The sequence below is a fragment of the Pseudomonas sp. 30_B genome, assembly GCF_017491605.1.
Taxonomy (GTDB): Bacteria; Pseudomonadota; Gammaproteobacteria; order Pseudomonadales; family Pseudomonadaceae; genus Pseudomonas.
Genome location: NZ_JAFGYY010000029.1, coordinates 1 through 54,978 on the forward strand (window position 1 = coordinate 1; position 54,978 = coordinate 54,978).

55 protein-coding genes and 2 tRNA genes (1 of these 57 only partly in view) are annotated in these 54,978 nt (G+C 65.6%); 27 read left to right on the forward strand and 30 right to left on the reverse strand.

What is annotated here, in order from left to right; all coding sequences use genetic code 11:
• Positions 1-192: 192 nt before the first annotated feature.
• The gene (locus J5M67_RS23705; protein WP_207887890.1) at positions 193-3,669 is read right to left on the reverse strand and encodes a PAS domain-containing hybrid sensor histidine kinase/response regulator; all 3,477 of its coding nucleotides are present in this window, start codon (positions 3,667-3,669) and stop codon (positions 193-195) included.
• 261 nt (positions 3,670-3,930) lie between these two features.
• Between J5M67_RS23705 and J5M67_RS23710 the strand changes: the two genes are divergently transcribed.
• From J5M67_RS23710 to J5M67_RS23725, 4 genes are all read left to right on the forward strand, one after another.
• Positions 3,931-4,500: a GNAT family N-acetyltransferase gene (locus J5M67_RS23710; RefSeq protein ID WP_207887892.1), complete on the forward strand. Its 570-nt coding sequence runs from the start codon at positions 3,931-3,933 to the stop codon at positions 4,498-4,500.
• Between the two features lie 66 nt (positions 4,501-4,566).
• Complete coding sequence (locus tag J5M67_RS23715; protein ID WP_207887894.1) at positions 4,567-5,418, forward strand: AraC family transcriptional regulator; 852 nt, start codon at positions 4,567-4,569, stop codon at positions 5,416-5,418.
• 168 nt (positions 5,419-5,586) lie between these two features.
• Positions 5,587-7,752, forward strand: a complete 2,166-nt coding sequence (locus J5M67_RS23720; protein ID WP_207887896.1) for a TonB-dependent receptor family protein — start codon at positions 5,587-5,589, stop codon at positions 7,750-7,752.
• A 179-nt stretch (positions 7,753-7,931) separates the two neighbouring features.
• A complete protein-coding gene (locus J5M67_RS23725) occupies positions 7,932-9,806 on the forward strand; it encodes an MFS transporter (protein ID WP_207887898.1) in 1,875 nt (624 codons plus the stop codon).
• 63 nt (positions 9,807-9,869) lie between these two features.
• Here the strand turns inward: J5M67_RS23725 and J5M67_RS23730 are convergent, their stop codons facing one another.
• From J5M67_RS23730 to rdgC, 4 genes are all read right to left on the reverse strand, one after another.
• Positions 9,870-10,079, reverse strand: a complete 210-nt coding sequence (locus J5M67_RS23730; RefSeq protein ID WP_024763416.1) for a cold-shock protein — start codon at positions 10,077-10,079, stop codon at positions 9,870-9,872.
• Between the two features lie 204 nt (positions 10,080-10,283).
• Positions 10,284-10,598 (reverse strand): quaternary ammonium compound efflux SMR transporter SugE, encoded by a 315-nt coding sequence (gene sugE, locus J5M67_RS23735; RefSeq protein ID WP_207887900.1) that lies wholly within the window; start codon positions 10,596-10,598, stop codon positions 10,284-10,286.
• A gap of 135 nt (positions 10,599-10,733) precedes the next feature.
• Entirely contained in the window at positions 10,734-11,690 is a 957-nt protein-coding gene (locus tag J5M67_RS23740; RefSeq protein ID WP_207887902.1) for a bile acid:sodium symporter family protein, read from the reverse strand.
• Between the two features lie 72 nt (positions 11,691-11,762).
• The gene (rdgC, locus tag J5M67_RS23745; protein WP_207887904.1) at positions 11,763-12,683 is read right to left on the reverse strand and encodes a recombination-associated protein RdgC; all 921 of its coding nucleotides are present in this window, start codon (positions 12,681-12,683) and stop codon (positions 11,763-11,765) included.
• A gap of 178 nt (positions 12,684-12,861) precedes the next feature.
• Here rdgC and J5M67_RS23750 point away from each other — a divergent pair.
• From J5M67_RS23750 to J5M67_RS23765, 4 genes are all read left to right on the forward strand, one after another.
• Positions 12,862-12,937 (forward strand) — tRNA-Val (locus tag J5M67_RS23750).
• A 15-nt stretch (positions 12,938-12,952) separates the two neighbouring features.
• Positions 12,953-13,029, forward strand: a tRNA-Asp gene (locus J5M67_RS23755).
• A 242-nt stretch (positions 13,030-13,271) separates the two neighbouring features.
• Positions 13,272-14,021, forward strand: a complete 750-nt coding sequence (locus J5M67_RS23760) for an FKBP-type peptidyl-prolyl cis-trans isomerase (RefSeq protein ID WP_207887906.1) — start codon at positions 13,272-13,274, stop codon at positions 14,019-14,021.
• Between the two features lie 369 nt (positions 14,022-14,390).
• Entirely contained in the window at positions 14,391-14,810 is a 420-nt protein-coding gene (locus tag J5M67_RS23765; RefSeq protein WP_207887908.1) for a YkvA family protein, read from the forward strand.
• On the opposite strand, the gene J5M67_RS23770 is transcribed toward J5M67_RS23765, so the two are convergent.
• The gene (locus J5M67_RS23770; protein WP_207887910.1) at positions 14,798-15,544 is read right to left on the reverse strand and encodes an ABC transporter substrate-binding protein; all 747 of its coding nucleotides are present in this window, start codon (positions 15,542-15,544) and stop codon (positions 14,798-14,800) included. The two genes, J5M67_RS23765 and J5M67_RS23770, sit on opposite strands and share 13 nt — an antisense overlap.
• A gap of 99 nt (positions 15,545-15,643) precedes the next feature.
• Here J5M67_RS23770 and J5M67_RS23775 point away from each other — a divergent pair, with 99 nt between their 5' ends.
• The 3 genes from J5M67_RS23775 to J5M67_RS23785 all read left to right on the forward strand — a co-directional run bounded on the left by J5M67_RS23775 (position 15,644) and on the right by J5M67_RS23785 (position 16,810).
• Positions 15,644-15,961, forward strand: coding sequence for a helix-turn-helix domain-containing protein (locus tag J5M67_RS23775; protein ID WP_207887912.1), 318 nt, complete (start codon positions 15,644-15,646; stop codon positions 15,959-15,961).
• Positions 15,958-16,323 (forward strand): hypothetical protein, encoded by a 366-nt coding sequence (locus tag J5M67_RS23780; protein WP_152221681.1) that lies wholly within the window; start codon positions 15,958-15,960, stop codon positions 16,321-16,323. The genes J5M67_RS23775 and J5M67_RS23780 overlap by 4 nt, the downstream gene beginning before the upstream one ends.
• 70 nt (positions 16,324-16,393) lie before the next feature.
• Positions 16,394-16,810, forward strand: a complete 417-nt coding sequence (locus J5M67_RS23785) for a tetratricopeptide repeat protein (RefSeq protein ID WP_243434855.1) — start codon at positions 16,394-16,396, stop codon at positions 16,808-16,810.
• Positions 16,811-16,812: 2 nt separating this feature from the next.
• Here the strand turns inward: J5M67_RS23785 and J5M67_RS23790 are convergent, their stop codons facing one another.
• Together J5M67_RS23790 and J5M67_RS23795 are read right to left on the reverse strand one after the other, a co-directional pair.
• Positions 16,813-18,561, reverse strand: a complete 1,749-nt coding sequence (locus J5M67_RS23790) for a GGDEF domain-containing protein (protein ID WP_207887917.1) — start codon at positions 18,559-18,561, stop codon at positions 16,813-16,815.
• Positions 18,562-18,650: 89 nt separating this feature from the next.
• Positions 18,651-20,729, reverse strand: a complete 2,079-nt coding sequence (locus tag J5M67_RS23795) for a carboxy terminal-processing peptidase (protein ID WP_207887919.1) — start codon at positions 20,727-20,729, stop codon at positions 18,651-18,653.
• Between the two features lie 138 nt (positions 20,730-20,867).
• On the opposite strand from J5M67_RS23795, the gene J5M67_RS23800 reads away from it, so the two are divergent.
• Both J5M67_RS23800 and J5M67_RS23805 read left to right on the forward strand, forming a co-directional pair.
• On the forward strand, positions 20,868-21,830 hold the full coding sequence (locus J5M67_RS23800) for an NAD(P)H-quinone oxidoreductase (RefSeq protein WP_207887921.1): 963 nt from the start codon (positions 20,868-20,870) through the stop codon (positions 21,828-21,830).
• 28 nt (positions 21,831-21,858) lie between these two features.
• Positions 21,859-23,022 carry a site-2 protease family protein gene (locus J5M67_RS23805; protein ID WP_207887923.1) on the forward strand — a complete coding sequence of 388 codons (1,164 nt, stop codon included), beginning with the start codon at positions 21,859-21,861 and terminating at the stop codon, positions 23,020-23,022.
• Between the two features lie 6 nt (positions 23,023-23,028).
• Here the strand turns inward: J5M67_RS23805 and J5M67_RS23810 are convergent, their stop codons facing one another.
• From J5M67_RS23810 to J5M67_RS23835, 6 genes are read right to left on the reverse strand one after another with little or no spacing between them, the layout of a single operon-like run.
• Positions 23,029-23,682: an HAD family phosphatase gene (locus tag J5M67_RS23810; protein WP_207887925.1), complete on the reverse strand. Its 654-nt coding sequence runs from the start codon at positions 23,680-23,682 to the stop codon at positions 23,029-23,031.
• Positions 23,682-24,677 (reverse strand): ABC transporter ATP-binding protein, encoded by a 996-nt coding sequence (locus J5M67_RS23815; protein WP_207887927.1) that lies wholly within the window; start codon positions 24,675-24,677, stop codon positions 23,682-23,684. Before J5M67_RS23815 ends, J5M67_RS23810 begins: the two co-directional genes overlap by 1 nt.
• Entirely contained in the window at positions 24,674-25,462 is a 789-nt protein-coding gene (locus J5M67_RS23820) for an ABC transporter permease (protein WP_207887928.1), read from the reverse strand. Before J5M67_RS23820 ends, J5M67_RS23815 begins: the two co-directional genes overlap by 4 nt.
• A complete protein-coding gene (locus J5M67_RS23825; RefSeq protein WP_207887930.1) occupies positions 25,446-26,288 on the reverse strand; it encodes an ABC transporter permease subunit in 843 nt (280 codons plus the stop codon). Before J5M67_RS23825 ends, J5M67_RS23820 begins: the two co-directional genes overlap by 17 nt.
• On the reverse strand, positions 26,285-27,094 hold the full coding sequence (locus J5M67_RS23830; RefSeq protein WP_207887932.1) for an alkaline phosphatase family protein: 810 nt from the start codon (positions 27,092-27,094) through the stop codon (positions 26,285-26,287). The genes J5M67_RS23825 and J5M67_RS23830 overlap by 4 nt, the downstream gene beginning before the upstream one ends.
• A 57-nt stretch (positions 27,095-27,151) precedes the next feature.
• Entirely contained in the window at positions 27,152-28,210 is a 1,059-nt protein-coding gene (locus J5M67_RS23835) for an ABC transporter substrate-binding protein (RefSeq protein ID WP_207887933.1), read from the reverse strand.
• 357 nt (positions 28,211-28,567) lie between these two features.
• Between J5M67_RS23835 and J5M67_RS23840 the strand changes: the two genes are divergently transcribed.
• Complete coding sequence (locus J5M67_RS23840) at positions 28,568-29,284, forward strand: UTRA domain-containing protein (RefSeq protein ID WP_207887935.1); 717 nt, start codon at positions 28,568-28,570, stop codon at positions 29,282-29,284.
• A gap of 110 nt (positions 29,285-29,394) precedes the next feature.
• Here J5M67_RS23840 and J5M67_RS23845 read toward each other — a convergent pair whose 3' ends face one another.
• The 6 genes from J5M67_RS23845 to minC all read right to left on the reverse strand — a co-directional run bounded on the left by J5M67_RS23845 (position 29,395) and on the right by minC (position 34,079).
• Complete coding sequence (locus J5M67_RS23845; protein WP_207887937.1) at positions 29,395-29,796, reverse strand: GFA family protein; 402 nt, start codon at positions 29,794-29,796, stop codon at positions 29,395-29,397.
• A 48-nt stretch (positions 29,797-29,844) separates the two neighbouring features.
• On the reverse strand, positions 29,845-31,134 hold the full coding sequence (locus J5M67_RS23850; protein ID WP_207887939.1) for a M18 family aminopeptidase: 1,290 nt from the start codon (positions 31,132-31,134) through the stop codon (positions 29,845-29,847).
• A gap of 188 nt (positions 31,135-31,322) precedes the next feature.
• Entirely contained in the window at positions 31,323-31,958 is a 636-nt protein-coding gene (locus J5M67_RS23855) for an RluA family pseudouridine synthase (protein WP_152221710.1), read from the reverse strand.
• A 75-nt stretch (positions 31,959-32,033) separates the two neighbouring features.
• The gene (gene minE / locus J5M67_RS23860) at positions 32,034-32,288 is read right to left on the reverse strand and encodes a cell division topological specificity factor MinE (protein WP_207887941.1); all 255 of its coding nucleotides are present in this window, start codon (positions 32,286-32,288) and stop codon (positions 32,034-32,036) included.
• Positions 32,285-33,100 carry a septum site-determining protein MinD gene (gene minD / locus J5M67_RS23865; protein WP_207887944.1) on the reverse strand — a complete coding sequence of 272 codons (816 nt, stop codon included), beginning with the start codon at positions 33,098-33,100 and terminating at the stop codon, positions 32,285-32,287. The genes minE and minD overlap by 4 nt, the downstream gene beginning before the upstream one ends.
• 61 nt (positions 33,101-33,161) lie before the next feature.
• Positions 33,162-34,079: a septum site-determining protein MinC gene (minC, locus tag J5M67_RS23870; RefSeq protein ID WP_207887946.1), complete on the reverse strand. Its 918-nt coding sequence runs from the start codon at positions 34,077-34,079 to the stop codon at positions 33,162-33,164.
• Positions 34,080-34,223: 144 nt separating this feature from the next.
• On the opposite strand from minC, the gene J5M67_RS23875 reads away from it, so the two are divergent.
• Together J5M67_RS23875 and J5M67_RS23880 are read left to right on the forward strand one after the other, a co-directional pair.
• Positions 34,224-35,159 (forward strand): lipid A biosynthesis lauroyl acyltransferase, encoded by a 936-nt coding sequence (locus tag J5M67_RS23875; protein ID WP_207887948.1) that lies wholly within the window; start codon positions 34,224-34,226, stop codon positions 35,157-35,159.
• Positions 35,160-35,240: 81 nt separating this feature from the next.
• Positions 35,241-36,389, forward strand: a complete 1,149-nt coding sequence (locus J5M67_RS23880; RefSeq protein WP_207887997.1) for a patatin-like phospholipase family protein — start codon at positions 35,241-35,243, stop codon at positions 36,387-36,389.
• Positions 36,390-36,604: 215 nt separating this feature from the next.
• Here J5M67_RS23880 and J5M67_RS23885 read toward each other — a convergent pair whose 3' ends face one another.
• The 5 genes from J5M67_RS23885 to J5M67_RS23905 form a co-directional block, all read right to left on the reverse strand.
• Positions 36,605-37,465: a pirin family protein gene (locus J5M67_RS23885; protein ID WP_207887950.1), complete on the reverse strand. Its 861-nt coding sequence runs from the start codon at positions 37,463-37,465 to the stop codon at positions 36,605-36,607.
• A gap of 140 nt (positions 37,466-37,605) precedes the next feature.
• Positions 37,606-38,418: a VacJ family lipoprotein gene (locus J5M67_RS23890; protein WP_207887952.1), complete on the reverse strand. Its 813-nt coding sequence runs from the start codon at positions 38,416-38,418 to the stop codon at positions 37,606-37,608.
• A 3-nt stretch (positions 38,419-38,421) separates the two neighbouring features.
• On the reverse strand, positions 38,422-39,771 hold the full coding sequence (locus J5M67_RS23895) for a serine/threonine protein kinase (protein ID WP_207887954.1): 1,350 nt from the start codon (positions 39,769-39,771) through the stop codon (positions 38,422-38,424).
• Between the two features lie 87 nt (positions 39,772-39,858).
• Positions 39,859-40,344 (reverse strand): GNAT family N-acetyltransferase, encoded by a 486-nt coding sequence (locus tag J5M67_RS23900; RefSeq protein ID WP_207887956.1) that lies wholly within the window; start codon positions 40,342-40,344, stop codon positions 39,859-39,861.
• Between the two features lie 76 nt (positions 40,345-40,420).
• Positions 40,421-40,987, reverse strand: coding sequence for a hypothetical protein (locus tag J5M67_RS23905; protein WP_207887958.1), 567 nt, complete (start codon positions 40,985-40,987; stop codon positions 40,421-40,423).
• A 102-nt stretch (positions 40,988-41,089) separates the two neighbouring features.
• On the opposite strand from J5M67_RS23905, the gene J5M67_RS23910 reads away from it, so the two are divergent.
• Positions 41,090-41,455 carry a hypothetical protein gene (locus J5M67_RS23910; RefSeq protein WP_207887960.1) on the forward strand — a complete coding sequence of 122 codons (366 nt, stop codon included), beginning with the start codon at positions 41,090-41,092 and terminating at the stop codon, positions 41,453-41,455.
• A 1-nt stretch (position 41,456) separates the two neighbouring features.
• On the opposite strand, the gene J5M67_RS23915 is transcribed toward J5M67_RS23910, so the two are convergent.
• The gene (locus tag J5M67_RS23915; RefSeq protein ID WP_207887962.1) at positions 41,457-43,040 is read right to left on the reverse strand and encodes a glycosyl hydrolase family 17 protein; all 1,584 of its coding nucleotides are present in this window, start codon (positions 43,038-43,040) and stop codon (positions 41,457-41,459) included.
• Positions 43,041-43,114: 74 nt separating this feature from the next.
• Positions 43,115-43,336 carry a DUF2061 domain-containing protein gene (locus J5M67_RS23920; protein WP_207887964.1) on the reverse strand — a complete coding sequence of 74 codons (222 nt, stop codon included), beginning with the start codon at positions 43,334-43,336 and terminating at the stop codon, positions 43,115-43,117.
• Between the two features lie 283 nt (positions 43,337-43,619).
• Between J5M67_RS23920 and J5M67_RS23925 the strand changes: the two genes are divergently transcribed.
• From J5M67_RS23925 to J5M67_RS23970, 10 genes are all read left to right on the forward strand, one after another.
• Positions 43,620-44,474 carry a glycine betaine ABC transporter substrate-binding protein gene (locus J5M67_RS23925; protein ID WP_207887966.1) on the forward strand — a complete coding sequence of 285 codons (855 nt, stop codon included), beginning with the start codon at positions 43,620-43,622 and terminating at the stop codon, positions 44,472-44,474.
• 223 nt (positions 44,475-44,697) lie between these two features.
• Positions 44,698-45,009 carry a DUF485 domain-containing protein gene (locus J5M67_RS23930; protein WP_207887968.1) on the forward strand — a complete coding sequence of 104 codons (312 nt, stop codon included), beginning with the start codon at positions 44,698-44,700 and terminating at the stop codon, positions 45,007-45,009.
• A complete protein-coding gene (locus J5M67_RS23935) occupies positions 45,006-46,661 on the forward strand; it encodes a cation acetate symporter (protein ID WP_207887970.1) in 1,656 nt (551 codons plus the stop codon). The genes J5M67_RS23930 and J5M67_RS23935 overlap by 4 nt, the downstream gene beginning before the upstream one ends.
• Positions 46,662-46,735: 74 nt before the next feature.
• Entirely contained in the window at positions 46,736-48,526 is a 1,791-nt protein-coding gene (locus J5M67_RS23940; RefSeq protein ID WP_207887971.1) for a DUF294 nucleotidyltransferase-like domain-containing protein, read from the forward strand.
• Positions 48,523-49,149 (forward strand): 3'-5' exonuclease, encoded by a 627-nt coding sequence (locus J5M67_RS23945; RefSeq protein ID WP_207887973.1) that lies wholly within the window; start codon positions 48,523-48,525, stop codon positions 49,147-49,149. Before J5M67_RS23940 ends, J5M67_RS23945 begins: the two co-directional genes overlap by 4 nt.
• Before the next feature lie 123 nt (positions 49,150-49,272).
• Positions 49,273-49,431 carry a DUF3309 family protein gene (locus J5M67_RS23950; protein ID WP_207887975.1) on the forward strand — a complete coding sequence of 53 codons (159 nt, stop codon included), beginning with the start codon at positions 49,273-49,275 and terminating at the stop codon, positions 49,429-49,431.
• A 130-nt stretch (positions 49,432-49,561) separates the two neighbouring features.
• Positions 49,562-49,861: a hypothetical protein gene (locus tag J5M67_RS23955; protein WP_207887977.1), complete on the forward strand. Its 300-nt coding sequence runs from the start codon at positions 49,562-49,564 to the stop codon at positions 49,859-49,861.
• Positions 49,862-49,987: 126 nt separating this feature from the next.
• Complete coding sequence (locus J5M67_RS23960) at positions 49,988-50,800, forward strand: SDR family oxidoreductase (RefSeq protein WP_207887979.1); 813 nt, start codon at positions 49,988-49,990, stop codon at positions 50,798-50,800.
• Positions 50,801-51,180: 380 nt separating this feature from the next.
• Entirely contained in the window at positions 51,181-51,606 is a 426-nt protein-coding gene (locus J5M67_RS23965) for a hypothetical protein (protein WP_207887981.1), read from the forward strand.
• Positions 51,607-51,635: 29 nt separating this feature from the next.
• A complete protein-coding gene (locus tag J5M67_RS23970; RefSeq protein ID WP_207887983.1) occupies positions 51,636-51,965 on the forward strand; it encodes a YnfA family protein in 330 nt (109 codons plus the stop codon).
• Positions 51,966-52,508: 543 nt separating this feature from the next.
• Here the strand turns inward: J5M67_RS23970 and J5M67_RS23975 are convergent.
• The 3 genes in view from J5M67_RS23975 to ngg are tightly spaced (at most 59 nt apart) and all read right to left on the reverse strand, a layout consistent with a single transcriptional unit that may run on beyond the window.
• A complete protein-coding gene (locus J5M67_RS23975; protein WP_207887985.1) occupies positions 52,509-52,739 on the reverse strand; it encodes a YheU family protein in 231 nt (76 codons plus the stop codon).
• 59 nt (positions 52,740-52,798) lie between these two features.
• Entirely contained in the window at positions 52,799-54,001 is a 1,203-nt protein-coding gene (locus J5M67_RS23980) for an osmoprotectant NAGGN system M42 family peptidase (RefSeq protein ID WP_207887987.1), read from the reverse strand.
• A protein-coding gene (gene ngg, locus J5M67_RS23985) for an N-acetylglutaminylglutamine synthetase (RefSeq protein WP_207887989.1) crosses the window boundary here: on the reverse strand, positions 53,998-54,978 show its 3' portion. 810 nt of this gene lie beyond the right edge of the window; only the last 981 of its 1,791 coding nucleotides appear in the window; its start codon lies off the right edge, out of view; it ends in the stop codon at positions 53,998-54,000. The genes J5M67_RS23980 and ngg overlap by 4 nt, the downstream gene beginning before the upstream one ends.

The following is a 54,978-nucleotide window of genomic DNA, read 5'->3' on the forward strand; positions in this document are numbered from 1 at the left end:
GATCCACGCGGCCGGCCTGGACTTCCTGCCCAAGCCGGTGAAGCCGGCGGCGTTGAGGGCGTTGTTGAGTCGGCATCTGAGCCTGAGATAGGCATCTGTTCGCGAGCAAGTCGCTCCTACAGTTAATACTGGCGCCGGGGTGGCTCTTGTAGGAGCGAGGGGGACGCCTAGTCCTTGCTCGCGAACAGATGCCTATCTCAGGCTCAGATGCCGACTCAACAACGCCCTCAACGCCGCCGGCTTCACCGGCTTGGGCAGGAAGTCCAGGCCGGCCGCGTGGATCTGCGCCACCAGCTCGGGCCGTGCATCCGCACTGATCACCACGCCCGGCACCGGCTCGCCCAGGCGGGTGCGCAGCCAGGCCATGAGGTCGGTGCCCAGTTCGCCATCGTCCAGGTGGTAGTCGATCAGCGCCAGTTGCGGGCGCGCGTCGCCTTCGAGCAGCACCTGGCACTCCTCGCGGCTGCGCGCGGTGAGCACGCGGCAGCCCCAGCGGGTCAGCAGGCTGTTCATGCCGGTGAGGATGCTGTCCTCGTTGTCCACGCACAGCACCTGCGCGCCGTTGAGCTGTTCCGGGGCCTCCAGCCTGTGTCCGTTGATCTGCGCCGGGGCCGGCTGGCGGGCCAGCGGCACGCTGACGCTGAACACGCTGCCCTTGCCCGGCCAGGAGCGCACCTCCAGGCGGTGGCCGAGCACCTTGCACAGCCGGTCGGCGATGGCGAGGCCCAGGCCCAGGCCTTTTTCGGCGCGGGTCTGGTGGCTGTCCAGGCGCTTGAATTCCTCGAAGATGACATGGAGCTTGTCCGGCGGGATGCCCGGGCCGTGGTCCCAGACTTCCAGGCGCAAGTGCCCCGCTTCGCGGCGCACGCCCAGCAGCACGTGGCCCTTGGCGTAGCGGAAGGCGTTGGTGAGGAAGTTCTGCAGCACGCGGCGCAGCAGTTTGATGTCGCTCTCGATGCGCAACTTGCTGCCGCGCACATGGAAGTCGATGCCGTGCTCCAGGGCCAGCACGCGGAATTCCACGCCGAGGGTGTCGTACAGGTTGCTCAGCGGGAAGGCCGCGACATCGGCGGTGACGCGGCCACCCTCAAGGCGCGAGATGTCCAGCAGGTCGGTGATCAGGTCTTCCGCCGAGCGCAGGGACGAATCCAGGTGGCGCACCAGTTCGGTGGCTTCCTCGGGGAGTTTTTCCTGGTGGGCGAGGGCGGCGGAGAACAGCCGCGCGGCGTTCAGCGGCTGCATCAGGTCATGGCTGACCGCGGCGAGGAAGCGTGATTTGGACTGATTCGCCGCTTCGGCGTTGCCCTTGGCCTCGGTGAGCGCCTGGTTCAGCTGCGACAGCTCGAAGGTGCGCTCCTGCACGCGTTGTTCCAGGCCTTCGTTGGCGTCCTTCAGGCCCTGCTCGGCATGCCGGTAGTTGGTGATGTCGGTGAAGCTCATGACGAAGCCGCCGCCGGGCATCGGGTTGCCGATCAGCTCGATCACCCGGCCGTTGGGGAACAGCCGTTCGGAGGTGTGCGGCCGCCCCTGGCGCATCCAGTACAGGCGCTTGGCCACGTGCAGGTCCGGGTCGCCCGGCCCGCACAGGCCGCGCTCGGCGTTGTAGCGGATGATGTCGGCGATGGGGCGGCCGACGTAGATGAGGCCGTCCGGGTACTCGAACAGCTCGATGTAGCGGTGGTTCCAGGCCACCAGGCGCAACGACTGGTCGACCACGCTGATGCCCTGGGTGATGTTCTCGATGGCGCCCTGCAGCAGCGCGCGGTTGAACTGCAGCACCTCGGAGGCTTCGTCGGCGATCTTCACCACGTCCTCCACCTGCATCTCGCGGCCTTCGATGGCGGCCTTCACCACGGCGCGCGCGGAGGAGGCGCCGAGAACGCCGGCGAGCAGGCGCTCGGTGTGGGCGATCCACTCGTCGTTGGCATTCTGGCTGGGGGTGAAGCCCTTGCCTTGGCGGTAGGCGAAGCGGATGAAGCTCTGCCGCGCGCGCTCCTCGCCGACGAAGCGGGCGGCGAGCATCAGCAGGTCTTCCAGCTGCACGGCGAGCATCGAGCGCGAGCTGAGCTTCTGGGAGATTTCCTGGCCGATGAAGCGGCTGGCCTGCCAGTGCTCGGAAACGCGGGTGCGGGAGAACACCGAGACCAGCCCGAACAGTGCGAAGTTGCCGATCAGCGAGAGCAGCACGCCGAGGGTCAGTGGCTCGATCGTCAGGCCGAACGGGCGGCCGTCCAGCCAGGCGAGGCCCGGGAAGGTCGCCAGCGGCCAGCCGAGGCCCTTGGCGACCACCGGCAGCACCAGGGTGTAAGCCCAGAGCAGCGAACCGGCAGCGAGGCCGGCGAACACGCCGCGACGGTTGGCCTGCTTCCAGTACAGCGCGCCGATCATCGCCGGGCCGAGTTGGGCGATGGCGGCGAAGGCGATCTGGCCGATGGTGGCGAGGCTCGCGGTGGAGCCCAGCAGGCGGTAGCTGACGTAGGCCAGCAGGAGGATCAGCGCGATGCTCACCCGGCGCACGGTCAGCAGCCAGTGGCGGAACACCTCGAAGGGCTGCTCGGCTTCGCCTTTGCGGCGCAGCAGCCAGGGCAGCAGCATGTCGTTGGAGACCATGGTGGAGAGTGCCACGCTGGCGACGATGACCATGCCGGTGGCCGCCGAGGCGCCGCCGATGAAGGCCAGCAGGGCCAGCGCCGGATGGGCCTCGGCCAGCGGCAGGCTGATCACGAAGGAGTCGGGCATCACGCCGGCCGGCAACTGCAACTGCCCGGCCAGGGCGATGGGCACCACGAACAGCGCGGCCAGCACCAGGTAGATCGGGAACACCCAGCGCGCCAGGTTGAGGTCGCGCGGTTCGATGTTCTCCACCACCAGCACGTGGAACTGGCGCGGCAGGCACATGATGGCGGTCATCGCCACACCGGTCTGCAGCAACATCGCCGGCCAGTGCACGGTCTCCTTCCAGTACTCGGTGAGCTGCGGGGCGACGCGGGCCTTGTCCAGCAGATCGCCGAAACCGTCGTAGAGGCCGTAGGTGACGAAGATGCCGACGGCGAGGAAGGCGGCGAGCTTGACCAGCGCTTCGAAGGCGATGGCCAGCACCATGCCGCGGTGGTGTTCGGTGACATCGAGGCTGCGGGTGCCGAAGACGATGGTGAATAGCGCGAGAATCAGCGACACGATCAGCGCGGTGTCCTGGGCGCGGATGCCGGTGGAGTCGGGTCCGGCGCCAATCAGCAGGTTCACCCCGAGTACGATGCCCTTGAGCTGCAGGGCGATGTAGGGCAGCACGCAGACGATGCAGATCAGCGCCACCACCACGGCCAGCGCCTGGGACTTGCCGTAGCGCGCGGCGATGAAGTCGGCGATGGAGGTGATGTTCTCCTGCTTGCTGATCATGATCATCTTCTGCAGCACCCAGGGCGCGAAGAGCATGAGCAGTACCGGGCCTACGTAGATCGGCAGGAACGACCAGAGCTGGTCGGCGGCCTGGCCGACGGCGCCGAAGAAGGTCCAACTGGTGCAGTAGACCGCCAGGGACAGGCTGTAGACCCAGGCGCGGACACGCGGCGAAAGAGGGGCGCGACGGCGGTCGCCATAGAACGCAATGGCGAACAGGACCGCCATGTAGAGCAGGGCGACCGTTGCGATCAACCCACTGGACAACGACATGCTGACTCCGGAAATGACTGGCTCCCCCGCAGGAGCGCTTGCAGCAGTTTCGCACCAAAGTCCGAATGTGTCAGACGACTGCTACCAATGTCTCAGTGGCGCTGTGTCGCGCTTCTCACTTGAGCGACGCTGGCCGGACTGATAGCTTGCCGGCCTTTGCGCGCCACCCGTCTGTCGCAGCCCTTCGCGGGGACGGCACTTCGGGCAGCCGCTACGCTCTGAAATGAGCGAGATTTGCGTCGACGTACCCAGGAGCACAGCATGTTCAGACCGCTACCGATCACCTTGCAGCGCGGGGCCTTGCGCCTGGAGCCCATGGTGGAGGCCGACGTGCCCGAGCTGGTGGCCCTGGCGGAAGCGAACCGCGAGGCGCTGCAGTTCATGAGCGCACCGGGGCGTCCGGACTGGTACCGCCAGGGGCTGGCCGACCAGCGCGAAGGCCGTGCGCTGCCGCTGGTGGTACGCCTGGGCAACGAGATCGTCGGCACCACCCGCTTCATGGACTTCCTCCCGGCATTGCCGGCCTGCGAGATCGGCGCCACCTGGCTGGACCAGGCGCAGCACGGCAGCGGCCTGAACGCCACGATGAAGTACCTGATGCTGCGCCATGCCTTCGACAGCTGGAAGATGGTCCGCGTGCAACTCAAGACCGCCGCCAGCAACCTGCGCTCGCAGCGCGCCATCGAGAAGCTCGGCGCGGTACGCGAAGGTGTGCTGCGCAACCACCGGCGCCTGGCCGGCGGTCGTCTAGACGACACCATTCTCTACAGCATCACCGACCACGAATGGCCGCAGGTGAAGGCCGCGCTGGAGGCCGGTTTCAACGGCTGAGTGCGCGGTGTAAGGTGATCGACCCGCTCGCTCTCAAGCGCAGCGGTGCGACATCAGGGCAGGACCATGACAGAACACCACGCGAGCGGCGAACGCACCCGCTTCTGGCGCGCCCAGGAGCTGGGCGGCGTCGAGCTGCTGCACGCGCGCTACATCGAGCAGGTGTTCTCGCCCCACGTCCATGAAGGTTTCGCCTTCGTGATGATCGAGCAGGGCGCGCAGCGCTTCCACCATCGCGGCGCCGAGCATTTCGCTCCGGCCGGCAGCGTGGTGCTGATCAATCCGGACGAAGTCCACACCGGCTCCAAGGCCGACGAAGCCGGTTGGCGCTATCGCGGTTTCTACCCGGAGCTGGCGCAGGTCTCCGGTGTGCTGGACGAACTGGAACTGGGCGGAGGCGGCACGCCGTCCTTCGACGCCAGCGTGGTACACGACCCCGAGCTGGTACAGGCGCTGTTCGCCGCCCACCGTCTGCTGGATGCCGAGGCCACCGTGTTGCAGCGTCAGACCTGCTGGCGCGAGGCGCTCCTGTTGCTGTTCCAGCGCCATGCGCGGATTCCCGATGCGCCTGTTGCCGGCAACGAGCCCGTCGCCGTGGCGCGGGCTCGCGAACTGCTCGGCTCGCGGCTGACGGAGCCGCCGTCGCTGGAAGAACTGGCCGCTGCCGTCGGCCTGTCGCCATTCCACTTCGCCCGGGTGTTCCGCAAGGCCACCGGCCTGCCACCCCACGCCTGGCTCAAGCAGCGCCGCCTGGAACAGGCCCGTGCGCTGCTCAAGCAGGGCTGTGCGCCGGTGAGCGTGGCGATGCAATTGGGCTTTTCCGACCAGAGCCATCTCAGCCGCCAGTTCAAGCAGGCCTACGGCGTCGGCCCCGGCGAATATCGGCAGGCCTGTGCGAGATCGTTCCGGTCGGTGTGAGGCGCTGGCGTGGATTCGGCGGTGTGGGCGCCTGGGCTTTTGCCCTTTGAAAAGCTGAATCTGATGCGGCGGGAAATATCTATCATTTGATATAGATTTTCATTTACGAATTTTACGATTTGACGTACTTTGCGCCTCCTTCACGAAGTGCCCGGGGGAGGGTGAAGCATGTCGTCCGTTCGTTCATGGTCGCGCCTGGCGATCGCCGTTGCTCTGGCCACGCCGCTGCTGCCGGCTCAGGCCGAGGAAGACAGCAAGGAGCTGGAGGCCGTCACCGTGGTCGGCGACTGGCTCGGCGACGCCGATCAGCAGGTGGTGCAGAACCACCCCGGCGCGCGCACCGTGGTGCGCCGCGAGAAGATGATCGAAGAAGGTGCGCAGAATGTGCGTGATGTGCTGCGCGGCATTCCCGGCGTGCAGGTGCAGGACAACAACGGCACCGGCGGCAGCGACATCTCCCTCAACGTGGGTGTGCGCGGCCTGACCTCGCGCCTGTCGCCGCGCTCCACCGTGCTCATCGACGGCGTGCCGGCCGCCGTGGCGCCCTACGGGCAGCCGCAGCTGTCGATGTTCCCGCTGTCGGTGGGCAACCTCGACAGCGTCGACGTCGTACGGGGCGCCGGTTCTGTGCGCTATGGCCCGCAGAACGTCGGCGGGGTGATCAACTTTGTTACCCGGGCGATTCCCAAGGAATTCTCCGGCGACGTCGGCACCACCAGCGAGACCGCTTCCCATGGCGGCTGGAAGAACCTCTACAGCGCCTTCCTCGGCGGCACCGCCGACAACGGCATCGGTGCCGCGCTGCTGTACTCGGGCGTGAAAGGCGCGGGTTACCGCGACAGCAACGACGCCACCAGCATCGACGACGTGATGTTCAAGACCCATTGGGCGCCGACCGATGCCGACGAGTTCTCGGCCAACTTCCACTACTACGACGGCACCGCCGACATGCCCGGCGGCCTGACCCAGGCGCAGTTCGACGACGACCCCTACCAGTCGGTGCGCGACTACGACAACTTCACCGGCCGTCGCAAGGACGTCTCGCTCAAGTACAAGCGGCAGGTCGACGACCTCACGCAAGTGGAAGTGCTGACCTACTACAGCGACAGCTTCCGCGGCAGCAACATTGCCAACCGCGACCTCAAGACCCTGGCGTCCTACCCGCGTGACTACCACACCTTCGGCATCGAGCCGCGGGTGTCGAGGATCTTCATGGTCGGCCCGACCACCCAGGAAGCCAGCGTCGGCTATCGCTATCTGAAGGAGGCCATGCACGAGCGCGCCAGCCAGGTCGGCCTGGTGAACAATGTCCCGACTCCGATTCCCGGCGCCGACGGCCATACCTACCAGGACCGCACCGGCGGCACCGAGGCCAACGCCATCTACCTCGACGACAAGATCGACGTGGGCAACTGGACGGTGACCCCGGGCATCCGCTTCGAAAGCATCTCCACCGACTGGCATGAGCGCCCGGTGCTCGACAACAAGGGCAAGCCGGTCCAGGAGAAGAAACGCAGCAAGGACTACAACGAGCCGCTGCCGGCACTGGCGGTGATGTATCACCTGTCGGACGAGTGGAAGCTGTTCGCCAACTACGAGACTTCCTTCGGCAGCCTGCAGTATTTCCAGCTCGGCCAGGGCGGCAGCGGCAACGACACCGCCAACGGCCTGCAGCCGGAAAAGGCCAAGACCTACGAAGTGGGCACCCGCTACGACAATGGTGCGTGGGGCGGCGAGGTGACGCTGTTCTACATCGACTTCGACGATGAGCTGCAGTACATCAGTCGCGACGTGGGCTGGACCAACCTGGGCGCCACCAAGCACCAGGGCATCGAGACCTCGATGCACTACGACATGGCGGCGCTCGACCCGATGCTGTCCGGCCTGACCGCGTACGGCACCTTCACCTATACCCGTGCCACCTACGAGGGTGATATCCCCGGCTTCCAGGGCCGCGACCTGCCGCTGTACTCGCGCCAGGTGGCCACCGTCGGCCTGCGTTACGAGCACGACCGCTGGACCTACAACCTGGACGGTTTCGCCCAGTCCAGGCAGCGCGCGCCCGGTCCGACCACCGACTCCAGCGGCAACTTCACCGGCGACTACATCACCGAACCGACCGCCGATGGCCAGTACGGCGACATCCCCGGCTACATGCTGTGGAACGTGCGCGCCGGCTATGACTTCGGCCCGCAGCTGTCGAACCTGAAGCTGGCCGCCGGGGTGAAGAACCTCTTCGACCAGATGAACTACACCCGCTCCAGCGACAATAACGCCGGTATCTACCTGGGCGAGCCGCGCACCTTCTTCGTGCAGGGCAGCGTTGGGTTCTGAGTAGGTCGCAGCCTGAGCAAAAGCCCGTCTTCGTGACGGGCTTTTTCTTGCCCGTGCGCAGGCGCCGATTAAGCTGCGCGGGTGGAATTGTGCGGAAAATGTGGCTTTGCTTCAGGCTGTTGCCGTCAAATCCGTGCTGTCATTCCGGCCACGGGCCATCACGCAGGTAAACAAGGACGATGACTGAACATTCGCAATTCGCCCTCCTGGGCAAGAAGCGTTTCCTGCCATTCTTCGTCACCCAGTTGCTGGGTGCGTTCAACGACAACATCTTCAAGCAGTCGCTGATCCTGGCGATCCTCTACCACCTCACTGTCAGCGGGGACCGCAACCTGCTGGTCAACCTCTGCGCGCTGTTGTTCATCCTGCCGTTCTTCCTGTTCTCCGCCCTGGGCGGCCAGTTCGGCGAGAAGTTCAACAAGGATGCGCTGATGCGCGCGCTGAAGCTGGCCGAAGTGGGGATCATGCTGATCGGTGCCGTCGGCTTCGTGTTCGGGAGCCTGCCGCTGCTGTTCCTCGCCCTGTTCGCCATGGGCACCCACTCGGCGCTGTTCGGTCCGGTGAAGTATTCGATCCTGCCGCAGCACCTGCAGGAGAACGAGCTGGTGGGCGGCAACGCCCTGGTGGAAATGGGCACCTTCCTCGCGATCCTCTGCGGCACCATCGGTGCGGGCATCCTGATGTCGCGGCAGGACTACGCCGCCGGCGTCGGTATCGCCGTGGTTCTGGTCGCCGCCTGCGGTTACCTCGCCAGCCGCAACATTCCCCGCGCGGCGGCGGCACTGCCGGAGCTGAACATCGACTGGAACATCTTCCGCCAGTCCTGGAGCATCCTCATGCTCGGCCTGCGCCAGCGTCCGGCGGTGTCGCGCTCGCTGGTGGGCAACTCCTGGTTCTGGTTCCTCGGTGCGGTCTACCTCACCCAGATCCCGACCTACGCCAAGGAGCTGCTGCACGGCGACGAAAGCGTGGTGACGCTGATCCTCACCGTGTTCTCGGTGGGCATCGCGCTGGGCTCGATGCTCTGCGAGAAACTCTCGGGCAAGAAGGTGGAAATCGGCCTGGTGCCCTTCGGCTCCATTGGCCTGAGCCTGTTCGGCATCCTGCTCTGGTGGCATTCGGGCGGCTTCCCGCAGGGCGAGCAGCCTTACCACTGGCTGGCGGTGCTGGAGCATTCGCAGTCCTGGGCGGTGCTGGCCGACATCCTCGGCATCGGCATCTTCGGCGGCTTCTACATCGTGCCGCTGTACGCACTGATCCAGGCGCGCACCGACGAGGACAAGCGCGCGCGGGTGATCGCCGCCAACAACATCCTCAACGCGCTGTTCATGGTGGTCGCGGCGATCGTCTCGATCCTGCTGCTGTCGGTGGCGAAGCTGACGATCCCCGAGCTGTTCCTCGTGCTGTCGCTGATGAACGTCGCGGTGAACGTCTACATCTTCAAGATCGTCCCCGAGTTCACCATGCGCTTCCTGGTGTGGCTGCTGACCCACTCGATGTACCGGGTCGACCACCGCAACCTCGACGTCATCCCCGACGAGGGTCCGGCGGTGCTGGTGTGCAACCACGTGTCCTTCGTCGATGCGCTGCTCATCGCCGGTTCCGTGCGCCGCCCGGTGCGCTTCGTCATGTACTACAAGATCTTCCGCATCCCGGTGCTCAACTTCATCTTCCGCACCGCCGGCGCGGTGCCGATCGCCGGGCGCAATGAAGATCCGGCGACCTATGAGCAGGCCTTCTCCAAGGTTGCCGAGTACCTGCGCGAAGGGGAGGTGGTGTGCATCTTCCCCGAGGGCATGCTGACCCTGGATGGCGAGATGAACGAGTTCCGCAGCGGCGTGGAGCGGATCATCGCGGAAACCCCGGTGCCGGTGATTCCGATGGCGTTGCAGGGGTTGTGGGGCAGCTTCTTCAGCCGCGACCCGAGCAAGGGCTTCTTCCGCCGCATCTGGTCGCGGGTGTGCCTGGTGGCCGGGCAGCCGGTGCCGCCGGAAGCCGCCAAGCGCCTGGCGCTGCAGGAGCAGGTTGCCGCCCTGCGTGGCGCGGCCCGCTGACTTTCGTTGGCGCAAAGAAAAAGCCCCGGCAGTGCCGGGGCTTTTTCATGGGCGTGTCGCGGTTCAGATGACCTGAACTTCGTCAGCCTGCAGGCCCTTCTGGCCTTCAACCACGATGAAGGAGACCTTCTGGCCTTCCTGCAGCGATTTGAAGCCGGTGCCCTGGATGGAGCGGAAGTGCACGAAGACATCGTTGCCGCTTTCCGGAGTGATGAAGCCGAAGCCCTTGGCGTCGTTGAACCACTTGACGGTGCCGGTCTGACGATTCGACATGGAATTACACCTTGAACAATTGAATATTGTTGTGCGGAAAAGCCCGCGCTCGTCCTGAGTTGCAGGGTGCAGTCGAAGCCGGGTGACGGGGAATGGCCCCATCAGGTCACGAGCCGCAGTGACGCAAGCAAACACAGTGGGCCGCAGCATACCGACAAATTTTCGGGAAAGCGACAGCCCGCCGGCATCGAAATCGATGCAGCGTCAGTGGCTCAGTTTCAGGCCAACCAGCCCGCAGAGGATCAGCGCAACGCTGAGCATGCGTACCGGTGCCATGGATTCGCCGAACAGCCAGATGCCAACGGCAACGGTGCCCAGCGCGCCAATGCCGGTCCAGATGGCGTAGGCGGTGCCCAGCGGCAGGTTCTTCATGGCCAGGCCCAGCAAGCCTACGCTGGCGGCCATCGCCAGGGCGGTGAGGGCCGAGGGAACCAGGCGGGTGAAACCTTCGGTGTACTTCAGGCCGACGGCCCAGGCGACTTCGAACAGGCCGGCGACGAACAGAATGATCCAGGACATGCAGGACTCCAGGCGGTGGATGGATTGAAGGGCCGTCCCCGCTGGAACACCGGAAGGTGGTGAGGTCGTCCTCACTATGTGCATTATTTTGCACAAATCCGGCGCTCCGGGCAAGCCGGGCGCCGGATCGGGACTTCAGTCCGTGGCCTGCTCCCGCGCGGGCGACTCGTCGGTCATGCGCCGGAACCAGGTGGAAAGCGTGGCGCCGGAGATGTTGTGCCAGACGCTGAACAATGCGCTGGGCACCGCCGCCAGCGGCGAGAAGTGTGCGCTGGCGAGGGCCGCGCCGAGGCCGGAGTTCTGCATGCCGACTTCCAGCGCCAGCGACTTGCGCTGCGCCAGCGGCAGACCGAAGAGCTTGGCGGTGAAGTAGCCGAGCAGGAAGCCGAAGCCGTTGTGCAGGATCACCACGGCCAGGATCAGCAGGCCGGACTCGGCGATCTTCGCCTGGCTGGCCGCCACCACGGCGGCGACGATGATCACGATGGACACCACCGAGACCAGTGGCAGCACGTCCACCACGTGGCGCACCCGTGCACCGAGCACGCGCTGGGCGACCAGGCCGAGCACGATGGGTACCATCACCACCTGCAGGATCGACCAGAACAGCGCGCCGAAGGACACCGGCAGCCAGGCCGAGGCCAGCAGCCAGATCAGCGCCGGGGTGAGCAGCGGGGCGAGGAGGGTGGTGACGCCGGCAATGGCCACCGACAGCGCCAGGTCGCCGCGCGACAGCCAGGTCATCACGTTGGAAGCGGTACCGCTGGGGCAGCAGCCGACCAGGATCACGCCCACGGCGATTTCCGCCGGCAGGTGCATCAATTGGCAGAGCAGCCAGGCCACGCCGGGCATGATCACGAAGTGGGCGATCACCCCGAGGGCGACGCGCCAGGGATGCCGGGCGACTGCGGCGAAGTCCTCGACCTTGAGCGTCAGGCCCATGCCGAACATCACCACGCCGAGCATCGGCACGATGGCGGGCGTGAGCGGGGTGAAGAGGCTGGGGACGAAGAACGCCAGGATGGCGAAGAGCAGCACCCAGAGGGCGAAGGTGTTGCCCATGAAGCGGCTGAGCAGGATGAGAGCACGCATGGGCCGTCCTTCCTGTTATGTGAGCCTTGAGGGAGTGACAGGCGCCGCGCGGAGGCGGCGCCTGCCGGGGCGTCAGATACCTTCCGGCATCGCTTCGCCGCCGAGGGCTTCGACCAGTGCCGGGAGGAACTCGGCGAAGGTCAGCATCATCAGGGTGAAGCTGGCGTCGAGCTGGCCGAGGGCGTCTTCGCCGCCGTCCTGTTCCGCCTTCTCCTGCAGCATGTCTTCGAAGCGCAGGCGCTTGATCACCACCTTGTCGTCGAGGACGAAGGACAGCTTGTCCGACCACGCCAGGGACAGCTGGGTGACCAGTTTGCCGGCGGTCAGGTGCAGCTGGATTTCCTCGCTGGTCAGGTCCTGGCGCTTGCAGCGCACCACGCCGCCGTCTTCGTGGGTGTCGCGCAGCTCGCACTCGTCGAGGACGAAGAAGTCGCCCGCGGCCTCCTGGGTCTTCACCCATTCGGTCAGGGTGGCGGTCGGCGCGACCTTCACCGTCAGCGGGCGCACCGGCAGCGAGCCCAGGGCTTCGCGCAGGGTGGACAGCAGGTCTTCGGCCTTCTTCGCGCTGGAGGAGTCGACCAGGATCAGGCCGAGGCTCGGGGCGATGGCGGCGAAGGTCGCCGAGCGGCGGATGAAGGCGCGCGGCAGCAGGGTCTGGACGATCTCGTCCTTGAGCTGGTCGCGCTCCTTCTTGTAGACCTTGCGCATCTGCGCGGTCTCGATTTCGTCGACCTTGTCCTTCAGGGCGTCACGCACGACGCTGCCGGGGAGGATGCGCTCTTCCTTGCGCGCGCTGATCAGGAAGAAGCCTTCGCTGGCATGGACCAGCGGGGCATCCGGGCCCTTGCCGAAGGGGGCGGAGAAGCCATAGGTGGTCAGTTCCTGGCTGGCGCACGGGCGTGCCGGCTTGCTGGCCAGGGCCTTCTCCAGGGCATCGGCGTCGATCTGCAGATCCTGGGTGAGGCGGTATACGAGCAGGTTGCGGAACCACATGAGGGGCGAACTCCTGGACACAAAGGCCCCATTATTCCGTCAGGCGCTTTCCAGGCCAACCCCGTTTTGTCTTTCACGCACTTCATCTAAGCCTTTGGAACATCTGAAAATTTTTTTCATCGAGGGGCTTGCCAGCCTCCCATCTCCTCCGTAGAATGCGCCCCACTTCGAGAGTGAAGGGTGATTAGCTCAGCTGGGAGAGCATCTGCCTTACAAGCAGAGGGTCGGCGGTTCGATCCCGTCATCACCCACCAAACTCGAGGTCCGACGCAGCGGTAGTTCAGTCGGTTAGAATACCGGCCTGTCACGCCGGGGGTCGCGGGTTCGAGTCCCGTCCGCTGCGCCATATTTCGAAAAGCCCTCAGGTAGCGATACCTGAGGGCTTTTTCTTTGCGCGCGGAAAGCCGCGCCAGTTCGCATTCCTTCGACCTGCCCGCCGAACATATCCTGTTAATTTTCCTATAAGTTTGCTGTGGGAACTTCTCCTGTGGCAGGGGTTCCTATTGCCCATAGCCACTGGCCACGAGCGCCTGATAAGCTCGCGGCTTCAAAGACCCTGCCATGACGGCGTAAAGACAAGGATTCAGCATGAAACAACATCGGTTGGCGGCAGCGATCGCGCTGGTCGGCCTGGTTCTCGCGGGCTGCGACAAGCAAGCCGCTGAAGTGGAACTGAAGACCCCCGCGCAGAAGGCCTCCTACGGCATCGGCCTGAACATGGGCAAGAGCCTGGCCCAGGAAGGCATGAACGACCTCGACTCCAAGGCTGTCGCCCTGGGTATCGAGGACGCCGTCGGCAAGCAGAAGCAGAAGCTGACCGACGAAGAGCTGACCGAAGCCTTCTCCTTCCTGCAGAAGCGTGCTGAAGAGCAACTGGCCAAGAAGAACTCCGAAGCCCTGGAAGCCGGCAAGAAGTTCCTCGAGACCAACGGCAAGCGCGAAGGCGTCGTGACCACCAAGTCCGGCCTGCAGTACGAAGTCGTGAAGAAGGCCGACGGTCCGCAGCCCAAGGCGACCGACGTGGTCACCGTTCACTACGAAGGCAAGCTGGTCGACGGCACCGTGTTCGACAGCTCCATCCAGCGTGGCAGCCCGATCGACCTGCCGGTTGGCGGCGTGATTCCGGGTTGGGTCGAAGCCCTGCAACTGATGCACGTCGGCGAGAAGATCAAGCTCTACATCCCGAGCGAGCTGGCCTACGGTGCGCAGAGCCCGAGCCCGACCATTCCGGCGAACTCCGTGCTGGTGTTCGACCTGGAACTGCTGGGTATCAAGGATCAGAATCAGCCGGAAGCGCCGGCGCCGGAAGCGACCCAGGAAGCTCCGAAGCAGAACTGAGTACCTTCGTACCAATGAAAACGCCCCGTTACCCACGGGGCGTTTTCGTTTTTGCGGGACCGGCTCTGGAACGGCACACTGACCCAATGGTCTGTTTGGGGGTGGACGTGGCGTTGGTGTTACGCTTATGCACATATTTGCCGCAGTTGCCCTGATGCCAGGGGCTTGACATCCTGGTGGCCATCGAATAGCCGCAACTGCATGATTTTTAACGCATTTGTCAGGCTGGATAAAAAATCGCCTATCTGTCTGGAGCCCCGATGGCTCGGGCCTTTGGGCGATGTTGGGGCTTTCTTTCAACAGAGTTATCCACAGTAAAGGTGGATAACCTGAACCATTCCTGTCTGGCATTCCTACCGAGGTGACGTGATGAGAAAACCTCCGGGATTCGATCGCTACCTGGACCTCGCCGGTCGTTTCCTGGCCCGTGGCCGGGTGCCGGCGTTGCTGTTCGCGGTGGCGCGCAAGAGCGGCCGCCTGAAGCTGGCCCGCAACGACCTGAAGCTGCTGCAGGAGCTGCTGGTGGCCTGGGTGCGCGGGGAGTATCGCGGCATCAGTTCCCAGGCCCTGGTGTCGGTCGTGGCGGCGCTGCTGTATTTCCTGGCGCCGGTGGACCTGGTGCCTGACTGGCTGCTGGGGGTGGGGTTCCTTGATGACCTGGCCGTGCTGGCCTGGGTCGTGCGCCGCTGGCAGTCGGAGATCGATGCCTTCAAGGTGTGGCGGGACGGCCAGGGCGTGGAGACCCGCGAGGCGCTCGCACAACTGCCGGCGCCGGTTCAGCGCCGCTGACGCAACAGCTGATTCTGCTGGACGAGCATGCGCTGGATCGAGCCGTCGTCCACCAGGGTCTGCAATGCCGCGTCGAGGCGTTCGGCGGGGATCGGCAGGGTTGGGCCGTAGGAGCAGCGGATCGAATAGCGCTGCAGGACGCCGGGATTGACCCGGACGGTCAGGTTCGGATGTTCCCGCAGCAGGAATTCCAGTGGCCGGCGCATGTCGACGATGGCGTCCAGGCGGTTGTGTTCGAGCATGTGCAGGCGGGTTTCCAGGTCGCGCACGTCGTCGCGGCGGATCGCATGGCTGGCGAAGGCCTCCATCAGGGCCGGCGGGTAGACGTAGCCAAGGCTGGTGCCGAGCGTACGGCCGCGAAGCGCGTCGAGCGTGTTGAAGGCTGGCGCATCGCTGCGTTGCGCCAGAACGTCTTCTTCCTCGAACAGGCTGGGCGACCAGTGCAGTTTTTCCGGTGCGCTCATCCATTGCGGGTTGTTGATGCACAGCAGCTGGATGCTGCCTTGTTGCAGCGAAGCTTCCACACGTTTGTCGGGAGTCTCGATGAAGCGAACCTGGAGGTTCAGGAGTTGTCCGACTCTTTCGCCCAGATCGCGGACGAAGCCGTGCGCCAATTCGTGGTCAATACTTTCCACGTAGGGCATTCCGTTGCTTGGCGAGTAGCCCCAGCGCAGTTCTTCGGCGCCGCAGAGGGCGCTGGTCAGGCAGAGGCAGATCAGGAGAAGACGCTGCAAGTCGGTCCCCAGGTTCGGCGGGCGGTGACGGCAGCAGCAGTATAGCCGGCACAGGTGCCGGTCAGGCTGTTAAGATGGCGGCCTGCAAGGAGTGTTGTCATGAACGTGCAAGTCATCATGCGTGACGGCGAGGCGGAGTACGCCGTTGTTCCCTGGGCCGAATACCAGGCACTGCTGGCTGCCGCCGGCCGCGGCGCCGCACAGGTGGTCCAGCCCGCCGCAGCACCCGTATCCGATGAGGCTCCGAACTGGAAATCCCTGCGCGAGGCGCGCGGCCTTTCCATCGAGACGCTGGCGCGCGCGGTGGGCATCAGTCCGTCGTACCTCGCCCTCATCGAGAATGGCGAGCGCGAGGCCAGCGATGCCATCCAGCACGGCCTGCGCCGTGCCCTGGGCAGTGGGGAGTCCGGTTCTTGAGCGTACAGATCAGCCGCAAACACTGGGAAGGCCTGCTCGGTGAGCTGGAAGACGCCCGCCGCCAGCGCCATCTGTTGACCTACCGGGCGCTGATCGAGCGCCTGCAATTGCCGACACCGGCGATGACCACCCTGACTGCCGCCCTCGAACATCTTGCCGCCCTGGATGCCCGCGCCGGGCGTCCGCTGCGCAGTTCGCTGGTGATCAGCCAGGGCGCGAGCCGTCTGCCGCGTACCGGCTTCTTCGAATGCGTGGAGCGCCTCGGGCGTTTTTCCGGCGCGCCGGATGGTCCAGCCGCGGCGGGTTGGCATGCGGCGGAAGTGGTGCGGGTCTTCGAGTTCGAGTACCCCGAGGAGCTTTGAGGTGGCGACGCCCCGTGAGCAGTACTGGCGCTGGCGCGCACAGCTGACCTACGGCGTGGCGCGGCGCCTGATGGGGTGGCCCTGGCTGGTGCGCCAGCCACGCGCCTGGCAGTGGATGCAGGGGCAGTTCTCGCGCATGGCCAATCTGGGCGACACCGCTGCGCAGAGCTTCTACGGACACCTGCTGCTGTTCCGCGGGCAGGGCCTGGGGGCTCGCGAGGAAGGGCTGCGTCTGCTGCGCCTGGCGGCCAGTGGCGGTGATGCCAAGGCGGCGTACCAGGTTGGCGTGCAACTGCTCAAGGGCGATACGCGACACGCCGCCGATGCGCAGGAAGCCGCGCGCTACTGGGGACAGGCTGCTGATGGCGGCCATCCACTGGCGGCGCGCCAACTGGCGGAGCTGTACCGCAGTGGCGGCCCAGGGCTGCCGGCGGATGAGGCGCAGGCCGCGCGCTTCGAGGCGCGCGCCCATCAGCTTGGACTCTGAGTTCAGCCAGCGCTGAGGATGTGCAGGCTGTAGCCGGGCACCGCCTTGGCGTGCCGCTTGGCTTCCGAGGCCAGCCCCGCCAACTGCCCGGCATCCAGGCGCGCGCAGGCGTCGGGTGTGAGATGCACGATACCGATCGACAACGACAGCAGCGGGAATTCCTCCCGCTGTCCGTGGCGGTTGTGCGAGACGAAGCAGCCTGCTTCGAGGTGCTCGCGGCTATAGAAGCGCCGGCACTGTCCCTGGAAGTCTTCCAGCAGGTGATTGAGGCGTTCGCGCCAGTCCCGGGTGCCCAGCACCAGCATGAAATCATCGCCACCGATATGGCCGACGAAGTCCTGTGCCGGGTCCACCCGTTCGCCCAGGCATTGCGCCAGGCACAGCAGCACTTCGTCGCCGCGCGCATAGCCGTAGAGGTCGTTGAAGGGCTTGAAGCTGTCGATGTCCACATAGCAAACCGCGGCTTCCCGGCCTTGTTGCAGCAGCCGGGTCAGGCACTGCTGGATCGGCACGTTGCCGGGCAGCAGGGTCAGCGGGTTGGCGTGGCGAGCCTGGCGGATCTTCTGTTCGGTGATCAGCTTGAGCACATCGATCACCCGGCCCAGGCCCAGGTAGCGGCCATTCAGGGTGATGATGAAATCTTCCTCGATCCGTTGCCGTGCGCGGCTGGTCAGCAGGCGGCTGACCTGTTGCAGCGACTGGCTGCGCTCCACCGCGAGGAAATCGCTGCTCATCAGCCGGCTGATCGGCTTGCGCGCATACAGTTCCGGTGCGAAGGGCTTGAGCAGTGCATCGGACAGCGCATGGCGATGCACGATGCCTACCGGTTGCCCGTGCGCGTCGAGCACGGCGACGGAGTTCAGGTTGGCCTGGGCGCGGAAGGCTTCCAGCACGTCGCTGATCGGAGTGTCGTCGCGCACCGCCGGCTGTTCGAGCAGCAGCGGTTGCAGGTCGGAGGCTTCGTCGGCGAGCAGGCTGCCGCTGGCGTCCACCTCCGGCAGCAGGCCGCGCGCCTCGCGCGGCGGCTGCTCGCTGGGGCGGCCGAACAGGTAACCCTGCACCAGGTCGATACCCATTTCCGAGAGCACCGCGAGTTCTTCGGCGAGCTCGATGCCTTCGGCGATGACCTGGGCACGCGAGGCGTGGGCCATCTTCAGGATGGAGCCGACGAACTCGCGCTTCACCGTGTCCAAGTGAATGCCTTCGATGAAGTGGCGGTCGATCTTTACATAATCGGGGCGCAGCTCCGACCACAGGCGCAGGCTGGAATACCCCGCGCCGAGATCGTCCAGGGCAATGGAGAAGCCCATTGCCCGGTAGTGATGAAGCGCGGTGTCGAGCAGGCTGAAATCCTCGATGGGCGTCTGCTCGGTGAGTTCGATCACCACGTCGTTGGGCGAGATGCCGAAGGTCTGCAATAGCTGCAGGGTGCGGCCGGGCTGGTGGGTGGGTTCCAGCAGCGATTCGGGGGATACGTTGAGAAACAGCTTGCCGTCGAGCTTCAGGTCACGAAAGCGCGTGCATGCTGTGCGCCGGCAGAGCAGTTCGAGCTGGCTCAGGCGGCCGCTGCTGCGGGCGATGCTGAACAGTGGCAGGGGCGAATGCAGGGGGCCGTTGGACGGGCCGCGGGTGAGGGCCTCGTAGCCGATCAGGCGCCGTTCGGAGAGCGACAGGATGGGCTGGAACAGGCAGTGCAGGTCGCCGTGAGCAAGGATCTGGTCCAGGGCGCTCAACTGCTCGGTGACGGTCATGACGGTTCTCGGTGGATGAAAATGCAAAGGGCCGGTTTCCCGGCCCTGTGCATTTCACGACAGCGTCATGACGCTTTGATTACATCCGATCAGTGTTTGGCGACCTGCGAATCCAGGTTCAGGTAGTCGATCAGGATGTGCCCGGACTCGGTAAGGTAGGCGTCGTCCTGCGGCTTGGTCTTGTCCTCCTCGGGCAGGGCGTTCTCGTCTTCCTTCTTCAGCTCCTTGAGCGGTTCCTGGCCCTTGGATTTGCGCAGGGTGTTCTCCATGGCCAGCTGGCGGTTCTCGATGCTGGTCTGCTGGGCCCGGCGCTTGGCTTCGTTGAGGGTGACGGTCTTCTCTTTCATCAGCTCCTGGGCCAGCGCCAGACGCTCGCGGGCGTAGACGAAGTCGGCGTTGTTCGCGGTGCGCGCGTCATGCCGGCTGCGCAGCTGGTCGAGGAACGGCTTGAACGGGTCGGCCTGGGCCTTGAGCACCGGCTTGATGGTGTCCCACGGCATGGAGTCGGGCAGGGCGCTCTCGCCGATTTCCTTGTCGTCGACGATGGACGGGTAGCTGATGTCCGGGATCACGCCCTGGTGCTGGGTGCTCTGGCCGGAGACGCGGTAGAACTTGGCCAGGGTCAGCTTCAGCTCGCCATGGTTGAGCGGCTGGATGGTCTGCACGGTGCCCTTGCCGAAGGTCTGGCCACCGACGATGAGCGCGCGGTGGTAGTCCTGCATGGCGCCGGCGAAGATCTCCGACGCCGAGGCGGACAGACGGTTGACCAGTACGGTCATCGGGCCGGTATAGAAGGCCTTGCCCTCGTCATCGTTGAGCACGTCGACGCGGCCGTCGCTGTTGCGCACCAGTACGGTCGGGCCCTGGTCGATGAACAGGCCGGTCAGCTCGGTGGCCTCCTGCAGGGAGCCGCCGCCGTTGTTGCGCAGGTCGATGACGATGCCGTCGACCTTGTCCTTCTGCAGCTCGGCGATCAGCTTCTTCACGTCGCGGGTGGTGGACTTGTAGTCCGGATCGCCCGCACGGTAGGCCTTGAAGTCGAGGTAGAAGGCCGGCACGTCGATGATGCCCAGCTTGTAGGCCTTGCCTTCGTGGTCGAGGGTGATTTCCGACTTCTTCGCCGCCTGGTCTTCCAGCTTCACCGCTTCGCGGGTGATGGTGACGATCTTGCTGGTCTGGTCATTCGGCGCGTTGGTGGACGGAATCACTTCCAGGCGGACCTGCGAGCCTTTCGGGCCGCGGATCAGCTTGACCACTTCGTCCAGGCGCCAGCCGACCACATCGACCATTTCGCCCTTGCCCTGGGCGACGCCGATGATCTTGTCGGAGGTGGCGATCTGCTTGCTCTTCTCAGCCGGGCCAGCCGGTACCAGGCGCACGACCTTCACGTAGTCGTTGTCGCTCTGCAACACGGCGCCGATGCCTTCCAGCGACAGGCTCATGTTGATGTCGAAGTTTTCCGCGCTGTCCGGCGACAGGTACTGGGTGTGCGGATCGTAGGTCTGCGCGAAGGCGTTGATGTAGGCCTGGAAGATGTCTTCGCTGCGGGTCTGCTCCAGGCGCATCAGCTGGTTCTTGTAGCGCTTGGTCAGCTGCTCCTGGATGGCCTTGTTGTCCTTGCCGGCGATCTTCAGGCGCAGGACTTCGTCTTTCACCTTCTTGCGCCACAGGTCGTCCAGCTCGGCGCTGTTCTTCGCCCAGGGTGCCTTCTCGCGGTCGATCTCAAGGGATTCGTTGGTGGTGAAGTCGATCTTGTCGACGCCCTTGCCGAGCATCGCCAGGGCGAAGTCCAGGCGCTCCTTCAGGCGGTCCAGATGACGCTTGTAGATGGTGAAGCCCGGGTCCAGCTCGCCGCTCTTGAGGAAGTCGTCGAACTGGGTGCGCCAGGGAGCGAACTGGTCGATGTCGGCGGCGGTGAAGTACATGCGCGCCGGGTCGAGGATCTTCAGGTAGCTGTCGTAGATCTTCGCCGAGCGATCGTCGTTCAGCGGCGGTTTGTTGTAGTGATGGCGCTTGAGCAGCTCAACGATGTTGAGGCTGGCGATCACCTGGTCCCGGTCCGGCTGCAGGCCGTCCCAGACGTTCGGGCTGCTGGTGGCAGCGAACGAGGACAGGGCGGTCGCGCCGAGGATGAACAACAGGGCGGTGCGGGGCAAAAATCGCTTCATGCTGATTCGACTGATCGCGGAGTTATGACGCATATTAGGCCTTAATTGGCGGCGCCGGGTTCAATCGCTGGTGAATTCGGCGCAGAAAAAGGGCCCGACCATACGGAGCGGGCCCTGCGAAGTCACTATGGAGGCAGCGTGAACGCATTGCAAGGTATCGAAGGGCGGGTGGAATGGGCTGAGCGTCCTTCTCCGACCTGCGCACAGGGGCAGATCCGCATCCAGGTCGCTGCCGCCGGTCTCAACCGCGCCGACCTGCTGCAGGTGGCCGGCCTGTACCCGCCGCCGCCGGGGGCCAGCGATATCATTGGCCTGGAATGTTCCGGGGTGGTCACCGAGGTGGGCGCCGGCAGCACCTGGCAGGTGGGCGACCGGGTCTGCGCGCTATTGGCGGGCGGCGGCATGGCCGAGGAAGTGGTGGTAGACGAGCGCCACGCGCTGGCAGTGCCGGCTGGCCTGTCCCTCGCCGAGGCCGCTGCGCTGCCCGAGGTCTACGCCACTGCCTGGCTGAACCTGTTCATTCTCGGTGCCTTGCAGCCGGGCGAGAAGGTCCTGCTGCACGCGGGCGCCAGCGGCGTAGGTTCGGCCGCTATCCAGCTGTGCAAGGCCTTTGGCAGCCCGTGCTGGGTCAGCGTCGGTTCGGCCGATCGCCTCGCCTACTGCGAGGGCCTGGGGGCCGAGGGTGGCGTGCTGCGTGGCGAGAGCCTCGAAACCCTTCGGGATTTCGCGCCGTTCGACGTGATCCTCGATCCGGTGGGCGCCAACTACGCCAAGCTGGACCTGGAAATCCTCGGTCGCGATGGTCGATGGGTGGTCATCGGGCTGATGGGTGGTCGCAAGGCCGAGCTGGATCTGGCCCTGTTGCTGGGCAAGCGCATCCAGCTGATCGGCTCGACCCTGCGTTCGCGCGATGCCGACTTCAAGGCGCACCTGATGGCGGAACTGGGACAGAAGGTCTGGCCATTGTTCGAAACTGCCAAACTGAGCCCGCAACTGGAGCGAACCTTCCCCATCGGCCAGGCACAGACGGCCTTCGATGCACTGGCCAGTAACCAGGTGCAGGGCAAGGTGGTGCTGCTGATCGACGAAGGCCTGAAGTAATCAGGCGCCGGACGCAGGGAGTGCGAGCATGGCGGACACAGGGGGAATCGCCGGCAACGGCGAAGCGCTGAGGGACTTCTGGAGCCTGCCGGGCTGGCTCAATGGGCTGTTCTGGCTGCTCCAGTTCAGCCTGAGCGCCGCAGCGGGCGCGCTGGCGGTGCTGCTGTCGATGTTGTGGATGCCCGAGGGGGCGATCTGGAGCCTGTCGGGCATAGTCGCCGGCCTCGTCATCGTTTACCTGTCCGTTCTCGTCCATGAGTTGGGGCATTTGCTGGCTGCACGCTGGGCCGGCATGACCGTCCTGCGCATGCGCGTCGGACGCCTGGATATCCGGCTGCTGCGCAAAGGCTGGAAACCGGGCTTTGCGCCGCGCCTGCAAAAACGCCTGCAGGGTTTCGTCATGGCGTTCGCCGACCCACGCACTCCCTGGCGGCGGCAGCATATGTGCTTCGTTGCCGGCGGGCCGCTGGCGAATCTGCTGCTTGCCGTGCTGGCCGGTGCCCTGGGGGCATGGCTGGCTCCCGGTGCCGCCCACGGCGTGCTGCTGGCATTCGCCGCGTGCAACGCCTGCATGGGCGTCGCCAATCTGCTGCCGGTGGAGCGCAAGCCGCAAGTCAGTGATGGGCTCTGGCTGTTGCGCTGGTGGCGCGGAGTGGATGTCGCCCACCCCAGGCTGGCCTTCGCCCGGTTGATGGGAGCAGCCTGTGCGGGGCAGTGTGCCGATCGGGCGGACCCGGCGGATCTGCACTTGCTGGAAGCCCAGGGGCAGCCCATGTCCCTGCTGGCGCTGTACATCCGCCTCCGGGGCCTGCTGGTGCAGGGGCGTTGGGCGGAAGCGGCCGCGCTGGAGGCGGTGTTCCAGGCGCAACGTTCGGCACTGCCGGAGGCGATGCTGCGTCCGCTGTACGATCTCTTGCGGTTGATGGAAACCGAGCTGGCATTCGCCCAGGCGGTGGCCTGCAAGAGTGCCCTTGGCTTGTTCGACGAACTGCTGCCGAGCCGGCTGCAGCGGGAGTACGCCAGCATCTGGGCGCGTTGCCTGGCTCTGCGCGCGTTATTGGCCGGCGACGACGGGGAGCTTCGTCGTCAGTTTGCGCGGGGGTTGGAGCACGCCGCGCTGTCGCCCGATCTTTCCATGGAGAAAGAAGAGGTGCGAATCCAGCAGGGCATGCTCCAGTTCCTGCGCGGCTGAGCGGATTCAGCGCCAGGCGAGGCTGTCCCAGCCCATTTTCTGCGCGTGGTCCAGCAACACCGGATCGGCGTTCACCACATGCGGGTGGCCGACCAGCTTGAGCAGCGGCAGGTCGTTGCGCGAATCGGAGTAGAAGTGCGCGTCGGCCAGCGGGCTGTCGTCGCCCTCCAGCAGGTCGAGCAGGCGCAGCACCTTGCCTTCGCGGTAGGTCAGTACGCCCACGGTGCGGCCGGTGTAGTGGCCGTTCACCACTTCCAGGTCGATGGCCAGCACCTCGTCGATGCCGATGCGTTCGGCGATGGGCTGCACCAGGTGCACGCCCGAGGCGGAGATCACCAGCGGACGGTCGCCGGCCTCGCGGTGGCGGGCGAGGGTGGCGCAGGCATCGCTGTGGATCAGCGGTTCGATCACGTCCTCGACGAAGGTGCCTACTTCACGCTCGATTTCCTCGACGCTGCGCCCGGCCATCGGCTCCAGGGCGAAGGCCATGTAATCCTCCATGGGCAGCTTGCCCTGCGCGTACAGCGCCATCAGCTCGGCGTCGCGCTTGAGGAACGACTCCGCATCCACCCAGCCCAGGTCGGCCATGCGCTGGCTCCACAGGCTCGCGCAGTCGCCGTCGATCAGGGTGTCGTCGAGGTCGAAAATCACCAGGGCCATCAGGCCACCTCCCGAATACTTTCAATGTCGATTTGCAGGCCGAGCTCGGTGCCGGCCGGGTACAGGCGCTCGGCGCTGCGATTGAGGACGTCCACCGTCAGCTCGACGCCGGCGGCGTCCACCCGGTAGCGGATCACGTTGCCCAGCAGGCTGTGGGAGAGTACCCGAACCGGGATGCCGTCGCTTGCCTCGGCGCTCAGGCGCAGGGATTCCGGGCGGATCGCCACCTTCTGCTGGAAGGGCCGGTCCAGCAGGCGGGTGGCCTGGGCGGCTTCGAGCAGGTTGTAGTTGCCGATGAAGCCGGCGGCGAAGACGTTTTCCGGCGCGGTGTAGAGGGTCTCGGCGTCGCCGCTCTGGACGATGCGCCCGGCGTTCATCAGCACGATGCGGTCGGAGAGCGTCAGCGCCTCTTCCTGATCGTGGGTAACGAACACCGTGGTCAGTTTCAGCTCCTGCTGGATGCGCCGGATCTGCTCGCGCAGGTGCTTGCGGATGCGCGCGTCCAGCGCCGACAGCGGCTCGTCGAGCAGCAGCAGGCGCGGGCGGGTGACCAGCGAGCGGGCCAGGGCGACGCGCTGGCACTGGCCACCGGAGAGCTGGTGCGGGTAGCGCGAGGTCAGCGGGCCGAGTTCGACCATCTCCAGCACTTCGCGCACGCGCTGGGCGGACTCCGCCGGCGGTACCTTCTGCATGCGCAAGCCGAAGGCGACGTTCTGCTCCACAGTCATGTTGGGGAACAGCGCGTAGCTCTGGAACACCATGGCGATGCCGCGCTTCTGCGGGCTCTTGGGCACGATGTCCTCGCCGTCCAGCAGGATGCGTCCGCTGTCCACCGCGGTGAGGCCGGCGATGCAGCGCAGCAGGGTGGATTTGCCGCAGCCGCTGGGGCCGAGCAGGGTGACGAACTCGCCGCGCTCGGCGGCAAAGTCGATGTCCTGGAACACCGTGGTGGTGCCGTAGCTCTTGTTCAGTGTCTCGACGCTGAGGAAGCTCATGTCTTGTCCTTGCTTAAACGGTTGGCCGCCCAGGTGAGCAGCAGGACGAAGAGGAAATACGAAACCACCACCGCACTGGTGTAGTGGCCGCTGCTGTTGCGCATGTTGTTGAGGAATACCTGCAGCGTTTCGTAGCGGGTGCCCACCAGCAGGTTGGCAAAGACGAACTCGCCGATGAGGAAGGAGAAGGACAGGAACAGCGCCACCATCAGGCCCTTGCGCAGGTTCGGCAGCACCACCAGCAGGGCGGCCTGCCAGGTGCTGGCGCCGAGCAGGTGGGCGGCGTCCATCAGGTCGTGCAGGTTGATCGCCTGCAGGTTGTTGCTGATCGCCCGGTACATGAAGGGCAGGGCGATGGTGAAGTAGCAGCCGATCAGCACCCAGGGCGTGCCGATCAGTGGCAGCGGCCCGGCCGCGTAGAGCTGCAGCAGGCCGACCGAGGAGACCACCGGCGGTACCGCGAAGGGCAGCAGGATCAGCACGTTCATCAGCGCATCCAGGCGCGGGAAATAGTAGTGCACGACGAACATCAGCGGCAGCACCAGCACGACGCTCAGCACCAGCGAGCCGAAGCACACCAGCAGCGACTGGCCGAAGGCGGTGAGGAAGCGCGGGTCGCTCCACAGGGTGAAGTACCACTTCAGGGTCAGCCCGTCGGGCAGCACGCTGGCGCTCCAGGAGGTGGCCAGCGAGTAGAGCAGGGTGGCGGCCAGCGGCAGCAGCAGGATCAGGAACAGCGCATAGACCACCACGCGGTGGTACAGGCTGTTAGCGTTTCTGGACATGGTAACTCCGGCGCAGCAGCCACTGATGGACGAGGGTGATCAGGGTCATCAGGCCGACCAGGAACATGGCCAGCGCGCTGGCCATGTTCGGGTCGAGGAACACGTCGCCCGAGACCAGGCCGGCGATGCGGATGGTAACCACGTTGAAGTTGCCGGTGGTCAACGAGTACACCGTGGCGTAGGCGCCCAGGGCGTTGGCCAGGAGTATGACGAAGGTGCCCAGCAGCGCCGGGGTCAGCACCGGGATGCCGATGTGCCGCCAGAACGCCCAGTGGCTGGCGCCCAGCAGCGCGGCGGATTCGCGCCAGTCTTCGCGCAGGGCGTCGAAGGCGGGGAACAGCAGCATCACCCCCAGCGGAATCTGGAAGTAGGTGTAGAGGATGATCAGGCCGGTCTTCGAGTAGAGGTTGAAGTCCTCGATGAGTCCCGCCTGCTTGAGCAGCAGGGTGATGGCGCCGTTGAAGCCGAGGATGATGATGAAGGCGAAGGCCAGCGGCACCCCGGCGAAGTTGCTGGTCATGTTGGCGAACGCCATCACGAAGTCGCGCAGCCTGCTGTCCACCTGGCGCAGCGAGTAGCTGCCGAGGACCGCGATGAGCAGGCCGATCAGGCTCGACCAGACGGAGATCTCCAGGCTGTAGCGGATCGCCTGGCGGTAGAAGGGCGAGCCGAGGATCTCGGCGAAGTTGCCCAGCCCCCAGGCATCGCTGGTGCGCAGGCTGTTCACCGCGACCCAGGCCAGCGGGGCGACCTGGAAGGCAATGAAGAACACCGCGAAGGGCAGCAGGCAGAGCAGGGCGATGAGTTTTCCGCGATTCGATCTCATGCCTTGAGCAGCTCCCGGCAGACGGGTTTGTCGTGGGCGGCGCCGAGGATTTCGCACAGCGTGCCGCACAGCTCGACCTGACGCGGGCGCGCCTGGTCGTCGAGGCTGAAGACGTCGCCGAAGACGAACAGTGGCACTTCGCGTTCCTCGGGGAGGATGCCGCCGTGGCTGCGGTCGTCGTTCATGCCGTGGTCGGCGGTGACCATCACCTGGTAACCGGCTTCCAGCCACTGGTGCAGGTACTCGGAGAGGATGATGTCGACGTGGCGCGCGCTGTTGCGGTACTGAGGCGTGCCCAGGCCGTGTTTGTGGCCGGCGTCGTCGATGTTCATCGGGTGCACCAGCAGGCAGTTCGGCGCATGCCGGCGGCGCAGCGACTCGGCGTCGGTGAACAGGTGCGAGTCGGGGTAGTGGTCGGTCCAGTAGAAATGGCCGTGCTGGATCGGCAGGGATTCGTCGTCGGTATGACGGTCGCGCGCCGGATCGAAGGGCGTGCGGTTGTACAGCTCGCTGACCCAGTTGTAGGCCGCCGCGGCGGTGGTCAGGCCGGCGGCGCGGGCGTAGTGGAACAGGCTGCGCTGGTTGGACAGGCGCGACACGTCGTTGTGCAGGATGCCGCTGTCGATCGGGCGTACGCCGGTGAGGATGCATTCGTAGAGCGGGCGCGACAGCGAAGGCAGCTCGCATTCGAGCCGGTAGAGCCGGCCGCGGCCGGCGTTGCACAGGGCCTGCAGGTGGCCCATGCAGTCGTGGGCGACGCTGTAGTTGAGGCCGTCGAGGACGACCAGGATGACGTCGTGGCGCATGGGGCGGGGCCTTTGTCGGAACGCGAAACCGCCCCGGCGAACCGGGGCGGCCGGGCGTCATTGCATGTTGATGATGACGTTTTCCTGCCACATGCGCGGCAGACGCTTGGAGGTCTCTTCCCAGGCCTTGGCGTCCTTGATCGGCTGGGCCTTGGCGTACTGCTCGTTGGGCAGCAGCTTGGCCTTCACGTCGGCCGGCAGGGTCAGGTGCTCGGCGCGGATCGGACGGGCATTGCCCTTGGCCAGGTTGATCTGTCCGGCGTCGCTGAAGATGTACTCGCGGGCGAGCTTCGCGGCGTTCGGGTTCTTCGCGTACTTGTTGATGATGGTGGTGTAGCCGGAGATCACCGAACCGTCGGAGGGGATCAGCACCTCGAAGCGCGACGGGTCGATCTGGTCGCGGTAGCTCAGGCCGTTGAAGTCCCAGACGATGCCGACTTCCACTTCACCCTTCTCCAGGGTGTTGATCACCGGGTTGGTCAGCGACAGGCGACCCTGCTTGGCGATCTGCGCGAAGAACTCCAGGCCCGGCTTGATGTTCTTCTCGTCACCGCCATTGGCGATGCTTGCGGCCAGCACGCCGTTGACCGCCTGGGCAGCGGCGCTGACGTCACCGATGGTGACCTTGTACTTGCCCTTGAGCAGGTCGGCCCAGCTGTGCGGGATGTCCTTCGCCAACTGCTTGTTGACGATGAAGGCGATGGTGCCGGTGTAGGCCAGTGCCCAGTGGCCGTCCTTGTCCTTGGCCCATTCCGGGACCTGATCCCAGGTGCTGGGCTTGTAGGGCTGGCTGACGTCCATCTGCACGGCGATCGGGCCGAAGGCGGCGCCCACGTCGCCGATGTCGGCGCTGGCGTTTTCCTTTTCGGCCTTGAACTTGGCCAGCTCCTGGGCCGAGCTCATGTCGGTGTCCATATGCTTGAGGCCGTACTTGCTTTCCAGGTCCTTCCAGGTGTCTTTCCAGTTCGCCCAGCTGTCGGGCATGCCCACGCTGTTGACCTGGCCTTCCTTGCGGGCGGCGGCTTCCAGCGTTTGCAGGTTGGCGTCGGCCGCCATGGCGAGGCCACTGCCGATGGCAATGGCCGATCCCAGCAGTGAAGCAAGCAAGCGTTTCATTCGGTGCTCCTTCGATCGTTAGGGTAGGTCCGTGTCCGGCATCCGCCGACGCGGGGAAACGAGTGGTCTAGATCAGCAAGACCCAGGCCAATCTAAGTGGCCTGGATGACAGTTTGATGTCCGGCCTGGCGCGAGCTCGGGCAGCGAGGCAATCTGGCGGGGCATCCGGAGAAAGCGTAGACCATCGCCAATCCCCCGGTTTCATTGGGCTACGCTGTTTGCTGAAGGCTGGCATGGGCACTGCTTGAAAGCTGGCTGTCACGGGACCGTCACGGGATTTTCCTAGGATGAAGGCGCCCCGGATGTGCAACGAAATGCCCCGTTTCGGGGCTGGACTAGGCCAAAAGAGGAGTCGGCATGCGCGACACGGCGCTACCCACGGTGACGGCAATCTGCCGGGCACTGATCGAACAGATCGACAGCGGGCTGCTCAGCGCCGGCGGCAAGCTGCCGGCCGAGCGCAAGCTGAGCGAATTGTTCGATACCACGCGGATCACCTTGCGCGAGGCCCTGGGCCAACTGGAGGCACAGGGGCTGATCTACCGCGAGGAACGCCGTGGCTGGTTCGTCTCGCCGCCGCGCCTGCTCTACAACCCGCTGGTGCGCAGCCACTACCACGCGATGGTGGAAGGGCAGGGCCGCGTGCCGGCTACCGAAGTGCTGTCGGCCCGGCAGATTCCCGCCAGCGCGACGATCTGCGAGCTGCTGGAGCTGCCGGCGCTGTCCAGCGTCTACCAGATTCGCCGCCTGCGTCGAGTGGATGGCCGGCTGGTGCTCTATGTCGAGCATTACCTCAACCCGGCGTACTTCCCCGGCATTCTCGACAGCGACCTCACCTGCTCGCTGACCGAGCTGTACGGCAGCCGCTACGACATCCGTTACGGCCGCGTGCGATTCGACATGGTGCCCACCGCGCTGCACGGCGAGGCGGCCAGCGTGCTGCGGGTTGCCGAGGGTAGCCCGGCGCTGCGCATCACCCGCATCAACCGCGACCAGCATGGGCGCATCATCGATTGCGATCTGGAATTCTGGCGGCACGATGCGATCCACGTGAGCGTGGAAGTGCCGGATTGACTCTCTAGCGCTGAATCAGACGTGTAGGAGCGAGCTTGCTCGCGAACCGCCTACCACTGGCGTCGCCGGCTGTATCTGTTCGCGAGCAAGCTCGCTCCTACAAAAGAGGTTCAGCGATCCGGATTCCACTCCGGATAAGCCGGAATCCCATCCTGCGCCAGCCATGGCCGATCATGGGACACCCAGATGTGCCGCGCCGGGCGCGTACCCGGGTCGTCGTCCAGGCTCGCCACGCGAACGATGACGTGGGGCTGGCCGTTGCGCTCGGCGATCAGTTGCGTCCCACAGCGTGGACAGAACTTGCGCAGCTTGCCTGGCGACGATTCGTACGCCGCCACCTTGTTCTCGCCGCGGGTCCAGCGAAAGTGCTCGCGCATCACCCCGGCGGTGGTGGCAAAGGCCGCCGAATGCGCCTTCTGGCAGGTGTGGCAGTGGCAATGGCCGATCGGCATGTCCAGGCCATCGATCTGGTAGGTGATGTCGCCGCACAGGCAGCTTCCATTGAAGGGCATGTTCGATCTCCTGAAAGAAAAACGCCCGGCAAGTGCCGGGCGTTGGGGTCAGGGCAGGTCGGCGCTGTCGTAGAAGGCGCTGAGTACCTTGGTCAGGTAGTGCAGGTCCTGGCTGCCGGCCAGTTCGCGGATGGAGTGCATGGCGAAGGTCGGCAGGCCGATGTCCACGGTGCGCACGCCGATCTGGCTGGCGGTGATCGGGCCGATGGTGGAGCCACAACCCATGTCGCTGCGGGTCACGAAGCTCTGCACCGGCACTTCGTTTTCCAGGCACAGGTGGCGGAAGAAACCGGCGGTCTCGCTGTTGGTGGCGTAGCGCTGGTTGCTGTTGATCTTGATCACCGGGCCGCCGTTGAGCTTCGGTCCGTGGTTGGCGTCGTGCTTGTCGGCGTAGTTGGGGTGCACGCCGTGGGCATTGTCGGCAGAAACCAGCAGCGAGCGCTGCACGGTGCGAGTGAAGGCGTCGCTTTCGGGGATTACGCGGCGCAGCACCTGTTCGAGGAACGGGCCGTCGGCACCACAGGCCGAGCAGGAGCCCACTTCCTCGTGGTCGGTGCAGACCAGCACGCCGCTCTGCTCGTCGTCGCTGGCCAGCAGCGCCTGCAGGCCGGCATAGCAGGACAGCAGATTGTCCAGGCGGGCGCCGGCGATGAAGGCCTGGTCGAGGCCGATCACGGCGGCGCGCTGGGTGTCGTAGAAGCTCAGCTCGTAGTCGAGGATGGCGTCGGCGGTGATGCCATGTTCCAGCTGCAGCTGTTCGCCGAGCAGGTCGCGGAAGTCGCGGCCTTCGCCGGCGGAAACCTGGGCCAGGATCGGCGGCAGTTCGGTCTGTGCGTTGATTGCCCAACCCATGTTGGCCTCACGGTTGAGGTGGATGGCCAGGTTGGGGATGACGGCAATCGGCGCCTTGAAGTCGATCAGTTTGCTTTCCACCTTGCCGGCCAGGCGGAAGGTGACTCGGCCGGCCAGTGACAGGTCGCGGTCGAACCAGGGGGCGAACAGCGCGCCGCCATAGACTTCGACGCCCAGTTGCCAATAGCCATGGCGCACCAGCTCGGGGTTGGGCTTGACCCGCAGGCAGGGGCTGTCGGTATGTGCACCGACCAGGCGCAGGCCGCGCTCCAGCAGCGGCGCGGTGCCGAGCTTGAAGGCGATCAGCGAGGAGTCGTTGCGGGTGACGTAATAGCGGCCACCGGCTTCGGTGCGCCAGGCCTCGCGTTCGTCCAGACGCAGGTAGCCGGCCTCGTCGAGGCGACGGGCGAGGGTCTGGGTGGCGTGGAAAGGCGTGGGGGAGGCCGCGAGGAAATCGATCAGGCCTTGGTTGAGTTCTGCACGCATGGGTAACTCCGGACAGCGAATGGCCGGAAGTTTAACGTAAATGCGCGAATCTGCGGCCGGATGAAGCGTGTCATTGGGTGCAGGAGTAGGGGCTCTTGTAGGAGCGAGCTTGCTCGCGAACGCATAACGCCGTGCCAGCCCGGTTCGCGAGCAAGCTCGCTCCTACAAACAACGGATGGCGCTGGGGTTCAGAACGGCGCGGGCGACTCGAAGCGCAGGCGCTCGCCGGTCTGTGGGTGGGTCAGGGCCAGCATGCTGGCGTGCAGGCACAGGCGATCGCGCAGGGTGAGGGCTTCGCCTTCGGCATACAGGCGGTCGCCCAGCAGCGGGTGGCCGATGCTGAGCATGTGCACGCGCAACTGGTGCGAGCGGCCGGTGATCGGTGTGAGTTCGACGCGGCTCCAGTTGCCGTGGCGTTCCATCACGCGCCAGAAGGTCAGTGCGTGACGGCCCTGCTCGAAGTCCACCACGTGGCGCGGCTTGGTCGGCGGGTCGTAGCGCAGCGGCGCTTCGATGCGGCCGCTGTCCAACTCGGGCTCGCCCCAGCACAGCGCGGTGTAGGCCTTCTCGGTTTCGCGGTCGTGAAACTGGCGGGACAGCTCGCGGTGGCTGTCGGCGTCGCGGGCGAGGACGATCAGGCCCGAGGTTTCCCAGTCCAGGCGATGGACGATGCGCGCTTCCGGGTAGCCGTTCTCCTGCAGGCGGGTGATCAGGCAATCCTTGTTGTCGTCCGCGCGGCCGGGCACGGAGAGCAGCAGGGTGGGCTTGTTCACCACCAGCAGGGCGGCGTCCTCGTGGACGAATTCGATCTGGGAAAGCGGCATGGAAACTCTTGCGCGAATGAAAGTGACAGAAACGACTGCGGCGGCCGAGGCCGCCGCAGGTTCACCCGGGCCGGATCAACGCTCCGGCAGGGTGATGTTGAGTTCCAGGATCGAACAGCTGCCCTGGTTGGCCAGCTCGACCTGGACTTGTTCCTGGTCGATGGGCACGTATTTGCGGATCACTTCCAGCAGATCTTTCTGCAGCTGCGGGAGGTAGTCCGGTTGCGAACGGTTGCCGCGCTCATGGGCGACGATGATCTGGAGTCTTTCTTTCGCGATGGAAGCGCTGGAGGGCTGCTTCCGGCTGCGGAAGAAATCTAAAAGGCTCATTCACGTCCTCCGAACAGTCGTTGCAGGAATCCTTTCTTCTGCACGTCGAGGAAGCGGTGGGGCATTTCTTTGCCCAGCAGTCGCTCGACGGCGTCGCTGTACGCTTGGCCGGCATCGCTTTCTTCGTCGAGGATGACCGGTACGCCCTGGTTGGATGCCTTGAGCACCGCCTGGGATTCCGGAATCACGCCGAGCAGACGAATGGCCAGGATTTCCTCGACGTCCTCGACGCCGAGCATTTCGCCCTTGGTGACGCGCTCGGGGTTGTAGCGGGTCAGCAGCAGGTGTTCCTTGATCGGGTCCTCGCCCTTCTCGGCGCGGGCGGACTTGCTGGCCAGCAGGCCGAGCATGCGGTCGGAGTCGCGAACCGAGGAGACTTCCGGGTTGGTCACGACGATCGCCTCGTCGGCGTAGTACATGGCCAGGTGGGCGCCTTTCTCGATGCCCGCCGGGGAGTCGCAGATGATGTAGTCGAAGGACTGCTTGAGCTCTTCCATCACCTTGCCGACGCCTTCCTGGGTGAGGGCGTCCTTGTCACGGGTCTGGCTGGCGGCCAGCACGTACAGGTTCTCGAGGCGCTTGTCCTTGATCAGGGCCTGGGTGAGGGTGGCTTCGCCGTTGATGACGTTGACGAAGTCATACACCACGCGGCGCTCGCAGCCCATGATCAGGTCGAGGTTACGCAGGCCCACGTCGAAGTCGACGATGACGGTCTTGTGGCCGCGCAGGGCCAGGCCGGTGCCGATGGCTGCGCTGGAAGTGGTTTTACCGACGCCACCCTTACCGGAAGTGACTACGAGGATCTTGGCCAAGGTGATTCACCCCAAAGAAAAAACGAAGAATTCTGGTCCCTGAAAGTCGCGGCAGTATCCGTTAAAGGCGGGTGATGTTCAACACGTCACCCGACAGGCTGACGTGTACCGCCTGCCCCCATTGCGGACTGCGTCGAAGGTCTTCGGCGACCTTGTAATTACCAGCGATGGACACGAGTTCCGCGGCCAGCTGCTGGCAGAAAATCCGCGCGCTGGTGTCACCCTTGACACCGGCCAGGGCACGACCGCGCATCGGACCGTAAACATGGATATTGCCGTCGGCGAGAAGTTCCGCACCTGGGCTGACCGGGGCCAGCACGATCAGGTCGCCACCGGCGGCATAGATCTGCACGCCGCCGCGTACCGGGGTGGTCACCAGTTTGGTCGGCCGGACGACCGGTGCCGGCGGTTCGGCCGGTTTTTCCGGTGCAGCGTCCTTTGCCGGCTCCTGGGGCTCGGCCGGATTTTCCGCCTGGGTTTCGGCCGGGACTGCCTCGGCAGGCTTTTCCAGCTGTGCGCTGGCGCTGCCGGCGGCCTGCTCCACGGCCTTCTCCGACAGGCGCTCGCCGCGCGGGCGGCGCACCGGGGTGGCGCCGGTCAGCGGGGTGGCCGCATCTTTCGGCTCGACGGTGCGTTCGCGGGACGAACCGGAAGGCGGCAGTACCGGGATGTCGAACATGGTCGCCAGGCGGATGTCTTCCTCGCGACTGGCACGAACGGCCAGGGTGCGCAGGCCGTGGCGGCGGCAGATGTCCAGCACGCCCTGCAGGTCGAGCTGGCCTTCGCCGTCGGGCAGCTTGTCCAGCGCCAGCACCAGCGGGGTGTCACGGAAGAAGTTGGGTGCCTGGGCGACCTTGTCGGCGAGCTGACGGTCCAGGCGCGGCAGGTCGTTGTGGGCCAGTTCCAGAACGGTGACGGCGAGCATGCTGCCCTTGAGCTGGAATACGGGGTCGTGGTCGAGAAGGTCAGCTTGGCTCATGGTCGGACTGCGTCATTAAATGGGTTGGACTTATAGCGGACCGCCCCGGCAGCCGCAAGCGTGGCGCATAGCCAGGGCTGAAGGCAGGCACGGCGCGCGTCTGCAAGGTAGAATGTCCGGCTTTGATCGTGACCGGAAAGTTCCATGGACCGCCCCAGCTTTCGCCGAGAGTTCCTCCACCCCCGTCACTGGCCGCTCTGGCTCGGCCTCGGCGCGCTCTGGCTGGTGGTGCAGCTGCCGTATCCGGCGCTGCTCTGGCTGGGCCGTGCACTGGGCGCGGTGATGTACCGCGTGGTCGGCAGCCGCCGGGCGATTGCCGCGCGCAACCTGGAACTGTGCTTCCCCGAGCTGTCCGCTGCCGAGCGTACCCGCCTGCTGAAGGAAAACTTCGCCTCCACCGGCATTGCCTTCTTCGAAATGGCCATGAGCTGGTGGTGGCCCAAGGCGCGCCTGGCGAAGCTTGCCCATATCGAAGGCATCGAGCATCTGAGGAAGGCCGAGGCCGAAGGCAAGGGCGTGATCCTCATGGCCATGCACTTCACCACCCTGGAGATCGGCGCGGCGCTGCTCGGCCAGGTGCAGACCATCGACGGCATGTATCGCGAGCACGACAACCCGGTGTTCGACTTCGTCCAGCGCGCCGGCCGCGAGCGGCACAACGCCGACGCCACCGCCATCGAGCGCGAGGACGTGCGCGCCATGCTCAAGGTGCTGCGCGCCGGCCGCGCCATCTGGTATGCGCCGGATCAGGACTACGGCATCAAGCAGAGCATCTTCGTGCCGCTGTTCGGCATCCAGGCCGCCACCGTCACCGCCACCACCAAGTTCGCCCGCCTGGGCCGCGCCCAGGTGTGCCCGTTCACCCAGTCGCGCCTGGCCGACGGTTCGGGCTATCGCCTGACCATCCACCCGCCGCTGGAGGACTTCCCCGGCGAGACCGAAGAGGCCGACTGCCTGCGGGTCAACCAGTGGGTGGAAAGCGAGATTCGCCGCCAGCCCGAGCAATACCTCTGGGCGCACCGCCGCTTCAAGAGCCGTCCCGAAGGCGAACCCAAGCTCTACGCCAGGAAGAAGAAGTAGAGCGAGGCGGGCTACTCTGGATACGACGTGACAGGGACTGCATCCGTGACCGATTCCACCCGCCCCGCGACATCCCCGGCCGTGACCGGCCTCATCCTTTCGGGTGGCGGCGCGCGGGCGGCTTATCAGGTGGGCGTGCTGGCGGCGATCGCCGAACTGCTGCCGGAGGGGGCCGAGAATCCCTTCCCGGTGATAGTCGGAACCTCGGCCGGAGCGATCAATGCCGTGGGGCTGGCGTGCGGGGCGCTGTCCTTCCCTACGGCAGTACAGCGGCTCACCCAGGTCTGGAAGGGGTTTCGCACCGGCCAGGTGTACCGGGCAGACTGGTCGGGCGTGGTCAGCCAGGCCTTTCGTTTTCTCGGCCACAGCCTCCTCGGGTTGGGCAAGCGCCAGCCGGTGGCGCTGCTCGACAGCCGGCCGTTGCGCTACCTGCTGGAGCGCGAGCTGGATTTCTCCGGCATCGCCGCCGCCGTGCGCCGCCGCAACCTGCGGGCGGTGGCGGTCACCGCGTTCGGCTATGAGTCCGGCCAGGCGGTGACCTTCTACCAGGGCCGCGCGACCATCGATCCCTGGCTGCGCCATCGGCGGGTGGGCGTGCCGACTCGCCTGAGCCTGGAACACCTGCTCGCCAGCTCAGCGATCCCGTTGCTGTTCGCGCCGGTGAAGGTGCAGCGCGAGTTCTTCGGCGACGGCGCGGTGCGCCAGCAGGCTCCGATCAGCCCCGCGCTGCACCTGGGCGCCAACCGCGTGCTGGTGATCGGGGTGAGCGGCAACCCGACCCTGGGCAGCGCCAACGAGCAGGTGGCCAATTACCGTACCGGCCAGCCGCCGAGCCTGGCGCAGGTGGGCATCCACCTGCTCAACAGCACCTTCATCGACAGCCTGGAAGGCGATATCGAGCTGCTGAACCGGATCAACTTCTTGAGTTCGATGGTGCCGGAAGGAAAGCGCCGTGCGGCGCTGGGGCTGCAGCCGGTGGACGTGCTGCTGATCTCGCCCAGCCGGCCGCTGGATGAAATCGCCGCCGAATACCGCCACGAGTTGCCGCGTGCGCTGCGCCTGTTCCTGCGTGGGCCGGGGGCGACCAAGGCGAGTGGGGCGGGGGTGTTGAGCTACCTGCTGTTCGAGCCGGGCTACTGCAACGCGCTGATCGAACTGGGGTATCGCGATGCCATGGAAAAGCGCGCGGAGATCGCGCGCTTCCTGGGGATGGAGGAGTGGTCGCTGTAGCTGCGACGTTTCCGTGAGCGTAGGAGCAACTGTCTTTTGGGCTCCCGCGTTCGCGGGAGTGACGGTGCAAGATATCGCCCCCGCACACGTCATCCCCGCGAACGCGGGGATCCAGAAGAAAGGTAGGACTTTGTCCGCGATAGGTTCCCGGCGCGAAGCGGACCCATCGCGGACGGAGTCCGCTCCTACATACAGCCTGCCTTCGTGCGTATGGCTCAGACCGCCAGCACGCCATCACGGTAATCGCGCAGGGCCTGCTCGATTTCCTCGCGGCTGTTCATCACGAAGGGGCCGTACTGCACGATCGGCTCATTGAGCGGCTTGCCGGCCAGCAGCAGGACGCGCGCGCCGCTGTCGCTGGAAAGCTGGACCTCGTCACCCTGGCCGAGCCGCACCAGGCGGTTGGTGGCCACGTTCTCTTCGCCGCGCTCGCCCGGTACCTTCAGCGAACCTTCGTAGACGTACAGCATCACCCGGTGTCCCGCCGGAATGCGTGGGCTGACCGAGGTGCCCGCCGGCAGCGTCAGGTCGTAGTAGTGCGGCTCAGTGCCGGGGCGTTGCACGGCGCCGTCCAGCACAGTTTCGCCATCGTCGAAGCGGCCGGCGATTACGGTGACGCCGACGCCTTGCGCGGTGGTGGTGCGCGGCACGTCTTCCGGCTCGATGTCGCGGTAGCCGGCCGGGGACAGCTTGTCCTTCGCCGGCAGGTTCAGCCACAGCTGGAAGCCGCGCATGGCGCCTTCCTCCTGCTCGGGCATCTCGCTATGGATGATGCCGTGGGCGGCGGTCATCCACTGCACGCCGCCAGGCTTGAGCAGGCCACGGTTACCCAGGTGGTCTTCGTGGCGCATACGCCCTTCGAGCATGTAGGTGACGGTCTCGAAGCCGCGGTGCGGGTGGGCCGGGAAGCCGGCTATGTAGTCGTCCGGGTTCTGCGTGTCGAACTGGTCGAGCATCAGGAACGGGTCGAAACGCTCGATGCCGGGGCCGCCGATCACGCGGGTCAGGCGCACGCCGGCACCGTCGGAGGCGGGGTGGCCGATGTGCTGGTCGATCAGGGTACGCAAACGGGTCATGGGAACCTCCTTGATCAGTGAATGGAGCCATCCTATTCCCAAACGATGAATCAATGGTTGCGAGTTTTTCGCCAAAACAATCGAATAATCAAATGTGTTGGCCGAAAAAGAAACCGCCGCGAAAGGGCGGCGGTTTCGGCTTACTCCTGGATCTGCAGCTTGCGCGCTTCGCTGTAGACGTAGCGCAGCTTTTCGTACTCGAACGGGGAGTTGGTCTGGCCGTAGCGGAAGCTGTTGCTGTAGCGCTTGTCGACGATTTCCAGCACCGGCAGCTCCCAGTACGTGCGCCCCAGGTCGGAGACGTTGAGGTAGTTCACCTCGCGGGCCGCCACGAAGTCGGTCACCAGGCCACCGGTGTCGCGCACGTTGGAGGGACCGAGGATCGGCAGCATCAGGTACGGTCCCGCCGGCATACCCCAGTAGCCCAGGGTCTGGCCGAAGTCCTCGCTGACCTTCGGCAGGCCCATGGACGTGGCCGGGTCCCAGAGGCCGGCAACGCCGAAGAGGGTATTGAACAGCAGACGCGCCGTGCTGTTCGCCGCCCGTTCGGCCTTGAGCTGGCCAATGCTGTTGAGCAGCGTCGTCACTTCGCCCAGGTTGCTGAAGAAGTTGCTCACGCCGGTGCGCACGAAGCGCGGAGTGACGTATTCGTAGCCATGGACCACGGGCAGGAACACCCACTCGTCGAAGCGGTAGTTGAAGTGGTAAACGCGGCGGTTCCATGACTCCCACGGGTCATAGACATTGAGGGCGTCCAGGGTGGCGCGCTCGAACTCACGCTGGTCCAGGCCGGGGTTGAACTTCAGCGCATCCATCGGGTGCTTGAAGCCGTCGGCCTGCGGTGGCTCGGAGAAGCTGTCGTTGCTGCGGGAGGTGAACGTCAGGCTGTCGTCGGCCTGAGCCAGGCCGCAGCACAGCGCCAGGACGAAAATCCAGGAAGAGCGGAATGGCATGGGTCAGTTCCCTGTCTGCACGGTTGCCAGGCCCGGGGCCTGCGCATCCTGTCCTTTGAAGAACGCCAGCATGTCCTGCGCGTTCACGCGGTAGTTGAGGTTGCCGCAGTGGCCGCCCAGCGGGTAGAGCGTCAGGCGATCGCCGAAGGTGCGGCGCAGGAAGCCGATGTCGCCCGGGCCGAGGATGACGTCGTCGGCGTTGTGCATCACGGCGATCTTCGGGCTGTCATGCAGGTAGTCCTGCAGGGCGTAGAGGCTCACCTGCTGGATCATCTGCGGCAGGCTGTTGCCCTTGCCGTGGGCGCGCCAGACCGGGATCAGCTGGTCGGTCATGTAGCATTCGAAATCGCACTGCATGGCGCGCTTGAAGAAGGGCTCCAGGCTGGTGCCTTCCTTGATCGGGTAGTTCGGCGGGGTGATCAGGCCGCGACGGTTGATCAGGTCGGAGGTGAAGACCATGTCGGCGGCCGAGAAGCGGAACACCGCGCCGATCAGCATGGCCATTTCTTCGTTGGAAAGATGCTGTTTGGACTGCTGCAGTTCATAGAGGAAGGCATCGTTCAGGTCGACATAGCCTTTCTGCTTGAAGTAGCGCGACAGCTTGCCCAGCACCACCTGGTAGAAGGTCTTGGAGTCGTTGATGCCCTTGACCCGGGTTTGCACCATCTTGTCCAGGTTGCTCACCGAGGTGTAGAGGTTCACCGGCGGGTTGAGCAGCAGCACACGCTTGAAGTTGAAGCTGCGGCGGGTTTCATCGAGCTGGCTGACGAAGGCCGCGTGCAGGGCGCCCAGGCTGTAGCCGGTAAGGTAGTAGTCGCTGACCGGCAGCTCGGGGTGCTGGGCGCGCACCGCCTGCATCACCCGGTAGAGGTCGTCGGCATCGGTGGGGGTGTAGCCGGGCGTGGCGGATTGAGAGGCCCCGGCCATGAAGTCCCAACTGGTCGGCGAGGAAATCTGCACCACGTGGTAGCCGGCGCTGTAGAACAGGCGCTTGAGGTATTCCGGGGTGCTGCTGAAGTAGGGCGCGCCGGTGCCGGCGATGATGAACACCAGCGGCGCCTCGTGGTCCTGCCGGGCCAGGCGATAGTGCAGCTTCTTCACCGGCCAGAAGTTTTCCGGCAACTGGTGCTCGCGCTCCGGCCGCAGTTTCAGGGAGTAGTCGGCCTGGCGAATGTCTTCGGTGTCGGGCAGTTGCGGGCGCAGCTCCGGTGGCGTCGTGGCGATGGTGGCCTCGAACGGATTGGTCAGCGGATAGCCGTAGCCGGCCTCCTCGACGTCACGGCTGAATGCCGGCCCGGCAAGCGCCAGAGCGAGACTGCCGAGCAGGACGGCCGCGCGTGAAAGACATTTCATGGTGAGGGGAGTCCTTTCAGAAAGAAGCCAACTCTAGGGAAACCGGCCCATATGACCAGTGGATTGCCGACAAGTGCGACCGTGGTCTCACGCCTTGTGGGCCAGCTCACGCAGGGCATCGCCGGTCAGGCGATAGACCGTCCATTCATCCTGTGCTCTGGCGCCCAGGCTCTTGTAGAAGCCGATGGCGGGCTCGTTCCAGTCCAGCACGGACCACTCCAGGCGTCCGCAACCGCGTTCCACCGCCAGGCGCGCCAGTTCGGTGAGCAGTGCTTTGCCCAGTCCGGCGCCACGGGCGGCGGGGCGCACGAACAGGTCTTCCAGGTAGATGCCCGGCTGGCTGAGCCAGGTGGAATAGTTGTGGAAGAACAGCGCGAAACCCTGCGGCTCGCCGTCCACCTCGCCGATCAGCACTTCGGCGTAGGGGCGCGGCCCGAACAGGTGCTCGTGCATGCGCTCGGCGTCGGCCTTGACCTCATGGACGAGACGCTCGTAGTCGGCGAGCTCGGTGATCAGCTCGATGATCAGAGGAATGTCGGCGGGGACGGCAGGGCGGAGCGCAACGCACGGCATGGGCGGTACCTTGATGAGGGGATGCCCGAGGATGCCCCGTGGCCGGCCTCGCTGGCAACTGCCCGATGCGACGGCGCTAAAGGCGTTCCAGGCTTTCCACCCAGACCAGTTCGCAGGCTCCGGCGCCGGTGTCTTCACGGGTCAGGGAGCTGACCCAGCGCCAGCCGTCGTCCGCCTCTACGCGCACCAGTTTGCCGGAAAGGCGGATGCGCTCGCCCTTGTCGACCTGCGCCAGGGTGCGGGCCACGCTGTCGTTGGCGGGAATCATGTGCATGTTCGCGCTGTGGGTTTCGATGTCCCGGCGCGGAATCGGCATGGTGTCGGCGTGCCAGTGGTACCAGCGGTTGCCCTGGGTGATGCGGATGCCGGCGAGGATGTTCGGATCGGCCATCGGACCCCAGCCCAGCGCAAGGTCGGTGGGGGAGAGTTCCGCCTCGCGCCCCAGGCGATAGTCTTCGCGGCCCAGCACCAGGGCCTCGAGCGTGAAGTCCGCAAGCGGATAGATCGAATAGCGCTCCACCCGAAAGCCGCCGCCGGGCAGGGCGCTGCCCTGCTGTGGCGGCGCATGGGGGCGCTCGCCGGGCCAGAGCCACCAGAAGCTGACAAGGACGCAGGCCAGCAGGAACAGGTTCGATCGCTTCATCGCGGGCTCCGTTGCTGCCCGCAGTGTAGGTAGGCGCCACGCCTCTTGCATCGGCCATTGCGCTGGTTATGCTGGGCGCCGTTTCCGCCCCGGAGAGGCACCATGCCCTGTCGCTTGCCCGTCATCCTGCTGTTGCTCGTCTTGTCGCTGTGGCTGGCCGCCAGCTATGGCGTGCGTTTCGGGCTGATGGAAGACAGCCGCTGGGTCGGGCTGTGCGCCGAATCGGCCAGCCGCTGGGAGTGCGCCACGCGTGCGCAACTGGGCTTGCTGATTCATTTCGGCGTGTTCGGCACACTGGCGCTGGGCCTTTCTGCACTGGCCTTCCTGGTTCCCGGCCGGGCCGGCTGGTGGCTGGCTGCCGTGGGGATGTTCGCGGCGTTGCCGGCGCTGGTGCTGTACAACGCCGGTCTAGCGGTGTTCGCCGTGGTGCTGGCCGGGCTGCGCCTGGTGCGCGCGCAGCGCGCCTGATTCAGCTGGCGTTCGCCTGCGCTCCCGTTGCCAGCGGCAGGGGGTGCTGCAGGCCGCGCCAGAGTGCTCCGAGCAGCAGCAGGCTGACCGCCGCCCAACCCAGCGCCTGCAGATTGCCCAGGCCTTCCAGGAACAGTTGCACCGGCAGGCCCAGGGCGATGAAGGCGATCAGCAGCAGGCTTTCGCGGCGCGGCGCCTGCACCGGCCGGCACAGGTAGACCAGCGCCGGGAACAGCAAGGCAACGCTGGGGAAGCTGCGGTAGCGGGCGTCGAACACCAGGCCCAGCATCAGAACCGCCCCCGCGAAGCCCGTCGCGGCCAGCCAGATCCCGGCGCGTTTCTCCAGCCAGTCGAAGGCCGCCGTACGCCAACCCTGGCGCGCCGACAGGCTCAGGCAGATGTGCAGCAGCACCAGCAGATTCAGGCTGACCAGGCAGGCCGCCCACAGCCATTCGTCCCAGGAACGGGTGGTCACCACCGCCAGCTCTGCCCACAAACCGATACAGGCACTGCCCAGTGCGGCGCTCAGTGGCAATATCAGGGCGGCGCGGGACGAGGCCGGCCGACCGCCCAGCAGCAGTCCGCCGGCCAGGATCAACCCGGACAGTCCCAGCCACATTGGCCAGCCCGGCAGGTTGCTGACCGGCCCGGCGAGCACGCCTTTCTCCTCGCGGTCGGCGCTGAACAGGCCCCAGTAACCACCCACCGCGCCTTCGCTCTGCCGCTTCCAGGGCTGGTCGAAGGCTTCGATCAGGTTGTAGCGCCAGCCGCGCTCCTCGGCCATGTGCACGAAGCCGCGAATGAACCGCGCCTCGTTGACCCGGCTGGGCACGGCGGTTTCGCGTTGACGGCCTTCGCTGGGCCAGCCGGTCTCGCCGATCAGGATGTCCTTGGGCGCGAACTCGCGGCCGAAGTCTTCGCGGATCTGCGCCACATGGGCGAGGGCGTCATCGATGTTGCTGGGGTTGTCTTCCCAGTAGGGCAGCAGGTGGATGGTGACGAAGTCCACCGCCGGGGCGATCTCCGGGTGGCGGTGCCAGAACTCCCAGACATCGGCGTAGGTCACCGGCTGGCGTACCTGCGACTTCACCTGGCGGATCAGCCCGGCGAGGTAGGTGGCGGTGACCTCCTTGCGCAGCAGGGTCTCGTTGCCGACGATCACTGCCTGGACCACGTCCGGATACTCGTTGGCGGCCTTGATCAGCGCGCTCACCTCGTTCTGCGTATCGACGGGATTGGCGTTCACCCAGGCGCCGAGCATCAGCTTCAGGCCGTGCTTGCGGGCCAGCGCGGGGATGCCTTCCAGGCCGGTCATCGAGTAGGTGCGCACGCAGTCGAAGCGCGTCGCCAGCAGGGCGAGGTCGGCGTCCATTTGCGCCGGGCGCAGGACGAAGGGCTGGTCGAAGGGCGACTGGTCCTTGGCGAAGGGGCTGTAGGACGCGCATTGCAGCTTGTGCGTGGGCGTCGCCGCGTCGGGCAGGTTCACCGGTTTGCCCAGGCCGTACCAGAGCCCGCACAGGGCGGTGACGGCGATCAGCAGGGCGAGGCAGTAGGTCAGGAGCGGAAAGCGCGAAGACTGGGGCATGGGAGCACGCGAACCGTGGCGAGGCGCGCATCTTAGCAACGCCGCCGGCTGGCGTCAGCGCCCCCTGCGGGCACTCAGGCGTGGCGGTGCACCCAGTTGTGCGCCGGCACGGCATCGCCCGGCTGGCCTTGCTCCAGGCGCTTCCAGAGCTTTTCGTGGAAGTGGAAGCCCACGGCGTTGCACAGCGGCTCGACGATCGCCAGCAGGCCACCTACCGTGATACTGCCGGTCAGGGCATAGGCCACGCTGAAGGCGATGGTGAAATGCATCAGGGTGAAGGTGACGGTCTTGAGCATGGCGGCTTCTCCCAGTTGAGAATTGTTCTCTGTTGAGAAAAGACTATCGCGGAGGCACCCCGGCGGGTAATCGAGCCTCTGTATGGAGGCGATAGGCCGCCACCTTCGTCGCGGATGGAATGGCTGGGTCGTGGACGGACGGTTTCTGTCGTGGATCGGATCGTTGCGTGTCGTTCTCAGAGCAGCCCCCGCGGCGGCCCGGCAGATGATGTAGGGGCGGCCAAGACCGCGAAATGCGACGGGTTCGCCCGGACGCTCCGACAAAAAATACGGGGAGAAAACCATGCGAATGATGCGACGCCTGTTGGGCCTGGGCGCAGGGCTGGTGCTGTCGGCGGCTGCGGGCCTGGCCGGTGCGGCGGCCAAGCCGGAAGTCACTCTGGGTTACGTTGATGGCTGGTCCGACAGCGTGGCCACCACGCACGTGGCCGCCGAAATCATGCGCGAGAAGCTCGGCTACCAGGTCAAGCTGATGCCGGTCGCGGCCGGGATCATGTGGCAGGGCGTGGCGCGCGGCAAACTCGACGCCATGCTCTCGGCCTGGCTGCCGGTCACCCACGGCGCCTACTACGACAAGATGAAGGACAAGGTGGTCAACCTGGGTGTGAACTACCCGGGCGCGAAGATCGGCCTGATCGTACCCGAGTACGTGAAAGCCAACAGCATCGAGGACCTCAAGGCACAGAAGGCTGACTTCGACGGCCGTATCGTCGGTATCGACGCCGGTGCCGGGGTGATGCTCAAGACCGACCAGGCGATCAAGGACTACGGCCTGGACTACAAGCTGGTGGCCAGTTCCGGCAGCGGCATGATCGCCGAGCTGACCCGTGCGGAGAACGACAAGAAGGCCGTGGCGGTCACCGGCTGGATTCCGCACTGGATGTTCGCCAAGTGGAAGCTGAAGTTCCTCGAAGATCCGAAGAAGGTCTACGGCGAGGAAGAGCACGTCGACAGTGTGGCCAACCCGGCGCTGGAGAAGAAGGCACCGGAAGTCTGGGCCTTCCTGAAGAAATTCCAGTGGAAGGACGGCCAGGAAATCGGCGAGGTCATGCTCGCCGTGCAGAACGGCGAAAAGCCGGACGTGGCCGCCAAGAAGTGGGTGGAAGCGCATCCGGATCGCGTGAAAGAGTGGCTGTAAGCGCTTAGATCGCGCCGCACCTGACACAGGAAAATCCCCCGCGAAGCCAAGCCTTCGCGGGGGATTTTTTCATTGCGCCGTGTCTATTCCGGGCTTGTTCGCAAAAATCTCGGGAAGGCGACGACCTCCGCTACGACTAAAGTCGTCTGGAGTGCTTGCACCGTAGTCCTAAAGTGGAGATCGACGACATCCGCGTCATCCCCGCTGTGAGGACAAGAACAAAATGAACGACAGCATCTACCAGCGGATTGATACCAATCCGCGCTTCAAAGAGCTGGTGGCCAAGCGCGAGCGATTCGCCTGGCTGCTCTCCCTGGTCATGTTGGGCCTGTACGTGAGCTTCATCCTGCTGATCGCCTTCCAGCCGCAGCTGCTTGGCGCGAAGATCAGTGCCGATTCGTCCGTCACCTGGGGCATCCCCATGGGCGTCGGGCTGATCGTCTCGGCCTTCGTGCTCACCGGCATCTACGTGCGCCGTGCGAACGGTGAATTCGACCGTCTGAACCAGGAAATCCTCAAGGAGGCCCAGCAATGAAAGGCCGTATCGCCGCGGCCCTTGCTCTGGCCGCATTTGCCCCCGCACTCTGGGCTGACGCCCTCACCGGCGAGGTGAAGCGCCAGCCGCTGAACCTTTCCGCCATCATCATGTTCGTCGCGTTCGTCGGCCTGACCCTGTGCATCACCTACTGGGCCTCCAAGCGCAGCAAGTCCGCCGCTGACTTCTATACCGCCGGCGGCAGCATCACCGGCTTCCAGAACGGCCTGGCGATCGCCGGCGACTACATGTCCGCCGCGTCCTTCCTCGGCATTTCCGCGCTGGTGTTCACCTCGGGCTATGACGGCCTGATCTACTCCATCGGCTTCCTGGTCGGCTGGCCGATCATCCTCTTCCTGATCGCCGAACGCCTGCGCAACCTGGGCAAGTACACCTTCGCCGACGTGGCGTCCTACCGCCTCAAGCAGAAGGACATCCGTACCCTGTCCGCCTGCGGTTCGCTGGTGGTGGTGGCCTTCTACCTGATCGCGCAGATGGTCGGCGCCGGCAAGCTGATCGAGCTGCTGTTCGGCCTGAACTACCACGTCGCGGTGGTCATGGTCGGCATCCTGATGGTGCTGTACGTGCTGTTCGGCGGCATGCTCGCCACCACCTGGGTGCAGATCATCAAGGCCGTGCTGCTGCTCTCGGGCGCCACCTTCATGGCGATCATGGTGCTCAAGCACGTCAACTTCGACATCAGCACCCTGTTCTCCGAAGCCATCAAGGTCCACCCGAAGGGCGAGTCCATCATGAGCCCCGGCGGCCTGGTGAAGGACCCGATCTCGGCCTTCTCCCTGGGCTTCGCGCTGATGTTCGGCACCGCCGGCCTGCCGCACATCCTGATGCGCTTCTTCACCGTCAGTGACGCCAAGGAAGCCCGCAAGTCGGTGTTCTTCGCCACCGGTTTCATCGGCTACTTCTACATCCTGACCTTCATCATCGGCTTCGGCGCGATCCTGCTGGTCAGCACCAACCCGGACTTCAAGGACGCCACCGGCGCCCTGCTGGGCGGCAACAACATGGCCGCCGTGCACCTGGCCAACGCCGTGGGCGGCAGCCTGTTCCTGGGCTTCATCTCCGCCGTGGCCTTCGCCACCATCCTCGCGGTGGTTGCCGGCCTGACCCTGGCCGGCGCCTCGGCCGTGTCCCACGACCTGTACGCCAGCGTGCTGAAGAACGGCAAGGCCAACGAGAAGGATGAGCTGCGTGTGTCGAAGATCACCACCGTCTGCCTGGGCGTAGTGGCGATCATCCTCGGCATCCTGTTCGAGAAGCAGAACATCGCCTTCATGGTCGGCCTGGCCTTCTCCATCGCCGCCAGCTGCAACTTCCCGGTGCTGCTGCTCTCCATGTACTGGAAGAAGCTGACCACCCGTGGTGCCAAGATCGGCGGCTGGATGGGCCTGATCACTGCCGTGGTGCTGATGATCCTCGGCCCGACCATCTGGGTGCAGATCCTCGGCCACGAAAAGCCCATCTACCCGTTCGAATACCCGGCGCTGTTCTCCATGGCCGTGGCCTTCATCGGTATCTGGTTCTTCTCCATCACCGACAAGTCCACTGCGGCCGACGAAGAGCGCGCGCGCTTCTTCCCGCAGTTCATCCGCTCGCAAACCGGCCTGGGTGCCAGTGGCGCCGTCGCCCACTGATCGCCTGAGCTGACCTGCCGGGGCCGGGGGTGGAAACACCTCCGGCCCCGCTGCTTTGAGACGGGGACTATTGGATGTCCGACGATTTCAATTTCACCGCGCCGCCCTTCGACCAGTTGCGCCCGCAGGAGCGCGAGCAACTGCGCGATGCGCTGAGCGTGGGTTACTACACGGTCGACGAAGTGCTGCTTGAACCCGGCGCGCCGGTGCCGTGCCTGTTCATCCTGATGAAGGGCGTGATCGAGGAGCGCGGCGAGGACGGCAAGCTGTTCGCCCATTACGCCGCCGAGGACCTGTTCGATGTGCGCGGGTTGTTTTCCGGCAGCAGCAAGCACCGCTACCAGGCGGTGGAGGAGAGCATCGTCTACGAGCTGCCGGCGGAGGTCTTCCACCAGCTCTGCGCGAGCAATCCGCAGTTCGCCCGCTTCTTCCGCGCCGACCTTGCCAGCAAGCGCCAGCTGGAACGCCGCGACGGGCAGAACCTCGCCGAATTCATCCTCACCCGCATCGCCCGCGAGCACCTGCTGCCGGCTATCGAGGTGGAGCCGGCGCTGCCCCTGGGCGACGCCGCGCGCCTGCAACTGAGCCGTGGCGCCGACGCGCTGCTGGTGCGCGAACAGGGCGCGCTGGGCATCGTCACCCGTACCGACCTGATGGTCGCGCATTTCCGCGACGGCCGCAGCGAGGCCGAGCCCATCGGCCCGCTGGCGCACCGGCCGCTGGCCAGCGTCGAGCTGGGCGACTTCCTGTTCGACGCCATGATCCTGATGACCCGTCAGCGCATCGAGCGCGTGGCGGTCTGCGAGGCGGGCAGGGTGGTCGGCCTGCTGCACCTGACCCAGGTGCTCAGCCTGTTCTCCACGCACTCCCACGTGCTGGCGCTACGTATCGCCCGCGCCGAAAGCGAGGCGGAGCTGCGCGCGGCGGCGGAAACCCTGCACACCCTGATCGCCACCCTGGCCGGCAACGGCATCCGCCTGCGTTTCATCATGCAGTTGGTCAGTGCGCTCAACGAGCAATTGCTCCAGCGGCTGTTCGAACTGCTGATCCCGCCGGCGCTGCGGGGCAAGTGCTGCCTGATGGTGATGGGCAGCGAAGGCCGTGCCGAGCAGTTGCTCAAGACCGACCAGGACAACGCCCTGATCCTCGCCGACGATCTGCCGGTGGAGCAGGGCCTGCACCTGATGCAGCGGTTTTCCGCAGCCCTGCTGGACTTCGGTTATCCACCCTGTCCCGGTGGTGTCATGGCCAGCCGCAGCGAATGGTGCAAGCCGTTGTCCGAATGGCAGCACGAGCTGCGAGCTGTGCCGTTGCAGGGGCGCCCCGAGCAACTGATGCGCCTGTCGATCCTCGCCGATGCCTGGCCGTTGGCCGGCAACCTGCAACTGTTCGACGGCCTGCGCGAGAGCCTGAATGCCCTGGCCGGCGACGACAGTCGCTGGCTGAGCGACCTTGCGCTGCCGGCCCTGCAGTTCGACACGCCGCTGACCTTTCTCGGCCAACTCAAGACCCAGGACGCGCACCTGGACATCAAGCGCGGCGGCATCTTCCCCATCGTCCACGGCGCCCGCGCCCTGGCGTTGCGCGAAGGGCTGGAGGAGCGCGGCACCCTGGGCCGGCTCGCCGCGCTCAAGGCGCTCGGCGTGCTGGACGAGTCGCTGGCGGACAACCTGGTGGAGTCCTTCGAGCTGTTCCTGCAACTGCGCCTGCGCCAGCAACTGGACGGCGAGCGCGACGGCCGGGCGCAGGGGCTCGATGTTTCGCGCCTGAGCCGCCACGAGCGTGACCTGTTGCGCTACGGTTTGCACGTGGTGAAGAAGTTCAAGCAGAGCCTGGTCCGGCAGTTCCACCTGGAGACCCGATGAACGCGTGTGTGAGCCTTCCCGATCAGCAGTGGTCCGCCTGGCGCCGTCGCCTGTACTGGTGGCGGCATGATCCGGCGGACGCCGAGGAGCTGGTGTCGCTGGACCTGGAGACCACCAGCCTCGATCCGCGCAAGGCGGACATCCTCAGCATCGGCGCGGTGCGAATCCGGCGCGGCAAGCTGATCCTCGGCGAGCGCCTGGAGCTGCTGGTGGAGCCGCCGCCGAGCCTGGACGGCGAGTCCATTCGCATCCACAAATTGCGCCGAACCGACCTGGAGGGGCAGCTGCCGCTGGGGGAAGCGCTGCGCCGGGTGCAGGCGTTCGTCGGTGATCGTCCTTTGCTTGGCTATTACCTGTCCTTCGATGTCGCCGTCTTGCGCCGGCACCTGCGCGAGCAGCTGGGCGCGCGACTGGACAATCCACGGGTGGAGGTGTCCGAGCTGTACCACCGCAAGATGAGCCGGCGCTTCCCCGATCTGCACCTGGACCTGCGCTTCGACACCCTCGCGCGCAACCTGGATATTCCCGTGGAAGGCCGCCACACCGCCATCGGCGATGCGCGCACCGCCGCGTTGATGTTCCTGCGCCTGCGCAAGGGCTCGCTGCCGCGCAATCTCGGTTGAGTCCGCGGCAGGCCAGCCGAATCTTTGAATCTTCCCAGGACCGTGCCAGTCCCAGACTACAAGCGCTGGCCAGTCGCCTCACCGCGAGCCATCGCCCCTCGTCAAGCCAAGAGGAGAGACGACATGGGACTCGGGACCATTCTGTTGATCATTCTGATACTGCTACTGATCGGTGGCCTGCCGGTCTTCCCCCACTCGCGCAACTGGGGCTACGGCCCCTCCGGTGTCGTCGGCGTAGTGCTCGTCGTCCTGCTGGTGCTGATATTGCTCGGGCACATATGAGCCCCGCCGGGCCGCCCGGTGCTCCGGGCGGTTCGCGACTTCCATGATCTCGCAGGGTGACTCATCGCACAGCCCGCCCGCCACGCTTGCTCTAACATGCTGGGCCTTTGCCACCAGGGAGTCGTACGGGATGCTGGGCGTTGTACTGATCGCGTTGGGAGCCATCTGGCTGCTCGTCCAGTGCGGGCTGGGTGTGCCGCCGCTGGCCGAAGCCATGACGCTCGACCCGGTGGACAATCCGACTCGCTACTGGCAATTCGCTTTCCTGGGTCCGGCGATCCCGCTGGCCTTTGGCGTCTTCCTGCTGCGCTACCGCATCAGCGGGCTTGCCCAATTCAAGCGAGAGCACATCCATTGCACGACCCACGTGCTGGTCTTTGCCGGTATTGCCCTGGTGCTCGGTAAGCTCTGTGCCCTGCTGATCGATTGACCGCCTGAACCAGGGGCCTGCGATGGCGGTTTGCCGGGGGCATTCAGCGCCCTGATTTCGCCGCTGGGGGCGCAAAGCCGTGGTTACACTTCGGCTCACGTCCTAACAAGAAAGGCAGACCTCCCCATGCAAAATCGCATCATGATCACCGGCGCCGGTTCCGGCCTCGGTCGCGAAATCGCCCTGCGCTGGGCCCGCGAGGGCTGGAAGCTGGCCCTGGCCGACGTCAACGAAGCGGGTCTGGCGGAGACCCTGAAACTCGTGCGCGCAGCCGGCGGCGACGGCTTCACCCAGCGCTGCGACGTGCGCGACTACAGTCAGCTGACCCAGCTGGCGCAGTCCTGCGAAGAGAAATTCGGCGGCATCGACATCATCGTCAACAATGCCGGCGTCGCCTCTGGCGGCTTCTTCAGCGAGCTGTCGCTGGAGGACTGGGACTGGCAGATCTCGATCAACCTGATGGGCGTGGTCAAGGGCTGCAAGGCCTTCCTGCCGCTGCTGGAGCAGAGCAAGGGGCGGATCATCAACATCGCCTCCATGGCCGCGCTGATGCAGGGCCCGGCGATGAGCAACTACAACGTGGCCAAGGCCGGCGTGGTGGCGCTCTCGGAAAGCCTGCTGGCCGATCTCAGCCTGGTGGACGTGAAAGTCCACGTAGTCTGCCCCTCGTTCTTCCAGACCAACCTGCTGGATTCATTCCGCGGCCCGAGCCCGGAAATGAAGACCCAGGTCGGCAAACTGCTGGAAAGCTCGCCGATCAGCGCCGCCGACATCGCCGACTACATCCATCAGGAAGTGGCCCGCGACGTCTTCATGATCCTGCCCCACGAGCAGGGCCGCATGGCCTGGCAGATCAAGCAGCAGAACCCCCAGGCGATCTACGACGAAATGGCGAAGATGGCGGAGAAGATGCAAGCCAAGCGTCGCACGCTCGCCTGAGAACCTGATTACGATCTGCTGCGCGTCGGCATAACTGCGTTGAGAGCAGCTGAGAAATGCTCATGGACTGCGTGTCCACTCCGCTTTCTCAGCTGCTCTCGTCTTGTTCTGCTCTAGCTCGCAAGATCGTAAAGCAGGTTCTGGGTAAGGAATCGGCCCTCTTTTGGTGCGAAGAAAAACAGGGCTTGCCCACGCCGGTGCAAAGGGTTAGCTTTAGTCACCGGCCTGCCTGGCTGAAGAACGTTGGACCCCGGTGAAAGCCCCGCACATTTCGCGGGGCTTTTGCTTTTTCGGGCCACTGCGCATCGGCGTGGATTCGCGCTTTGCGTGTTGGCGGGCCTGTGTTAGAAGGCACCGGTGTCATTGAAGGAAGAACCCCCTTGCAGTCCGAATCCATCGTCTATGGTTGCATCCGCGACTGGCCCGGCGACTCGATGGAGCGCCGCCTGCGCCGCGCCGCCAACCGCAAGGTGCTCGACAGCCTGCCGATGGGCGAGGCCTGGCCGTTCCTCGGCCGCGAGATGTTCAGCCGCTGCGAAACCGAAGGCGCGGGCCTGTACCAGTCCCAGGTGATCCACTTCGGCGCCAGCTACCAGACCATCGAGTACGAATGGAAGCTCTGGGTCGAGCAATTCGAGTCCCTGCTGCGCCGCCTCTACTGGGCCAGCGCGGTGGTCCACCTGGAAACCGAAGTCAACGGCAGCCACACCTTCCGCTGGGAATCGGAGAACGGTTTCCACAGCCCGCGCGAAGGGGAGTTGAAAGTGCGCTGCGCCTGGGAACGCGAGGGCGGCCTGCGCGGCTGACCGCACGCCTCCCGTCACGGAAAGAGCCCATGATCAACTACCTCTGGTTCGTCCTCGCCGCGTTCTGCGAGATCGGCGGCTGCTATGCCTTCTACCTCTGGCTGCGCCTGGACAGAAGCGCCCTGTGGATAATTCCCGGCCTGCTCAGCCTGACGGTATTCGCCCTGCTGCTCACCCGTATCGAAGCCAGCTATGCCGGGCGTGCCTATGCCGCGTACGGTGGCATCTACGTCGCCGCTTCACTGTTCTGGCTGGCCTTCGTGGAAAAGAGCCGTCCGCTGTGGAGCGACTGGGTAGGCGTCGCGCTGTGCGTGATCGGCGCCAGCGTGGTGCTGTTCGGGCCTAGATTCGCGCCCTGATTGGGGCCAACACCTGTAGGAGCGAGCTTGCTCGCGAACAGAATTACCCGGCCCCAATTGTGCTGGGCGGTTCGCGAGCAAGCTCGCTCCTACGAAAAGCGGTTTCCAGAGAAACATCCGCACGCGCCGGAGCGCCCCTTCAGGAGGCCGAGCGGAATCGGAGTTTCAGGGGTTGAGCGGCATGGATGCCGCGAGAGCCGCGATGGGCCAGGGATGGCCCTTCGCGGCGGGCCCCTGAAACTTCGATGGAGCGAGGGAACCCCGGCGAAGCCGGGGCCGGATGATGGGGCAGAGACTTTTGCCTACTTTGCGTCGTTTGGCAAAGTAGGTCGCCCGAGGGGGCGAAACAAAATCTCTCAGCACACGCCGAAGCGGCGCGGATACTCCGAACCAGCAAGCGGAACGCTTTATCCGCCGTTCCGCATCGCGGCGGATAACGCTGTTGGCGTTATGCGTCCTACATCTGTGACGGAGTTTCCCTGTAGGAGCGGGCCATGCCCGCGATCGCGCCCATGGGGCGCTCCTACAGGTTCACCACCTGTCTCAGTCCTCCAGCCATTCCTTTGGCACTTCGCTTTTCAGCATCAGCTGGCACTGCTGGCTTTCCGGATCGAAGACGATCACCGCCTCGCCACGCTTGAGCGCATGCCGCGCGCGCTCCACGCGCACGTCCAGCGGCGTGTCGTCGCCGTTGTCGGTGCCTTCGCGGGTGACGAAGTCTTCCAGCAGGTTATTGAGGGTATCGGCTTCGATCAGATCAAAGGGAATCAGCATGGCGGGTACTCGCAAATCGCAGCGCGGGATTGTAGTCCCGCGCTGCGGCGAGTGCAGCTTCAGTTCTTGCGCTTGTCCGCGCTGTCGCTGTTCTCCAGCAACTCGTCCACCGGCGGCACATGGGTGGTGCTCTCCATGTGCACCGGATGTTCCAGTTGCTTGCTGAAGCGCTCCAGCGCGCCCTCGCTTGGCTCGGCGTCGCTGTCGAACACCGGCGGGCTCAGCAGGTAGGCGGTGAGCAGGCGGGAGAGGGCGGCGAGGCTGTCGATGTGGGTGCGCTCGTAGCCGTGGGTGGCGTCACAGCCGAAGGCCAGCAGCGCGGTGCGGATGTCGTGGCCTGCGGTGATCGCCGACTGCGCGTCGCTGTGGTAGTAGCGGAACAGGTCTCGGCGCACCGCAATCTCATGGCGTTCGCTCAGCCGCAGCAGGTGCCGCGACAGGTGGTAGTCGTACGGCCCGCCGGAATCCTGCAGGGCCACGCTCACCGCGTGCTCGCTGGAGTTCTGCCCCTCGGCCACCGGGGCGATGTCGATGCCGACGAACTCACTGACGTCCCAGGGCAGCGCGCCGGCCGCGCCGGAGCCGATCTCCTCGGTGATGGTGAACAGCGGGTGGCAGTCGATCGGCGGTTGCTGGCCGCTCTCGCGGATCGCTTTCAGCGCCGCCAGCAGCGCGGCGACGCCGGCCTTGTCGTCGAGGTGGCGGGCGCTGATGTGGCCGCTCTCGGTGAACTCCGGCAAGGGATCGAAGGCGACGAAGTCACCGATGGCCACGCCCAGGGTCTCGCTGTCGGCGCGGCTGACGGTATAGGTGTCCAGCCGCAGTTCGACGTGGTCCCAGCTGATCGGCAGGCTGTCCACGGCGGTATTGAAGGCGTGCCCGGAGGCCAGCAGCGGCAGCACGCTGCCGCGCAGCACGCCGTTCTCGCAGAACACCGTGACCCGGCTGCCCTCGGCGAAGCGGCTCGACCAGCAGCCCACCGGCGCCAGCGCCAGGCGGCCGTTGGGCTTGATCTCGCGGACGATGGCGCCAATGGTGTCCAGGTGCGCCGAGACCGCGCGGTCCGGGCTGTTGCGCCGCCCCGAGAGCGTCGCGCGGATGGTTCCGCGGCGGGTCATCTCGAAGGGCACGCCGATTTCCTCCAGGCGTTCGGCGACGTAGCGCACGATGGTGTCGGTGAAACCGGTGGGGCTGGGGATGGCGAGCATTTCCAGCAGCACGCGCTGCAGGTAGTTGAGGTCGGGTTGTGGCAGTGAAGTCATACCGAAGCCTCCATGCCCGGGGGCGATTCGCGGTTGAGCAGCTCGCGGCTCAGCGGGAACAGCAGGTCGAGGAAGCGCTCGGCGGTGGGCTGCGGCTCATGGTTGGCCAGCCCGGGCCGCTCGTTGGCTTCGATGATCACGTATTCCGGCTGGTCGGCGTCGCGCACCAGCAGGTCGAGGCCGGTGACCGGGATTTCCAGCGCGCGCGCCGCGCGGATCGCCGCTTCGGCCAGTTTCGGATGCAGCCGCTCGGTGACGTCCTCCAGGGTGCCGCCGGTGTGCAGGTTGGCGGTGCGGCGCACGGCCAGGCGCTGGCCGCTGGGCAGCACGTCGTCGTAGCCGAAGCCGGCGGCGGCCAGGGTGCGCTCGGTCTCGCCGTCCAGCGGGATGCGGCTTTCGCCGCCGGTGGCGGCCTGCCGGCGGCGGCTCTGCGCCTCGATCAGCCGGCGGATGCTGTGCCGGCCATCGCCGATGACTTCGGCGGGCCGGCGAATGGCGGCGGCCACCACTTCATAGCCGATCACCACGATGCGCAGGTCCTGACCGGGGTGGTAGCTCTCCAGCAGCACGCGGGTGTCGAACTGCCGGGCATGAGCGATGGCGCTTTCCACTTCGCCGGTGCTGCGCAGGTCCACGGCAACCCCCTGGCCCTGTTCGCCGTCCACCGGCTTGACCACCAATGAGCCGTGTTCGGCGAGGAACTTCGCGTTGTCCCTGGCGCAGCCGGCCAGGCGCTGCTGCGGCTGGCGCAGGCCGACCCGGTCGAGGGCGCGGTGGGTGAGGGTCTTGTCCTGGCACAGGCTCATGCTGACCGCGCTGGTCAGGTCGCACAGCGATTCGCGGCAGCGGATGCGCCGGCCACCCTGGGTGAGGATGAACAGTCCGGCGTCGGCGTCCTGCACCTGCACGTCGATGCCGCGCCGATGGGCTTCGTCGACGATGATCCGGGCGTAGGGGTTCAGGCCCTCTTCCGGGCC

Bases quoted from the DNA above. Each gene is read 5' to 3' on its own strand.
- J5M67_RS23910 (WP_207887960.1), top strand. From the start codon at position 41,090: ATGCCCTGTCGCTTGCCCGTCATCCTGCTGTTGCTCGTCTTGTCGCTG.
- J5M67_RS23855 (WP_152221710.1), bottom strand. From the start codon at position 31,958: ATGCCGCTTTCCCAGATCGAATTCGTCCACGAGGACGCCGCCCTGCTG.
- sugE (WP_207887900.1), bottom strand. From the start codon at position 10,598: ATGTCCTGGATCATTCTGTTCGTCGCCGGCCTGTTCGAAGTCGCCTGG.
- J5M67_RS23795 (WP_207887919.1), bottom strand. From the start codon at position 20,729: ATGAAGCGATTTTTGCCCCGCACCGCCCTGTTGTTCATCCTCGGCGCG.
- J5M67_RS23940 (WP_207887971.1), top strand. From the start codon at position 46,736: ATGTCCGACGATTTCAATTTCACCGCGCCGCCCTTCGACCAGTTGCGC.
- J5M67_RS23935 (WP_207887970.1), top strand. From the start codon at position 45,006: ATGAAAGGCCGTATCGCCGCGGCCCTTGCTCTGGCCGCATTTGCCCCC.
- J5M67_RS23850 (WP_207887939.1), bottom strand. From the start codon at position 31,134: ATGCGTGCAGAACTCAACCAAGGCCTGATCGATTTCCTCGCGGCCTCC.
- J5M67_RS23970 (WP_207887983.1), top strand. From the start codon at position 51,636: ATGATCAACTACCTCTGGTTCGTCCTCGCCGCGTTCTGCGAGATCGGC.
- J5M67_RS23885 (WP_207887950.1), bottom strand. From the start codon at position 37,465: ATGACCCGTTTGCGTACCCTGATCGACCAGCACATCGGCCACCCCGCC.
- J5M67_RS23975 (WP_207887985.1), bottom strand. From the start codon at position 52,739: ATGCTGATTCCCTTTGATCTGATCGAAGCCGATACCCTCAATAACCTG.
- J5M67_RS23920 (WP_207887964.1), bottom strand. From the start codon at position 43,336: ATGCTCAAGACCGTCACCTTCACCCTGATGCATTTCACCATCGCCTTC.
- J5M67_RS23945 (WP_207887973.1), top strand. From the start codon at position 48,523: ATGAACGCGTGTGTGAGCCTTCCCGATCAGCAGTGGTCCGCCTGGCGC.
- J5M67_RS23785 (WP_243434855.1), top strand. From the start codon at position 16,394: ATGGGGTGGCCCTGGCTGGTGCGCCAGCCACGCGCCTGGCAGTGGATG.
- J5M67_RS23730 (WP_024763416.1), bottom strand. From the start codon at position 10,079: ATGTCGAATCGTCAGACCGGCACCGTCAAGTGGTTCAACGACGCCAAG.
- J5M67_RS23720 (WP_207887896.1), top strand. From the start codon at position 5,587: ATGTCGTCCGTTCGTTCATGGTCGCGCCTGGCGATCGCCGTTGCTCTG.
- J5M67_RS23710 (WP_207887892.1), top strand. From the start codon at position 3,931: ATGTTCAGACCGCTACCGATCACCTTGCAGCGCGGGGCCTTGCGCCTG.
- J5M67_RS23840 (WP_207887935.1), top strand. From the start codon at position 28,568: ATGCGCGACACGGCGCTACCCACGGTGACGGCAATCTGCCGGGCACTG.
- J5M67_RS23955 (WP_207887977.1), top strand. From the start codon at position 49,562: ATGCTGGGCGTTGTACTGATCGCGTTGGGAGCCATCTGGCTGCTCGTC.
- J5M67_RS23760 (WP_207887906.1), top strand. From the start codon at position 13,272: ATGAAACAACATCGGTTGGCGGCAGCGATCGCGCTGGTCGGCCTGGTT.
- J5M67_RS23740 (WP_207887902.1), bottom strand. From the start codon at position 11,690: ATGCGTGCTCTCATCCTGCTCAGCCGCTTCATGGGCAACACCTTCGCC.
- J5M67_RS23775 (WP_207887912.1), top strand. From the start codon at position 15,644: ATGAACGTGCAAGTCATCATGCGTGACGGCGAGGCGGAGTACGCCGTT.
- J5M67_RS23980 (WP_207887987.1), bottom strand. From the start codon at position 54,001: ATGACTTCACTGCCACAACCCGACCTCAACTACCTGCAGCGCGTGCTG.
- J5M67_RS23815 (WP_207887927.1), bottom strand. From the start codon at position 24,677: ATGAGCTTCCTCAGCGTCGAGACACTGAACAAGAGCTACGGCACCACC.
- J5M67_RS23845 (WP_207887937.1), bottom strand. From the start codon at position 29,796: ATGCCCTTCAATGGAAGCTGCCTGTGCGGCGACATCACCTACCAGATC.
- J5M67_RS23890 (WP_207887952.1), bottom strand. From the start codon at position 38,418: ATGCCATTCCGCTCTTCCTGGATTTTCGTCCTGGCGCTGTGCTGCGGC.
- J5M67_RS23820 (WP_207887928.1), bottom strand. From the start codon at position 25,462: ATGTCCAGAAACGCTAACAGCCTGTACCACCGCGTGGTGGTCTATGCG.
- J5M67_RS23705 (WP_207887890.1), bottom strand. From the start codon at position 3,669: ATGTCGTTGTCCAGTGGGTTGATCGCAACGGTCGCCCTGCTCTACATG.
- J5M67_RS23765 (WP_207887908.1), top strand. From the start codon at position 14,391: ATGAGAAAACCTCCGGGATTCGATCGCTACCTGGACCTCGCCGGTCGT.
- J5M67_RS23725 (WP_207887898.1), top strand. From the start codon at position 7,932: ATGACTGAACATTCGCAATTCGCCCTCCTGGGCAAGAAGCGTTTCCTG.
- J5M67_RS23830 (WP_207887932.1), bottom strand. From the start codon at position 27,094: ATGCGCCACGACGTCATCCTGGTCGTCCTCGACGGCCTCAACTACAGC.
- J5M67_RS23930 (WP_207887968.1), top strand. From the start codon at position 44,698: ATGAACGACAGCATCTACCAGCGGATTGATACCAATCCGCGCTTCAAA.
- J5M67_RS23925 (WP_207887966.1), top strand. From the start codon at position 43,620: ATGCGAATGATGCGACGCCTGTTGGGCCTGGGCGCAGGGCTGGTGCTG.
- J5M67_RS23835 (WP_207887933.1), bottom strand. From the start codon at position 28,210: ATGAAACGCTTGCTTGCTTCACTGCTGGGATCGGCCATTGCCATCGGC.
- J5M67_RS23895 (WP_207887954.1), bottom strand. From the start codon at position 39,771: ATGAAATGTCTTTCACGCGCGGCCGTCCTGCTCGGCAGTCTCGCTCTG.
- J5M67_RS23810 (WP_207887925.1), bottom strand. From the start codon at position 23,682: ATGGCCCTGGTGATTTTCGACCTCGACGACACCCTGATCGACGGCGAC.
- minE (WP_207887941.1), bottom strand. From the start codon at position 32,288: ATGAGCCTTTTAGATTTCTTCCGCAGCCGGAAGCAGCCCTCCAGCGCT.
- J5M67_RS23960 (WP_207887979.1), top strand. From the start codon at position 49,988: ATGCAAAATCGCATCATGATCACCGGCGCCGGTTCCGGCCTCGGTCGC.
- J5M67_RS23900 (WP_207887956.1), bottom strand. From the start codon at position 40,344: ATGCCGTGCGTTGCGCTCCGCCCTGCCGTCCCCGCCGACATTCCTCTG.
- J5M67_RS23905 (WP_207887958.1), bottom strand. From the start codon at position 40,987: ATGAAGCGATCGAACCTGTTCCTGCTGGCCTGCGTCCTTGTCAGCTTC.
- J5M67_RS23950 (WP_207887975.1), top strand. From the start codon at position 49,273: ATGGGACTCGGGACCATTCTGTTGATCATTCTGATACTGCTACTGATC.
- rdgC (WP_207887904.1), bottom strand. From the start codon at position 12,683: ATGTGGTTCCGCAACCTGCTCGTATACCGCCTCACCCAGGATCTGCAG.
- minC (WP_207887946.1), bottom strand. From the start codon at position 34,079: ATGAGCCAAGCTGACCTTCTCGACCACGACCCCGTATTCCAGCTCAAG.
- J5M67_RS23825 (WP_207887930.1), bottom strand. From the start codon at position 26,288: ATGAGATCGAATCGCGGAAAACTCATCGCCCTGCTCTGCCTGCTGCCC.
- J5M67_RS23875 (WP_207887948.1), top strand. From the start codon at position 34,224: ATGGACCGCCCCAGCTTTCGCCGAGAGTTCCTCCACCCCCGTCACTGG.
- J5M67_RS23805 (WP_207887923.1), top strand. From the start codon at position 21,859: ATGGCGGACACAGGGGGAATCGCCGGCAACGGCGAAGCGCTGAGGGAC.
- J5M67_RS23790 (WP_207887917.1), bottom strand. From the start codon at position 18,561: ATGACCGTCACCGAGCAGTTGAGCGCCCTGGACCAGATCCTTGCTCAC.
- J5M67_RS23915 (WP_207887962.1), bottom strand. From the start codon at position 43,040: ATGCCCCAGTCTTCGCGCTTTCCGCTCCTGACCTACTGCCTCGCCCTG.
- J5M67_RS23715 (WP_207887894.1), top strand. From the start codon at position 4,567: ATGACAGAACACCACGCGAGCGGCGAACGCACCCGCTTCTGGCGCGCC.